This window comes from Nostoc cycadae WK-1, assembly GCF_002897135.1.
Taxonomy (GTDB): Bacteria; Cyanobacteriota; Cyanobacteriia; order Cyanobacteriales; family Nostocaceae; genus Nostoc_B.
Genome location: NZ_DF978446.1, coordinates 1 through 57671 on the forward strand (window position 1 = coordinate 1; position 57671 = coordinate 57671).

Genomic DNA, 57671 nt, shown 5'->3' on the forward strand with positions numbered 1-57671 from the left:
TGAATCAAATTTTTCGTGAATTGGTATTACTCCACAGCAACCAGCAAAAATTAAAACCCTGGCTGAATTAGAACAGGAAATAGCCACACAAGGGCAAGTTCGGAGTAACTCCTCTCAACAAAAACCTGGCAAAGCCAAAAAAGGTATAGGTAAACTGATTTGGATCACAATCCTCCTTGGCGTTCCCGCAGGTATAGTTTGGGTGGCAAATCAGCCTTCACCAATGATTCGCCGGACTGTGGTGCAAAATGCGCCATTGTTGTTGCTCCCCAGTTACATCAGTATAGAACAACATTATCGGCAAGCCTTGGTGTCACTGGAACAAGCTGAATACTTGATTGAAAAACCAACTAGTGCAGCCGATTTAGCGTTGGGTGAAGAACAACTGCAACAGACAAAAATACATCTCAATAATTTGCCAACTGTATTAGCCAACGATTGGCCAGAATATAAATATGGCTGGTATGAATGGCGGTTCAGCGTTTATGGTTTGAATGCGGCGCGTCGTCAAGTAGGACAATTAGAAGCCAAGGCTTTTCAAGAAAAAAATGCTCAAACATTGCTGGTTGATTATAACCAAGCATTCTTAAATGCTAAACAGCAGTATCAACAAGCTACAACTATAACCGATAAAAAGTCAGCGATCGCAGCTTGGCGTTCAGCACTCGATAAATTAGCAGAAATTCCCGGCCAAACCTTAGCTGGACAAACTGCTCAAAATCAACTAGATGGCTACAAGCGAGAATTTCAGGAAGTTGTCGGATTAGCCGCAGGTAATGAACGTGTCAGTACTTTAATTACCGCCGCCCAGCAATTTTCTTGGCAAGCTGCAAAAGCAGGTCAAAATCCACCGCACACCGTTACTGAATGGCAACAAATAGAAAATTTGTGGTCTGAAGCAATTAATCGTTTACAACAGATTTCTTCCTCAGATTTAGTAGGTTATGCCCAAGCACAAAAGTTATTAGCAACTTATGAAACTAATTTGGGTCAGGTGAAAATCAGACGACAAGCTGAGGCTGATGCTGTACAAACTTTAGCTAGAGCGCAACAAGAAATTGAAAACTTAGTAGCTTCTATGCCCAATGACCCCAAAAATTGGGATCGTAATCGGGTAATTAGTCAGTTGCACAGTATTATTAACCAATTAGAAAAGGTAGAAAAAGGTACAACTGTTTATTTAAAAGCTCAAGAGTTGTTGCTATCTGCCAATAATAAATTCAAACAATTCCAGTAAGACTTTTCCATTAATGCTAACTTTTGCACTCTGATTCAAGATTTCAAATCTAGTAATCCTTCTTCTTTTAATTTGGGATTGAAGCGGAGTTGCATTTGCAAACCACGCGATTCTAAAACTTTTAAAATTTCTGCTTCAACTCGCCGTGCTACATTCTTAATAACTTTTATTTGTGCTAACTCATCATTAGCAGGATTTTGATAATTAATCTGTTCTTCTGGTGTCATCAGACTTTTAACGTTGATCGGTTGTGTCCATATTTCTTTATTCTCTCCATTTCCTCTGGGTACAGTTTCATTTTCGGCAATCCAGGCATTTTCAATATTTTCTAAAACTGTACGATTGGGACGTTCAATAGTTTGTCCTTTCACCCAGTAACATTGTTCTGGTTGACGGACTAAATGTTGTTTCAAACTTAAATAAATATCACGAGAATATCCAACAAATTGTAGCGATTTATTTTGGTCAAATATTGCATATACACCTATTTTTCCTTGAAATATGTCAGGTAATTGGCCTGCATCATCAATATAAGGAATATACTCTAGGGTTGTTAAAGATGGAAGATTTGTTTCGTCAGCCATAGCTAAAATTTGATTTGGTGATTCATTAATTGGAAATTCCTATAGTAAATAATTTGAACATAATTTTTACGATATAGTCAAAAGAAAAAGGCAAAAGAAAAGTTTCTTTTGCCTTTTGTGCTAATTATGAACTTTCGATTTACATATCGAAATCATCGTCATCATCGTCAACTTCCTCATATTCATCTTCTTCGTCATCGGATACGAGGTCATGGACTTCATGGACTCCATCAAGAATCAAATCATCTTCATCCAAGATTGAGCCTGTGCGTCGGCTACCATAAGTACCTTCGGTTAGAGAAGGTGTATCTAAATTGTAGGCACGAGCAGTGCGATCGTCTAACACCATATCTAGTGGATCATCTACCTCATCCAGAACGCTGGTGGTGTCCAGAGTTGCGTAATCTTCGAGCGCACCGGGTTCATCATAGGTATTGTATCCAGTACCCGCCGGAATCAAGCGTCCAATAATTACGTTCTCTTTTAGACCCCGCAGCCAGTCAGATTTCCCTTCAATTGCTGCTTCCGTTAAGACCCTGGTGGTTTCTTGGAAAGATGCAGCCGAGATAAAGCTGTCGGTGTTCAAGGATGCTTTGGTGATACCCAACAATACTGGTGTGTATTGCGCTCTCGCACCACCTGTAATCGCCATTGCTTCGTTGACTTGTTCAACTTGGCGCAATTCTACCAACTCGCCAGGCAGCATGGTGGTATCTCCACCATCATCAATCCGCACTTTGTTGGTCATTTGGCGGACAATCACTTCGATGTGTTTGTCGGCAATATCAATCCCTTGGGATTGATACACCAATTGCACTTCGTTCACCAAGAATGTTTGCACCTTCTGCAAAGCATGGCTGGCGCAAGCGTAGACTCCATCTTCAGAACCCAAGCTAAAGAAGATTTCCAGGATTTCGTGGGGGTTAGATGGGCCGTCAGTGATTGGTTGTCCAGCGGCGACGTGATAACCATCAGGTACTATCAAGTTTTGTCCAGGGCCAAGGGGATAGTCGGTGACTACACCATTGGATTCGACAATTTTCACTGCGATCGCTTCATCGCCATCACCATAAACAACCTTGACTTCCCCAGCGCGGCGGACTAAGACGCACGCTTCTTTTGGTTTACGAGCTTCCAGCAGTTCTTCAATCCGCGGCAAACCTTGAATGATGTCTCCGGTTTTAGCTCGTTCAAATACCAACAGCACTAAGTTATCACCGCGCTGTACTAAATCGCCGTCTTCTATCTGCAAAACTGCACCAGGACTGACTCGATAGGGACGACCAGCACGAATAGTTACAGTATAATTCTGCGTACTGAGGGCTGATTCGTCACCAGCTGATGCTGGAGCCGCAGCTTTAATATCTACAATTTCCCCAGATTCTTCTGCAAATACTCCCGGAGTAATTTCGGCACCTTCTACCATCAAATCCCCAACTTTGACCTTGGGTTTAGAGGCAGTTGTCATCGAAATCATGTCGCTGTGACGCAATACTAAGCAACGGCGTACAGTTTCTGTACCTTTTTGTACACCCCGAACAATACCCCCTTCTTTACACAAGATTTGGGTACTGGCGACTACAGCACCAGGAGCAATGGTTTGGCCATCTTGTACTTGCAGTGCTGTCTGAGTACTACCTTGAGTAGCATCAGCAACAATATCCCGCCGAATAACCAACGATTCCAAAATTACTAGCTGCAAGCGCTGTATATCTGGATCTTGCAGATCAGGAACCAATTCAATATCTGCTGCTAAAGGAGAAGCATTATGGTCTTGTTCACCTTCTTGCTCAATTTCCAATACTAGTTGAGTGCGTAACAGTTCCACGCCTTCTACAGATTTGACGCGTTCCGCATCTTTGTAAGGTAGACGCTGTACTGCTCGCAGTTGAATTGAACGTCCGGTTTGCTGACTCACAGATGTGGTGGAAGGTACATCTGGGGTGTTGGGTACGGCAAATTCCACTACAGGCCGACTTAACAAGGCTGGGCCTTCTGGAGATTCTACATACTGGATGTAGCGCAATTCCGTAAAGGTTTGTCCCAACAATTCTTCACCAGGCTGAATAAAGGTGTTATCTCGCCCAATGACCGCTTCTGGATCATCAACCATTAGCAGTTCGCCGGGTTTAACTACCACTTCCCGCAGAATGTCGTTTTTCTGGGTAACTTCTACTACACCGCTGTTTTGGCAGAAGATATCTTTCACGACTTCCGAGCCAGCTTCGACAAACTGACCATCTTCCACTAACAGCAAGGAGATATCTTTATTCACCTCGTGGGTTTCTTCGGGAATCCACAACATTGTGCCTCCCTGTACCACTTCATAACCTTGTTTGGCTTTGCCTTTCTTCTGGACTTCTAGTCCGGCGAATTTCAAAAAGCCACCAGTGGTAGTGCGATAGCGGTCATCAATTAATTCGGCTACTACTTGACCATTCTGCACTTTTGTGCCTGGTGTGGCTCGGAGGTTGAATTCCTGATTATTGCCAGTGGAGATTAGGTAGTTGTTTCGCCCTTGAGAACTGTTAACGGTAACAGCTGCTTGGTCTAATACTACTGAAGCCGTGATGATTTCAATTTCTCTGGTACTCTTACCAGGAGTCGCTTCTGGTAAACGCACCACACCACCATGCTGACTGGTGAGCCTGGTTTCGGCTAAAACGCCGTTCGTGGCGATGCGATCGCCATTATTCACGACCAGTTCTGCACCAGGGGGCAAGTTATAAACTTCCCCAGACAAAATCCAAATCAAACCACCTCGTGATGCGGTGGTTGTGGTGTTACCTTGACGGTCTGTTTTTTGTTCAGCAACGACATCGGCAAATTTGACCTCTCCGGCTAAGTCAGTGGCCACATCTTTGACCGCTTTTTCGGTGTTGGTACGAGTTGTCCGACCACCAATTGCGACTTCTGCCAGTAATTGTCCTAGTTTTACCTGTTGACCATCAACTATATATAGTGTGGAACCTTGGGTAACTTGAATTTCTTGGGCAACTGGAGTTTCTGAACCTTCTTTCTTGGGTTCTAACATCAAGATGCCGTTAGCTTCCACATACAAAGCATCTTCCCCGTGGCGGGTACGGTAGGGTCTTGTCCGCAATTTGCGCGGAATCTTGACTGTCCCAGCCATTTTTGAGCGCACTTGCTGGGCTACTTCTCCAGTGAATACACCCCCGGTGTGGAATGTCCGCATGGTTAGCTGAGTACCGGGTTCTCCGATACTTTGGGCAGCGATGATCCCCACAGCTTCGCCCAAGTCTACCATTTTGGCGTGAGCCAAGCTCCAGCCGTAGCAGTGTTGACAAACAGAACGTGCAGCTTCACAGGTGAGGGGCGATCGCACAACCACTTGTGTTACCCCAGCTTTTTGAATTATTTTTGCTAAGTCATCAGAAATGGGGGTGTTGCGTGGTGCTATTACTTCTTTGGTTGTAGGATGTACTATATCCTCTCCCACTACCCGTCCCATCAAGCGTGTTGCCAGAGGAATCAAGGTTTTGCTACCTTCTGTCATCGACTGTAGAGCTAGACCTCTGCTAGTACCGCAATCAAATTCTCGAACAATCACATCCTGAGATACGTCAACCAGACGGCGCGTCAGATAACCAGAGTCAGCCGTCCGTAACGCTGTATCTACCAATCCTTTACGCGCACCGTAAGAGGAAATAATATATTCTGTGACAGTCAAACCTTCTCGGAAGTTGGTTTTAATCGGTAAGTCAATAATTTCCCCTTGGGGATCTGCCATCAGTCCCCGCATCCCCACTAACTGACGGACTTGGGAAATATTACCCCGCGCCCCAGAAAACGCCATCATGTACACGGAGTTGAGGGGATTAGTTTTCTTGAAATGGACAACTACCTCGTCTTTGAGAGCTTCACTAGTACCATTCCAAGTATCAATTACTTTTTGGAAGCGTTCAACTTCAGTGATTTCTCCCCTCTGGTAACGCGCTTCTGTCGCCCGAATCTCTTCTTCTGCGGCTTCTAGAAGACTGCGCTTACTCGGTGGCACCATCAAATCATCCACACTGATTGATACCCCGGCTCTAGTAGCGTAACGGAAACCTAAATCTTTCAGTTTATCCGCCATCACTGCTGTTCGCGCCGTCCCGTAGTGCGTAAACGCCCAAGAGATAAGATTTCTCAGTTGACCTTTATCAACTACGCGATTGCGAAAAACTTTTTTTTCGTTAGTCATTAGTCATTAGTCCTTAGTCAATAGTCATTGGTCAAGAGTCAACAGTCATCAGTCAAATACTTTTGACTGATGACTTTTGACTTTTGACTTTTTTAACTTGCTAGTGCTTCCTGAATGGCATTGTTGTAAATGACACGTCCAGGTGTTGTGCGTATATACTGAGAAATCAAATTTCCTTGGGAGTCTTCTCGAACTCGGCGGAACTTATACATTAATGTTCGAGTACCGTCATCGTTATTAGTTACTTCCAACGGTTCTGTATCGGGTTGATCTGACTCCAGTTCACCATCAAACCGCACGTAGATGTAGGCATGTAAATCTATTTCCCCTTGCTCAAACGCCATAATTACATCCTCTAGGGACGCAAAGTACTTACCAGCACCTTTCGTAGCGTGAGGATTTTCTGCGGTTAAATAGTATGCCCCCAATACCATATCTTGGCTGGGTGTAATTATTGGTTTACCTGTAGCAGGCGACAAAATATTATTAGAAGCCAACATCAATAACCGTGCTTCTGCCTGACTTTCTAAAGATAGTGGTACGTGTACCGCCATTTGGTCTCCATCAAAGTCAGCATTAAAGGCTGGACACACCAATGGATGCAGTTGAATTGCTCTTCCTTCCACCAAAATTGGTTCAAAGGCTTGAATCCCCAAACGGTGCAATGTCGGTGCGCGGTTGAGCATCACTGGGTGTCCTTCGATCACCTCTTCCAGTACATCCCAAACACTGGGATCATTCCGGGATATCAGCTTCTTGGCAGCCTTAATGTTATTCACCATTCCGCTGCGAATCAAGCGGTTGATCACAAATGGTTGAAATAGCTCAATTGCCATTTCTCTAGGTAAGCCGCACTGGTGAATATTCAGTTTCGGCCCCACCACAATTACCGAACGTCCAGAGTAGTCAACCCGTTTACCTAACAAGTTTTGCCGGAAGCGTCCTTGCTTACCCTCAATAATGTCAGATAAAGATTTTAGCGGTCGGTTATTAGCACCAACTACTGTGCGACCCCGACGACCGTTGTCAATCAAAGCATCTACTGCTTCTTGCAGCATCCGCTTTTCGTTCCGCACAATAATTTCTGGGGCTAAAATTTCTTGTAGGCGCGCTAGACGGTTGTTGCGGTTAATCACCCGTCTGTATAAATCATTCAAGTCACTGGTGGCAAACCGTCCACCATCTAATTGCACCATTGGGCGCAAATCAGGCGGAATCACGGGGATAACTGTCATTACCATCCACTCTGGTTTAGAACCAGTCGCAATGAAGTTATCAATTACCCGCAGGCGCTTAATCAGTTTTGCTCGTTTTTGTCCTTTAGCTGTACTAATTTCTTCGCGTAGACTTTCTGCTTCTTGCTCTAAATTAATATCGGCTAACAAGCGCAGCAGTGCTTCCGCACCAATACCTACCTCTACTCCTTGTAAGGTAGAGTCTTCGCTATAAATTTGGTCTTCAATTTCCAACCACTGGTCTTCACTCAGTAGTTGCTTATAAGTTAAAGTTTCGGCATTACCAGGGCTGAGAACAACATACGAGTTGAAATACACTATTTGTTCTACATCCCTCAAAGGCATATCCAACAGGATGGCAATATAACTGGGAATACCTTTGAGATACCAGACATGGGCTACAGGTGCTGCGAGTTTGATATACCCCATACGATGGCGGCGCACCCTAGATTCTGTGACTTCTACACCACAGCGTTCGCAAACAATACCTCTGTGGCGGACTCTCTTATATTTACCACAGTGACATTCCCAATCTTTTGCAGGGCCAAAGATGCGCTCGCAAAATAAGCCATCCATTTCTGGCTTCAAAGTCCGGTAGTTAATCGTTTCTGGTTTGGTGACTTCACCTACTAATTGACCATTGGGTAGGGTGCGTTCGCCCCATTGCCGAATGCGTTCTGGTGATGCCAAGCCGATTTTTACGTAGTCAAACTGATTAGTTTGGGCTGATCTCATTTCTTTATTACTAAGTTCAAAGTTATGAGTTATGTAAATACACGAGGTTATAAACCCGTGTTAGGAAAGATATTTAGTTTTAGAAGGGAGCGGGGAGAAGAAAAATCCAAAATTTTCTCCTCTCCATTCCCTTTTTACTCGTCGTCTTCCAATGATTCACGGGAAAGAGATTCGTAAGTAGGTCGTGGTGGTGTGCGTCTGGCGGCTTGGTCTGCCATTAAATCGACTTCTACGTCTAAAGAACTCCCATCTGCTTGGGTTTCTACTTTATGAACAGCAATATCTAATCCCAAAGATTGCAGTTCTCGCATCAACACCTTAAAGGATTCAGGTGTTCCTGGTCGAGGAATCGCCTTACCTTTAACGATCGCATTTAGCGCTTCATTTCGTCCCTGCATATCGTCGGATTTGACTGTCAGCAATTCCTGCAAGGTGTAGGCTGCACCAAAGGCTTCCAATGCCCACACTTCCATTTCTCCAAATCGCTGACCACCTTGTTGCGCTTTACCACCCAAGGGTTGCTGAGTAACCAAGGAGTAAGGGCCTGTAGACCGAGCGTGGATTTTATCATCCACTAAATGCACCAGTTTCAGCATGTAAGCCACGCCTACTGTGACTGGTCGGTCAAAGGGTTCACCTGTACGACCGTCAAACACCATGATTTTACCGGGATCATCTGGGTTATATACCCAGTCTCTACCTGTTTCGTCCCGCGCTTCTTGCAATTTGCCATGCACAATTCTGCGGGATGACTCTTCGCCGTACATTTCATCGAAGGGAACTATCTTAAACCGCACTCCCAAGGTATGACCAGCCCAACCCAACAGACATTCAAATACTTGTCCCACGTTCATCCGGCTAGGTACGCCCAAGGGGTTAAGGACAATGTCTACGGGTGAACCATCGGGTAAGTAAGGCATATCTTCCAGGGGCAATATCCGGGAAATAATTCCTTTATTGCCGTGGCGACCCGCCATTTTGTCTCCGACTTGAATTTTTCGCTTTTGCGCGACATACACCCGCACTACCATATTGGCTCCAGGTGGTAGTTCATCGCCTTGTTCACGAGTGAACAAGCGCACATCAACTACGCGACCTTTTTCACCGTTAGGTACACGCAAAGAGTTATCGCGTACATCCCGCGCTTTTTCACCAAAGATGGCTCGCAAGAGTTTTTCTTCTGGTGGTTGGTCAGATTCACCCTTAGGTGTAACTTTACCGACTAAGATGTCTCCTGATTCTACCCATGCCCCAATCCGGATAATGCCTTGTTCGTCTAACTGGCGCAAAGCATCTTCCCCGACGTTGGGAATTTCTCTGGTAATTTCTTCTGGGCCTAATTTTGTTTGTCGAGCCTCAATTTCATATTTTTCAATGTGAATTGAGGTGTAAACGTCATCCTGTACCAGTCGTTCAGAAATCAAAATTGCGTCTTCATAGTTGTAGCCTTCCCAAGGCATATAAGCGACGACAATATTTTGTCCTAGTGCTAGTTCACCACCTTCTGTGGAGGAACCATCTGCTAGGACTTGTCCAGCCACAACTCGTTCACCCATTCTGACCAAGGGTTTTTGGTTTAAACAGGTATCTTGGTTAGAACGTTGGTATTTAGAAACGGTGTATCTAATTTCTGGTGCATTTGGTTTGGGACGGACGCGAATTTCTGTCGCGTCTACATAGGTAACATCCCCATCAGTTCGGGAGACAATTACCATCCCAGAGTCTCTCGCGCCTTGAGCTTCCAAACCAGTTCCGACTAAGGGACGCTCTGGTTTGAGCAAGGGTACTGCTTGGCGTTGCATGTTAGAACCCATCAGCGCTCGGTTAGCATCGTCATGTTCCAAGAAAGGAATCATACTGGTTGCTACCGATACAATCTGCACTGGGGAAACGGCTACGTAGTCTACCTGTTCTGGTGTCGTGGTGGAGAATTCTTGGCGGTAGCGGACTGGTACTTGTGGCCCAATAATGTAGCCATTTTCATCAACTGGAATATCTCCTGGTGCTACCCGCAGATCATCTTCTTCATCGGCGGTCATGTACACGGGTGCTAGGTCAAATCTGACCCGTGCGTTTTCTACTGGTCGGAATGGTGTTTCTAAAAATCCGTACTGGTTAACGCGTGCATGGGTCGCCAAGGAACCAATCAAACCAGCGTTGGGGCCTTCTGGAGTTTCGATGGGACAAATCCGTCCGTAGTGGGAGGGGTGAATATCCCGTACCGCAAACCCTGCCCGTTCTCTGGTCAAACCACCAGGGCCTAAAGCGGAAAGTCGGCGTTTGTGGGTCAGTTCTGCCAGGGGATTGGTTTGATCCATGAACTGACTTAATTGGCTGGAACCAAAGAATTCTTTGATAGCTGCGACTAATGGTTTGGGGTTAACCAAAGATGCTGGTGTCAAAACTTCGGCATCAGATACAGTCATCCGTTCGCGGATAATCCGTTCTAAGCGGTTTAAGCCAACTCTTACTTGGTTTTGCAGTAATTCGCCCACACTTCTGACACGGCGATTACCCAAGTGGTCGATGTCATCTATGCTACCGATGTCATATTCTAGGTTGATCAGGTAATCGACTGCTGACAAAATATCGCCAGGAGTCAGGACACGCATGGTGTCAGGAACTGACAGCCGCAATTTCTTGTTGAGTTTATAGCGACCAACTCGACCCAAGTCATAGCGTTTGGGATCGAAAAAGCGAGAATCTAATAGTTGTTGTCCACCTAATACGGTTGGTGGTTCACCGGGACGAAGTTTACGATACAACTCCATCAGGGCTTCTTCTTCTGAGAATTGCCCTTCTTTTTCGATGGTTTTTTGGAAATATTCTGGGTGGCGGAGGGCATCAAAAATTTCGTTATCCGATAAACCCAATGCTTTCAGCAGTACCTGCGCTGAAAGTTTCCGGGTTTTGTCGATGCGTACCCAAACTAAATCATTTCGGTCTGTTTCAAATTTTAGCCATGCTCCTCGGTTAGGAATGAGGCTGGCTGAATAAGTCCGTCGCCCGTTTTTATCGATTTCTGATTTGTAGTAAACTCCAGGCGATCGCACAATTTGGTTGACAATTACCCGCTCGGCTCCGTTAATAATGAACGTGCCGCGATCGGTCATTAACGGCAAATCACCAATAAATACTTCTTGTTCTTTAATGTCCCCTGTTTCTTTGTTCAACAGGCGTGTAGGGACATACATCTGCACTGCATAAGTACTATCTCGCCGTTTTGCTTCCTCAACGCTGTATTTTGGCTCCTTCAGTTTATAGTTATGTCCTAAAAAATGCAGTTCGAGTTTACCTGTATAGTCTGTAATAGGACTAAAGGAGTTCAGTTCTTCTATCAACCCTTCTTCTAAAAACCAGCGAAAGCTTGATCGCTGAATTTCAATCAAGTCGGGCAACAAAAAGGCGGGTTCCAGATATTTGTCGTTATTCATGCCTCTACCTTTGTCAACCTGGTTAAACTTTTAGAGGACACTGCTGTGGGACGGTTCCTGCTACTAGCCAGTGTCCGTATTTGTTGGGGAACTTCTCCTTGTGCCACCTGTTATGGATTTATGCAGCTAACCGCAGCATTTTTTTAATCTGGACAGGGTGATTTTGACAAGGGGGGTAAACGCCCTTGCAAGCCATCAATAGCTGTTAAAACCCAGCTATTAACTTGTTTTCTCAACGAAAAGTTGAGATATTTCTGCATTTGCTTTACTTTCCTCACTTCCCCTCTCAAAAGCGCGTAGATTAGCTTACGCTTCTCAAAATTGTTGCACCTTTAAATACACCGTTTATCTTGACGGCAAATCAAAAGATAATCAGCCGGATGATATAGGCGTTGAATCAAAATGGCTATATTTTGGTGGGTTTTACTCACAAGATACTTACTTTTAACAATTTTCTATAGTTTTAGATACAAAGCAGGGTATATTTTGCCAAATTTTAGCTCAATGTTGGTTGTCACGGTTATTCTTTTATGCCGAGCATCCGTATGTGGAGAGTGGAGGATGGTCAAGTTGATAACAATAAATAAGCTTAAAAGTTTTTTGTTTCTTCCTTTATCATTATGACGCAAGCAAAATGTTTTGGAGGGATTAATATTAACATATTTTTATCCTCCTGAGCTTTTAATTATTTTTACCACACCCTGTAATCACCATATTTGACTTTTATAAAGCCAAACCAAATAATTTACAGGCATTTTGCGTGGTTTGGTGGGCGATCGCTTCTACAGTCTCTCCCCGCAATTCGGCTAATTTTTCCGCTACATAGCGCACATAAGCCGGTTCATTGCGTTTCTCACCCCGTTTGGGAACAGGAGCCAAAAAAGGACAGTCTGTTTCGATTAGTAAGCGATCGCTACTGACCATAGCGGCTGAGGCGTGAATCTCTTTAGCGTTTTTGAATGTGACAGTCCCGCTAAAGCTAATGTAAAAACCCAGGTCAAGGAACCATTGGGTTTCTTCTGGTGTTCCACCCCAGCAGTGCATTACACCCCGAATTCCTCCTTGGATTTCCTGCCATTTTTGCAAAATTTCCCTGACATCACTGGCCGCATCACGACAGTGAATAATTACAGGGAGGTTGAGTTCAGAGGCGATCGCTAATTGCGATTCAAAAACTAGGCGCTGTTGCTCATAGTTTTCAGCTTTGTAGTAATCCAGCCCCATTTCTCCAATCGCCACTACTTTTGGTTCGGAACTTGCCAAGGATTTAATTGTCTCGGCTGTATAACTTTGCCATTTTTCGGCATCCAAGGGATGCAGGCCAACGGCAAAACTCAGTTCGGGAAATTGGTGAGCAATAGTTTGAATGCTAGAAAACTCTGATGGTTCAACACAGGAGTGTACTAATCGCACTACCCCCGCTTCTTGCCATCGCGATCGCACTGCGGCTAAATCTGGCTGGAAGTTATCAAAGTTAAGATGAACGTGGGTGTCAATTAGTTGCATTTTAGTCAAATGTCAATGGTCAATAGTCCAGAGTTAATAACTAAGACTTTGGACTATTGACTTTGGACTAATTACTGTGGTGTTTAGGTGACTGGCTTGAGTTTATGAGCCAATCTCGATTTTTTCCTAGCCCCATTGTTAGGGTGCAGAATGCCTCGCTTGACAGCTTTATCGATTTTGCTGTAAGCCTCAGCCAGACGCTCATCTACTTGTTGTTTGAGTTCGGGCGTAGGATTAGCCGCGTAGGTTGCTACCACAGTCAAGTATTTTTTCATCAGCGTCTTAACAGCTGATTTGTAAGTTTTATTCCGCAGCCGATTGCGTTCGGCGATATTGGCGCGTTTAAGAGCAGACTTTGTATTCGCCACAGTCGATTCCAAAAAGACTATTGATATGTACACACACTACTAGATTTACTAATATAGCATTCATCTTGCCAATGTCAGAATTTCTCAAAAAAATATTGAGACTGAGTTCAAGACTCAAAGGTATTGGGAAATGAGCCATTCTCTGGCAATTTTTTCAGTAGATTTAATTTGTATGCCAAACCAAGTAAATAAGCTAAAATAAAGTACTTCAATAAATTATCTACCTAACTAACTACCACCTGAACCAGCGGTGTGACTGTCAATGTTACTTCCGAATCAGGCTGTATTGTCAGTAGACAGAAACTATAAATATAAATTTCAGGTGTTTACGTGTACACAAATCATACATTGTTTTTGTAAGCATGTTAAAACCTGAGAAACTTCCTCATCTAAATTAAGTAACCCATGTGCTGGCAGCCTTGGGAGTATCAAAAAAATCCAGGTTAAGCTAGAGATGAGAATCAAAGTAAAGCTTGCTCCTTTTGGGGGTCAAGCGCAAGGCTAATTCTCAAGCGGGAATAATCTAAAATTTTGGCATTTTCCTTACTCCATGCTGCGAATCATTACTCAGCAGGCAGACGTTAAAGCAGAACTACAACGTATCTGCGATCGCACCCATGACGAACAGGTGGTTCACAAAGAAGCAACGGTGCGGGAAGTGTTGCAAGCTGTGAAGCGCCAAGGCGACAAAGCTGTGTTACATTACACTGCTGAATTTGACAACCAAACCTTGAAGCTGGAAGAACTGCGCGTCACGGGTTCCGAACTAGATACAGCGTACCAACAAGTATCTCAAGAATTGCTCCAAGCAATTCAGTTAGCTGCTCGTCAAATTGAAGCATTTCACCGTCAGCGAGTCCCCAAAAGCTGGGTAAACTTCGGAGAAGATGATGTGGTGTTGGGTAAACGCTACACCCCTGTAGATCGAGCCGGGATATATGTACCTGGTGGTCGTGCAGCTTATCCGAGTACGGTGTTGATGAACGCCATTCCAGCAAAAGTGGCTGGTGTCCCACGAGTTGTCATGGTAACACCACCAGGGGCGGGAAAAGTCATTAGCCCCGCTGTACTAGTGGCAGCCCAAGAAACAGGAGTGCAAGAAATTTATCGCGTTGGGGGAGCGCAGGCGATCGCAGCTTTAGCTTATGGGACAGAAACAATTCCGAAAGTCAATATAATTACTGGCCCAGGCAATATTTACGTCACCTTAGCCAAAAAACTTGTCTATGGCACTGTGGGCATTGATATGCTGGCGGGGCCAAGCGAAGTGCTAATTATTGCCGATGAATTTGCCAATCCGGTGCATGTGGCTGCTGATATGTTAGCCCAAGCCGAACATGATCCAATGGCAGCAGCGATTTTGCTGACCACTGATCCGGCTTTGGCAAAAAATGTCCAAGTCGCCGTTGAAAGACAATTAGTTGATCATCCCAGACGGATAGATACCGAAAAAGCGATCGCTCACTACGGCTTAATTGTGTTGGTAGAATCTCTCGAAGCAGCCGCAGAACTCTCCAATGAATTTGCTCCAGAACACTTAGAGTTAGAGGTTAAAGACCCTTGGGCAATTCTGCCCCAAATCCGCCACGCTGGGGCGATATTTTTAGGTTACTCTACACCAGAAGCTGTCGGTGATTATTTAGCAGGGCCAAACCATACATTGCCCACTTCTGGCGCGGCTCGTTATACTTCGGCGTTAAGTGTGGAAACCTTCCTCAAACATTCTAGTATTATTCAGTACTCACCAACTGCCTTGCAAAAAGTCGCAGGTGCAATTGATGCCCTCGCCACAGCGGAAGGCTTACCATCCCATGCTGATTCAGTCCGGCGGCGGATTCAACAAGATGAGTGAGGGGGAATGCTTAATTTTTTCCGATACTTTTAGCAAATAGTATTCTTGGGCTGCACACTTAAAGATTAAACTGTATTGCTGAAAAGCAATGGGCGATCGCCCAATATACATAACACAAGATAAACTTCAGTTTCCATCAATAAGATTATTGGTGTAAGTACTAGAGTTTCAGGGGTCTACTTTTGAGGAGACAAGGGCAGTGCTAAACAATATTTTGATAGCTCTGGATGGTTCGGATATTGCAGAACGCGTAATTCAGGTTTTGGATAATTTGGTATTATCACCCGAAACCAAAGTCGTTCTTTGTCATGTGTTTCCCACTCCAGATTCAGATATGGAACTACCCGCAGATCGTCCTCATCCTGAATCTCCCACTTTGTCTTATTTCCAAATTGAAAAACAGCTGCAATCTTATCAAGAAAAATTATCTATTCAAAGCGCAGTAGAATTAGTCACTGGCGAAGCTGCGGATGAAATTATTCGCCTAGCTAATATTTACAAAGCTGATTTGATTATTATTGGTAGTCGCGGATTAACTGGAATGAAGCGAATTGTCCAGGGTTCTGTGAGTAGTCAAGTGGTGGAAGAAGCTAATTGTTCTGTATTAGTGGTAAAACCAAATAAAAATTAATAATGGTCGTAAAAGTAGTATGACTACTATCACTCCAAAACTCACTTTTGCCGAATATTTAAAATACAATGATGGCACTGATACTCGTTACGAACTAGTCAATGGAAAATTAATTCCCATGAGTTTGGGAAGTGGGCAACATGGGGCAGTAATCGGATTTATCACTCAATTTTTTCAGAATGAAATTATTAGACTAAATTTGAATTGGACTGCCAAAGCAATGGTAATTGGTGTGTGTTCTCCCCGTGCTGGTAAATGGGAAACATCCAGAATTCCTGATGTCGTGATTATTCCCTTACCTCAATGGCGAGAATTAAGAAATCGGGAAGCAGTGATTGAAATTAATGAACCACCTCCATTGTTAGTAGTAGAAGTTGTCAGTGAATCAACCAAAACTGTAGATTATCGAGCCAAACGAGTTGAGTATAATGCTCTAAATATTCCAGAGTATTGGATTGTTGATCCGTTAATCAATAAAGTGACTGTTTTCACATTGATTGATGAATTATACGAACCCGCAGAATTTTTTGGAGCAGAAAGAATTTTATCGGCAACCTTGCCCGAATTAAAATTAACAGTTGAGCAAGTGTTATCTGCTGAAGAGTAAATAGCTCATCACTGTCAACTACGAAGGTATTATGTATAACTATGATCCTTTAGAATGTTTACCTTCATCGGCAGAATTGCCAGATTCTGATGATACCCCTGTGGATAACGAACTGCAAATATTAATTCCCAATTTACTATTAGCCATCTTAGCGGCAATTTGGCAAACTCGTGATGACTGGTTTTTCGGAATTAATATGGCAATTTATCATACACCTGGTAAACCAGCCATAGTTCCTGATGGATTTTTGAGTTTGGGTGTAGAACGTTTTGTTGGGGAAAATGGACGTTCTAGCTATGTTTTTTGGGAGGAAGAAGGAATTCCACCAATTTTAGCGTTAGAAGTAGTTTCTCAAACTTACAACGGCGAATATGAACATAAAAAAATTGATTATGCCGAATTAGGCATTTTGTATTATGTGATTTACGCACCAACGCGGCTACGTCGTAAACGTCAACGTTTAGAAGTTTATCGGTTAGTTGAAGGTAAATACATTTTACAAACAGGGGATAAAGTTTGGTTGCCCGAAATTGGTTTAGGTATTGGCAGGGAACAGGGTATTTATCAAGGAAGAACACGAGAATGGCTATTTTGGTACGACGAAAATGGCAACAGATACCAAACCGCAGAAGAACAATTGCAAAATTTATTAACTAAATTACAACAGCAAGGAATTGACCCAAATAAACTTTAATTCGTATTTTGTCACTCTAAGAAAATAAATAATGTTTTTTGAATTACGCGACAAAAAATTAGCAGAATATACAAAATTACAAAAACATCCGTGAGATGAAGCAGAAAGCCGTCGTCAAGCGATATTGGAAGTTTTTAGTAATTTAATAGAAACTGATTTTTTTGATGTGTATGAAACAGATGAAGAGGCAGATACTATATTGATGGATATAGTCTGGGCGAGAAACCTAGACTATGTAAAGTTCCTTGTTAAATCTGGACTAGATATTAATACAATAGATAGTGGTTACGATTTTGCTCTGTGGCTTGCTGCTCGTCAAGGCTGGACAGAAATATTTGATTATTTATCACCCTTAACTCTTCCTGAATTGAGAGAAATAGCAGAAAAAGCATTACCTCAAGGTATTATTTATCGTCAAAGAAAAAATAATCATGCTGTAGAATTATTTGTAGACGATGCTTTTGATGGAAATATTGCTGCTCTTAATCATGTACTTTCTCAAGGTATAGAAATAGATGCCATTAGTTCTAATGGCGAAGCAGCTTTACATAAAGCTATCAGAAATAATCAATTATCAGCCGTCAAGCTTTTAATAAAAGCTGGGGCAAATCCAAATTTAAAAGTAGAAGAAGGCTGGGAATATACACCCTTAATGGTTGCCATAAATTCAGCCAGTATTGATTATGCTATTTTTCAAGTATTAATTGAAGTTGGAGCTAATTTAAATAGTAGTTCTAGTAGAGGCGAAACCGTTTTAATGCTGGCAGTTTTAACCTTAAATATAGATGCTGTTCGCCGATTGCTTGAACTAGGTGTTGATGTTAATGCCAAAGATATATATGGACATACAGCACTTTACTATGCGATTGCTTGTAGGCACAGAGATGAGATAGTAGTTGAAGAAATAATCAGCCTTCTAAAAGCAGCCGGAGCTAAAGAAGCTTGAGGAGTAAGCCTAATTTATTTTGGGTTCCTTAGCTGCGTATTTTTTATATGTTACCTTCCTGAGCTAAAAACTGCCGTAAACTCAATAAACTCAAGGTTTGACCTAAATTTATGGGTAACATCGAAATGCCTTCTAAGCGGGACTGTACCCAACCTTCGCCCCAGTACCATTCGTGAAAGCCGTCAATACCGCCACTGAGTAGGAAGCGTAGACAATTAGATTGAGCTACATCTACTTGATGGTGAATAGAAACAGGGCCAGTCCAGCTTGTGAACTGGAATCCAGGATAAATTTCTTCAGGCATTCCTGAGTTAAAACGTTGTCCTAAGAGCCATTTTTCTAATTGTGCAGGACGTAGCAAGCTATCACCAATGGCTCTGGCTGATGCTTCGATTTCTATCCGCAGTTGACTTTGTTGAAAATTACCTAGCATTTTTTATGTGATTTTTTAATGAATCGTATTTCTAGTATTGCAAATGCGATCGCTACTTATCATCAACTCACCTGGATGGTTACTGAGAACTTAGAATAGAAAAAGTGAAGTTGTTAAGAAATGTAAGGTTTTTTCATGGCGGATCAGTTAATTCGCGCAACAGCAGCTGAAGGTGGGATTCGTGCGGTGGGTGTCATCACTACACGCTTGACAGAAGAGGCTCGGCAGCGTCACAAACTTTCTTATGTGGCAACAGCGGCAATGGGAAGGACTATGGCAGCAGGCTTATTGATGGCTTCTAGTATGAAGCGTACAGGATCGAGAATTAATATTCGAGTCAAAGGCGATGGCCCATTGGGTGGTATATTGGTAGATGCAGGTTTGGATGGAACAGTCCGGGGCTATGTCAGCAACCCTTCTGTAGAACTACCGCCCAATGCTAAAGGTAAACTTGATGTGGGCGGTGCAGTAGGTAGTGGCTACCTCTACGTTGTTCGGGATATTGGTTATGGTTATCCCTACTCTAGTACAGTAGAACTTGTTTCTGGAGAAATTGGTGATGATGTGGCGCATTACCTAGTAAATTCTGAACAAACACCTTCAGCTTTAGTCTTAGGGGTATTCGTGGGTGCAGATGGCGTAACGGCTGCTGGAGGGTTGCTAGTGCAAGTTTTACCTAAAGTAGCTAGAGATGAAGCCTTAGTTACAACCTTAGAATCACGGGTGGCTGCCTTATCAGGATTTACCCCATTGTTGCAAGCTGGTAAGACACTACCAGAAATTTTTGGTGATCTTTTGGGCGATATGGGTTTGTCGATATTTCCTGAAACCCAGATGTTGCGCTTTAATTGCGGTTGCTCTTTTGATCGGGTGTTAGGCGCACTTAAGATGTTAGGTGAAGCTGAATTACAAGACATGATTGTCAAAGACGATGGCGCTGAAGCTACTTGTGATTTTTGTGGCAGAGTATATCAGGCAAGTATTGACCACTTAGCTCAGTTGATTGTTGATTTACAGGCAGAATCTTCTGTTGGAAAATAAAGTATAAAATAACACTGAATTTTTCAAAGGTTAAAGGTATACCAGGAGAAAGTTCTGATAAACAGTAGCTTTTTAACAATGAGAAAGTTACTATGGCAACAACTGAATTATTGACCTAGAGTTTCTTAATGGTACAAACAGCCCCCAGATTTATCTGTGGGGTCAATCTAAAATCCAAAATCCAAAATTGTTTGGCCTAGAGCCAATCGCTATTTAATAAATTTTTGGTGTGAGAGATGACAGAGCGGGATATTCCAGAAGGTTGGTCTCCAGCCAGAGCCAGAGAGCCAGATCACACAAACCGAACACCAAACATCGGTGAAACGCAAGCATTTGGCATCCCAGCTACTGGTTCTACCTCTAAGTCAGTGAAACAACAAACAGAAAATAATCCAGAAGGATTACCCATAATAGATCATCATTCCGCCCAAACTATTCCCCCCAGCAAACGTTCTCGACCATTGCGGCGCTGGATGAAAAGTTGGGTGTTATGGTCAATATTGTTAGCGTTAATTCCCGGCAGTATAGGGTTTATCGCAATGGCAATGCTGTTAAAGTTGCCTGCTGCCCCAAACTGCCCGTCTATTTTTTGGCCTTTGGCCAGTGCTTCGGTGCGGTTACACTGCGCTCAGTTGGCGGCTTCTAAGCAGACGGTAGATGATTTATTACAAGCGATCGCCTTAGTTAAACAGTTACCACAAAATCATCCTCTGCGCGGAGAAATTGATCGGTTTGTTGAGGAGTGGTCACGAGATATTTTACAGTTAGCTGATCAAAGTTTTCAAGCGGGAGATTTAGAACAAGCGATCGCCACAGCCCAAAAAATCCCCCAAGACTTACCTGCATATAAGTTAGTTGACGAAAAAATTGCCAAGTGGGAATCTATCTGGTCTAAAGCAGACGGAATTTATCAAGCAGTACAAGAAGAATTGCAGCAAAGACGCTGGCAATCAGCATCACTGCTGGCAGCGAAATTACTGCGTATAGATAATAAATACTGGTCAAGTACTAAGTATGATCAAGTCAACCGATTGATTGTATCGGTGCGGGAAGATGGAGATAAGTTAGATAAAGCTGATAGTTTAGCAAAAACCAAAGTCGTAGATAACTTATTAGAAGCAATTAAAATTGCGGAAGCGATTGGCAAAGATAGCTATTTCTATCAAAAAGCGCAGGAGTTGATTCCTTTATTTGGGCGCAAAATGTTGGAATTAGCGCAAGCTAAGATGGATGCACGGGATGCAGATGCAGCCTTAGATATTGCCAGACAAATTCCTGATAGTACCAAGTTACAAGCAGATGTCGAAGACTTTATTTCTTTAGCAGATGCACAAAGAAGTGCTTGGATAGGTACAGTTTCTAGTTTAGAAACTGCGATCGCTCAAGCGCAAGAAATTGACCCGTCCCGACCAAAATATAACAAAGCACAAGACTTAATTACTCGTTGGCAACTAGAAATTGAAGACGTTGCTCGCCTCGAAAAAGCACGGACACTGGCAAGCCAAGGTACAATTAACGATTTAGCAGCAGCAATTATTGAAGCACAGCAGATTCCCTCTAACAATCCCCGTGGTTCAGAAGCTAGGCAAGAAGTAGGCCGTTGGCAAGCTCAAGTGGAGACAATTGAAGACCGTCCTTACTTAGAACGTGCGGAACAATTAGCATTACTAGAAGACATCAACTCCTTGCAGGCTGCAATCTCCGAAGCCAGTCAAATTCGTCGGGGTCGAGCATTATATCCCGAAGCACGCAAAAGAATTAACAGTTGGACAGCTAAAGTACAACGCATTCAAGATCAGCCATACTTAGATCAGGCGCGAGATTTAGCCCAAACCGGAGATTTAAATGCGGCTATTAATGCAGCACAAACTATTGCATCTTCTGGAAGAGCGCTTTCTGGTGAAGCTCAAGCAGCTATCGATGATTGGCGAGGGCAAATTCGCGCTAAAGATAACTGGAAGAGAGCTAGAGAAGTTGCAGTAGTTGGTACACCAGATGCGTTGCTGGAAGCGATTCGTTTAGCGGATAAAATACCAAGTAGTAATATCCTTCGTTTAGATGCGAATGTAGCTATTGACCAATGGAGTCAACAGTTGCTAGACATCGCTCGCTCTCAGAGTAGTTCCAATCTCAGCAAAGCGATTGAAACTGCTCAGTTGATTCCTAAAGGTACAACTGCTTACAACACAGCACAAGAACAAATCAGAAATTGGCAGCAATTATTAAATCCGCAACCCGTTCCTCAACCTGAGCCTTTGTTACCTCAGTCATCAACTCCAGAGGGTACTAATTTGTAAAACTAGGGAGTGGGGAGTAGGAAAATACTCAATATGCGAGTTTCTATATCCTGAAGATTTTTTCCCTACTCCCGATGAAAACTAATTCAAGAATACTGAACCGTTTTGTTGAATTCGCATAGCCTTAGTATCTTGAGCTAAGTCAGTAGCTTCATTCAAAGTTACTTCTAACATTCCTGGTTGTTCAGCAGACGCTTGGGGTGTGACTAACAATAGTCCGCCATCTTCTCTTTGGAATGTAACGGTAACTGGGGCGCTGATACCTTGTAACATAACATTTGACTTACCTTCTAGCGATCGCGCTTCTGTATCGCCAATCACTTGGTAAGTTACTTTAGCTCCAGTATCATTAATCAATTTCACATTAACTTTACCATTGGCAAGAGCGATCGTTGTACTAGGTGTTTGTTGTTGAGATACTGAAGGGGTTTGATTTGTAATGGTTCCACTTGTAGAACTTTGCGGAGTTACAGGTACACCTTGACTAGATGTTTCCCCTTGAGATGGCACCGTTGTTTGAGGTGTAATAGTTCCACTTGTAGAACTTTGCGGAGTTACAGGTACACCTTGACTAGAAATGTTTCCTTGCGGTTGCTGTCCTTGGGAGAAAGCGTTAGGCGGACATCCTTGAGGTACAACATTTCTACTATTGAAAGGTTCTTCATAGAAAATTCGGGGGCAAGGATTAATTGCACTTGCACCAGCCTGTGGTGTTTCACCACCTACACCTGCTTGGTATGGACTGGATGTAGTTGTGGTACGAGCCGTAGGTAGAAGGCCTTGATTAGCTAGTCTTTGAGTGAGTGCATTAGGCGGACATCCTTGCGGTACTATAACCCGACTGTTGTGGGGTTCTTCATAAAAAATACTAGGGCAAGGGTTAATTTTAGCAGTAGACTGTTGCGGTGTTACAGAAGTTGGTTGTTGTGCTACTGCTGTATGAGAAATCGCAGGCACACTAATCAATAAACCTCCGCAAACAGCGCCGAATATCTCAGTAAACTTGCGTAATTTTTGATAAGTCATATTCATTCTTAACTCCTGAGCAAATTGAGTAGTAAGCGTCTGTCTGGAAACTTGAGAAAGTAGTGAATTCAATTAAAATGAATTCAGCAGTTATAGTATTAGTTTGTGACTGGAAACTTTATTTTGATTAGATAGAGTAATCAATCCCAAACTTTATTTTTATACTTGCCTATTTTTGGAGAAATGCAATAAAGATGAGGCTAATTAATAAGTCTTAATTCAAGGGTATTTTTTTTGACTTACAATCATTAAATTTAATTGTTAACTTGTATTTTTGTATCTAGCTAGAGTGTTGAAATATCAAGAATGAAATTACTTCTGGAGTGGGATATTAGCAATTGCACTAAAACTTTGATAAATGATATTTGAGTTATAAATTGCAAGTAAATTACAATTCATAACCCAAAAATTTTAGCCAGCTATGTTGAAGAATCTAAGCTTCTTCCCAAAAACCCAAAAATTTTAGCCAGCTATGTTGAAGAATCTAAGCTTCTTCCCAAAGTTGACGAACTCTATCTGGTAACCAACTAGCAATTTCTTCAATTCTCTCTGGCGATAATTCATCTTTAGTTGCAGAGAAAACTGCTTTAACCACCTGTTCACGGTCTACATTTGGTGGCATAGTGCCTTCATTCGCTACTCGGAATAAAAAGCGATCGCTATCAATCTTAAAAATACCAGGGCCTTGCCAAGGTGGACGTACGCGACTCAAAAAGCTCACAATCGGATTTGTATCATGCCACAGTTCGGCAATTTCCATTTGCAGAGATTTATCTTCAGTTTCTTCGACTGGTTTGTGTAGTTCTCCTTCAACTCGATCAGCCGCTTCTGTAGTCATTAGGTCACGCATAACTCGAAATACTACTTCTGTAATATCTCTAGCATCATAAAGGTCAGCTAAACCACTGTTTTGTTTTACTTTTTCTAAAAAAGGTAAATTTTTTTCTGCAATAGGAGTTTGCATCTAATCTCCTCCAGTAACTTTATTTATTAGCTGCATTTAAGCAAGATAAATCATCAGTTTATCGGAATACTCAAAAGAGTAGACGGTAAACTGTGGTAGCCCAAATTTATGATTTGAAAATGCCAGCTTTGCTATATAAGTTAGTAAGTAATGTTAGATAGATTCATCTGTCACGGGAAACAAAAAAATAAAATAAAATTTAAGACTCTAGAGTTATGGGTAGAGTGACAATAAAAGTTGTACCTTTACCGATGGTACTTTCTACTTGAATTTGACCTTGGTGATGTTCAACAATAGCTTGCGCGATCGCTAATCCCAATCCTGAACCTGTAGCACTGTCTGTAGCTTTACTGCCACTTTTTTTATGCGTACGTGCAGGATCTACGCGATAAAAGCGGTCAAACAAACGTGGTAATGCTTCTGTAGGAATACCAACACCATTATCACTCACTTTAATTTGTAACTGAGCAGTAGTGACGCGCATTCTGGAAACGCGGCTGATTCCTTCTTGGCGTGCTAATTCTACATTGACCTTGCCATCAGGCGGAGTATACTGTAAAGCATTACTAATTAAGTTTGTCAATAGTCTGATCAGCTGATCCCAATTACCTGCTAGAGTGAACCAATTCTCTAGTAATTCAGGACTGGTTTCAGCAACAGGAGGATCAACTAAATTTAAATTTAAAGCAATGCCTTTTTCACCAGCTAGAAGTTGCTGTTCTTCAATAACTTCCATAAGTAAGGCATCTAAAGGACAAGGTGAGAATGTATCTTTACTGATACCGCTATCTTGTCGTGCTAAAAACAGTAAATCATTAACCAACTTACCTAAGCGTTGTGTCAGCCGCTCCACTACTTTTAACTGCTGACGATAGTTAGTAGAATTACTCACTTCTGTTTCTACTAACTCCAATTCACTCAAGGCGACTTGCACATTAGTTTGAATTAAAGTAATGGGACTTCTCAGTTCATGGGAAGCATCAGCCGTGAATTGCTTGAGTCTTTGATAAGAATCACCTACTGGTTCCATTGCTTTCCCAGAAAGAAACCAGCCACTTGCAGCTACAGATACTAACATTAACCAAATTCCCAGTGCTAAATCCAAAATTAGCTGGCGGCTGGGTTTGGTAACTTCAAACCAAGGATGACTTACACGCAGATATCCTAAGACTTGGCGGCCAGATTCCACGCGCTGGGTTACTTGACGCAACGATAGTTCTGAGTCTCCCCACTGGTCTTGTTTGGGTACACGGACTGTTTCACCAGTATGATTACCGTGAATAGGGATATTGAGAGGTTCTGAGAAAGTCGACCAAAGTAATTTTCCTGTAGGACTAAACCATTCCAAATCAATGTGGTCATCATCTACATTATTGGCATTGTTGCGAAAACTGGCTTCTACATTGATGCGGAGTTTATTAATTTCATTATTTACTGGCTCAATCACAAGCGATCGCTCTACAATTTCCACCACATGATTTAAAGTATCGTCAATTCGCTCCACCAACGTACTACGGACATATAAATAAACACCACTGGCAAACAGTAATAACAACACCGCTGTTACGGTAGTATACCAAATAGCCAATCGACGGCGAGTAGCTTGAAACATACTTACAACCAAAATCTACTTAAGTAGATTTATTGAGAACATTAACTAATAGCTAAAAATATAATAGATTACAAGACTTTATGGCTAAAAAGTTCCATAAGAGCCAAGTAAATTGAGTCTACATTATCAATTTAGAAGTTGATTTAATAAAAACTTTACATCTTTCTCCTAATTTTAACTCATAAACTGCTTGTTCTAAGCCTAGATAACCCGACTTAATAATAGTAATTTCACCGTGGACAAAGATATATTAATTAAGTTTATATCAATATACTTAGGAATAAATTAGCATAAATAATTCCTGTTTTTACAGGAGCTTTATAGAGTAGCTTTACCAAAGCAAATATATGTAAAATGCGTAGACTTTGGTAAATTCTCTGAGGTGCTATTTTTGCTACAACGGCTACATTGATTTTGTCATCTTTTTCTAAAGAGTAATTATTTAGCCCCCATGAAAAAGAAATTCTTTTTAGCAGCATTTACTCTAGGCGCAGTTTCTCTGGCGAATACTTTATTATCTGCGCCTGCTAGAGCCGTTTCTGTTGATGTCCCACTCCAAGTCGAAGTTCCAGAAGTTATTTACATCCAAACTTACAAAAGCCTGACTTTTCAGCCTACTAGCGCAGAGTTTTTAGGATCTGCCGCACCCGTAAACGATACTCCTGGATTCTTTTCTTCTGACGGTACTATTACTACACTTCCTGCTCCTAACGGTACTTTAACTCCCACTACAGGAGATATCACAACAGGAGATATTTTAATTTATAGAATTTGGGGTACTAGTACTGGTGCTACCGGTCAGATTCAGCACTCTGTTGAATTTAACGGTGGCACCACTGGAACGCTTTATCTTGGTGGTGATACGGCCTCTAGCTCTAATGTAGGTGTGACAATCAGCGCACTTGGTGGAACTGCGACAGCACCAGGGCTTGATGTAACGAACGCAACTCCTATTGAAGGATCTGTAGCATTTACATTTAACTTCGCAAACGCCTCATCAGCTGGTACGTACTCTAATCCTAACGAATATTTGACCATCACAGCTACGGGTATTTAGACATCATATATTTTGACCTTGAGTTGTTTCTCAACAAAAGCCAAAAATCAACAGTTCTGGCTGAGAGCAAAATTACCATATTAATTTAATTGCTCTTCCCGAAACTTATTATCTCAAGGTCATTTTCTGAATTAGTTTGGGTAAGCATCTGATGAACCGACTATTATTTCTCAGTACATTTTTGTCTGTATTTCTGTTGGCTCACCCCAAAACTTTTGGGCAATTAGGTTTACCTGGTAATACCCTAACTCTAGACAAAATTGAAGTCACTGATATTTTTTCGGCAGGTTCTAATCAAGTCAACGATGGCATAATTAACAAATCATCAATTAGTCCATCATTAACCGCACCTTCATTGACTACAACAGTGAATCGTACAGTCTCAAACATTTGGAGACTAGAACTTGATGCGAATCAAGATGAAAATCAAATATCTGTTAGTTATGGTTTGAATTCAGATCAGGGAACTACTAATAGTCTGAGTAAAGGAGGTATTAGTGAACAAATTAAAGTTTCTATTACTCCTATTAACCCAACTATAGATCCCAATTCTGCCAAGAGAATTCTACAGGGAGGAGCTATCTTTAACTTAGACTTTTCAGATATCAAAATTCCCGGTGTTTATTCAGGCACATTAACTATAACTTTTACCGGGATTTAAATCTTCACTCAATCAACCAATGAATCAGCAGCAAAAATTAGTTAACAGCATTTATAAAATTGGAGCTACTGCGCTATTAACACTAAGCACATTAGCATTAAATTGTCCCCATACTTCTGCAATCTCAATAGGGGTTAGCCCACCGAGATTTGAATTAAAACTTGATGATAAAAAACCCAAAACTCAGGTTTTTCGTGTCGTTAATGTTGATAATCAACCCGCAACATTTAGGGTTTATATCCAAGGTTGGACAATTGACGAAAAAAATGAAATTCAACCTGTAAAATCAAGCGAGCAATCTCTAGATAACTGGATTACCGTCAACCCTGTAACCTTTACTCTTCCTCCTGGCAAAACCCAAACCGTGCGTTTTTCAGTTCGTCCTCGTGTCAAACCTCCAGCTGGAGAACACCGCGCTTTAATTTTTGTTGAAGAAGTCAATTCTGACCAAGACAAAAAACCCAGGTCTGGAGTTAGAGTTTTGGGACGTTTTGGTGTTGCTGTCTATGCTTATGTTGGCAGTATCAAAAAACTAGGTGTTCTCAATTCAATTTCGGTTGATAGTAAAGCCAATAACCTCAAAGCTGCATTTGACATTTCTAGCCAAGGTAATGCTTATGTGCGAATGAATGGTCAATATGCAATCTGGGCTGCTAACAAATATCCGGGTGCGAGTGCTACTAAGCAAATAGCTAACTTGCAATCACAAAAAAATAAGAAACCAGATGGTGTGTTAGATGCTGGAATGTTACCTTCAACGCCTGTGTTACCTGGTACTCGTCGTCAATTAATCCTTAATATCAGTAAAAAACTGCCTCCTGGTCAATATATTTTAGATGTTAATGGTGATTTGAATGGCGGTGCAATTGATAAAGGCATTGCTTTTACAGTTACATCCAGAAGTAAATAAAACAGCTTTTAAATATCAGTTTTCTCACTTCTGGTAATCTTCTAATATCTCCTCACATCATATAGATTTTGCCAGTTCTCAACCGAAATTCTCTAATTTTTTAAGTTATTTACTTTGTCTGTCTCTGCAATTAATTTCCAGCCTAGAACTTTTTTAGGCTGTCATACCAGCATTTGTATACAAGTATGATCTACCAAGCTTCACCGCCTTTACCACCAGCAGAAGTTACTACTCTACCCGCGCAAGATACTCCTATTACAGCGCCGGATAAAAATAGTGCTAACCCAGCCTACAAAACTGCACGGCATACAGTAGCGACCCCCATTCCGCCAGAAACCACACCAGAAGCGGAGTTTTCCACAAATGGCTTAGAAGAATGGGAATCCTCTGCTGAAAGTAATTCTGATGAAGCGCCAGTATTACAGAAGAAGTCAGATACAATACTCGCTGATGTTTCCTTTACAACTGGGATTCCCGACATATCAGACAAGTCAGATGAGGACAATTCTGATAAAGCATCAGTTCCACAGAAGAAGTCAGGTACAGTACTCTCTGATATTTCCTTTACTAGTGGAATTCCCGAAATATCAGACAAGTCAACGAAAGAACTAGATCAATGCAAAACAGCTACAATATCTGCACAAGTAGCTTTAACTAGTGCAAGTTCGGGACAATCAGAAGAGTCTCCTGATTTATTGACTAAGCAACTGGTGAAATGTGAACCAGTCAAAGCACCTGCTCAAGTTGCTATAACAACACCAGATAACTCAGCAGCGTTATTAACAAAACAACCGTCACAACCTCCAGTTCAACAGAAAGTCAAAGCACCTGCTCAAGTTGCTATAACAACACCAGATAACTCAGCAGCATTATTAACAAAACAACCGTCACAACCTCCAGTTCAACAGAAAGTCAAAGCACCTACTGAAATTGCTGCTGTAACTACCAATAATTCAGCATCCACAACAAAAAAACCACTACAACCTTCTGCTCAACGCAAAGTTCAAGCATCTACTCAAGTTGCTGCTACAACTCCCAACAAAAAGACCAAACCAAAAGCATCAGTTCAGCGTACAAGAACCACAGCACCTGCTAAAGTCGCTACTAGTGAGACTGACTCAACAACATTAAAACAATCACCTCAACCACAGGCATTAAATACTAAAGTTGAAGTTGCCAGCACTGCTGATGCTGCCAAAAAATCGGAAGAATTAACTAGTTCTTTGACCAAAAAACCACAACAAGGTCAAACTACAACAGCCTCTGCGTCAACTACAATTGCGGCTAAAGCACCAGAAGATTTAGCAACTTTTGTCACTAAACAAAGGTCACAAACAGTTACAGCACTCTCAGAAGTAACTACCAAAGATACTTCTGAGAGTGCTGATGATTTTGGCACTTTTTTAGGTAAACAAACATCTCAGTCACAGTTTCCTGATGTTAGTACAACGGAATCTACTGAAGCAATTACTGAAACTTCGATAAATTCTCATGATTTAGCTGGTTTCTTAACCAAACAACCCCCTCATTCATCAGTTCAATATAAAGTTGCCAATGTACCTGCGGAAGTTCCAACTACCACCCAGACATCAAAAAAATCAGAAGATTTATCAGCGTTTTTAACAAAACAACCATCTCATCCACAGGTTCCACAAAAAACTGCAACTAACCCCACTCCCGCGCCAAATTCATCAGCAGAATCAATTCAAAAACCTCTCAATACTAGACCGGCTGAAGTACAGCCGAAGAAACAAGGGGTAGATGTCAGCACGAATATATTAAATGTAGATGATAACTCACGCATAACTTTTACTCAAACAGCAAGCTCAAATTTAGAAAATTTATTGCTTGGGGTAATCATTAACAGGAGAGAAGTAGGTAACTTAGATGTTATTCGTCAAGGAAATACTTTACTGTTGCCTTTGGATGATTTTGCTAAACTTGCTGGTATTACAGTTGAAACAAAAGATAATAATACATATTTAAACACGCCTTTAGGCACAATTAATCTGGCTGAAGATGATATTCAAAATTTCAAAGGTGTTAACTATATTAGTGATGCCTTTATTAGAGATAAACTGTCTTCAAATATTGAATTTAACTCTTTGGATCTAGCTTTAATTATTGATTTACCTTGGCGTGGTGATGGTACAGCATATACAAGTGAAGCAGTCAACTTACAACCAGATGTATTTGCCCCACTCAACGGATTTTCTAATTTAAGGCAAGAGTTAAATATTGTTAGTAATGCTGGGGATGTAAACTTACGCAGTACTACACTACTGGGTGGCAGATTAGCAGGTGGTTTATGGCGGGTACGTGTCAATAATAATTTTGAAAACTCTCCTGATTTATCTGAATATTTTTACTATAAACGCAATGGTGGATTTCTTTATCAAGTCGGTCGGCAACAAATTGGTATTAACCCATTAGTCAATAGTCTGAATTTGACAGGAGCGCAATTTGGTTATACCAATATACCAACTAATCGCTTTAATCAAACTAACAGTGCCAATGAGTTATTACCTAGACGTTCTAGACCTTTACAAACTTTCCAAGGTGTAGTTCCAGCCGCTAGTTTTGTGCAACTTAGAGTTTCTGGAGTTGTTGTAGCACAGCAGCAGGTCGGATTTGATGGTAGATACGAATTTGTTGATGTTAATTTACCTGTTGGGCAAAATAATCAAATTGAAATTTTAGTTTTTGACCGAAATAATCTGAATGTTCCTAGTGAAATTCGTTCTGTAAGAATTAATTCTTCTGATTTATTACTGCCAGCAGGTGGAAATGTTCAATTAGCTGGTGTAGGTTTAACTGGAAATTTAGTACAGAATTCTTTGTTTGATAATAATAATGGTACTGATGCTGGTCAATTTGCAGGTTTTTATCAAGTTCGTCAAGGTCTTTCTAACAATTTAACTTTTGAAGGTTCTTTACAAGCTATTCCTAACACATTACAAAGCCAAGCTGGATTAATTTGGAGGGTAGCTAATCCTGTTGTTTTATCTGCTAGTGTAGGTAATTCGTTTGGTAAGTTAGCTTACAATACAGATTTAGATATTCAATTAGGAAAATTAGATATTACAGCTAATTCTCAATCTTATCCTAATGGATATCGGAATGGGAAAAACTCTGGTGATTTCTTTAACCATAGTGCCGAAGTAAGTTATCGATTTAATAATAATTTTCAGTTAGGGTTTCTAGCACGTAGTCGTAAAAGCGGTAGTGATACAAATGAATATATATCGCCTACTTTCTCTTTAAGACCTTTTGGTCGTTTATCTTTAAACGGTAGGCCTGATATTAATGGGCAGTATTTATTCAATGCTTATTATCAAGTAAATCGTGCGGCACGACTATCTTTTAATACGTTTGGTGATAGATATACTACTGGTCTAAGTTATGACTTTAATCGCAACTATCAAGTTTCTTTAGGTACTGATTTTGGTGGTAGTTATGCCACTCGCTATACAGCAGCATTAAACTATAATCCTCCAAATATTAGACAACTGAGTTGGCGAATGGGGCTGGCTTACCGTGAGGGGAATTTTGGCCCGATTGTTGGTGCTAGTATGCAAGTACTGCCAGGATTATTTGCCAGAGTTGAATATCAAGGTATTCCCTTTGCTGGGAGAAGAAATGCTTTTGGCGGATTTAATGACGATCGCCTGACAGTATCATTAGTATCAGACTTATCCTTTGCTGGTGGTAGGGCTATTCCAAGTAGCTTTAACTCTCTGAGTAAGGAACGGGGTGCGATCGCTGGACGCATTGCTGTCTCAGGAGAAAATCGAGGTTATGATTTACAAGGCGCTAGTGTAAGAGTAATAAACAACCACAACAAGCCTGTTGGTGGTGCAACAACAGACTCTAGCGGGAACTTCTTTGTTGGTGGTTTACCAGAAGGTGTTTATCGAGTAGAAGTTGACCCAGATAAATTACCTGTAGAACTTACCTTACCAAAAACAGGTAGGGTAGCTGAGGTGGGAATAGCAGGTGTTACCAATGTAGATTTTGCCGCCAGATTGGAATACGGTTTAGCTGGTCGAATTACTGATGTTGCAGGCCAGCCAATGTCTGATGTGCGGGTAGAACTAGTAAATATTGCTGGTACAGAAGTGTTATCAGCGATGACTGACGAATTTGGTCTATATCGTGTAGATGGTGTTCCTGTTGGCAAGTATACATTACGGGTTCCGCCTCAAGATGCGATCGCGAATAGTGAGGCTCTCCCCAAACGCGAGGTAGATATTCACAACGAATTCGTCTACGACCAAAATCTACAATTACCAATTTCGACAGCAGCCAAAGAAATTAAAGAAAAATAATCCAAAATCTCAAATTTAAAATCTCAAATTGTCTGGCTTTTGTAAAAAACCAACTTCTCGTCCATCACAGATTTCCACTACTATGATTATTGTTCTCCAGTCGTGTGGGCTACTTCTGGCTACCCGCAGATCGTCATGCCGAAATCTAAAAAGAGCGCCAATCCCATCAATCTCAACGATCCACAATATTATCTCAACCGAGAGTTAAGCTGGCTGGAATTTAATCATCGAGTACTGCACGAAGCCTGCGATTCACGCACACCACTTTTAGAAAGACTGAAGTTCTTAGCCATCTTCAGTTCTAATTTAGATGAATTCTTCATGGTGCGGATTGCTGCTTTAAAGCAACAGGTGGAGGCGAAAGTGACTCAGTTAACGCCTGATGGACGCACCCCGCAACAACAACTGGATGATATTCGCTTAAATCTTAGTCCGCAAGTAGTCAAACAGCATCAACATTTTGAACAAGTCCTGCGTCCATTATTGGCCCAGCAACGTATTCATATCCTCGACTACATTAATTTAAACCAGAAACAACGGACTTATTTAGATAATTATTTTGAAGAACAAATCTTTCCAGTTTTGACTCCTTTGGCTGTTGATCCTAGCCATCCTTTCCCCTATATTTCCAATCTCAGTTTAAATTTGGCAGTTGTTGTCAAAAACCCAGATACAGAAGAAGAATTTTTTGCCAGAGTCAAAGTTCCTAGCGTTTTACCGCGATTTTTGCCTTTACCACCAGAGTTAGGCATTCAAGAAAATGGACAACCCGCCAATTGGACAGGTGTACCTTTAGAACAGGCGATCGCCCATAATTTAAATGCTTTATTTCCAGGGATGAATATTCAGGAATATCACCCCTTCCGCATTACTCGTGATGCTGATTTAGCCCTGGAAGAAGATGAAGCAGATGACTTGTTATTAGCCATTGAACAGGAACTACGCAAACGCCGCATCGGTGGTAGTCCTGTCAGAATAGAAATTCAATCCCAGACTCCAGAACCAATTCGTACACGGTTGTTACAAGATTTAGATTTAACCGACAGCGATGTTTATCAAGTAGATGGTTTATTAGGTCTGCGAGACTTAATGTATTTTATGGCTTTACCTTTGCCAGAACTGAAAGATCCTCCCCGTCAGTCTGTCGTTCCTCCCCGTCTGCAACGGTTACGCGAACCGCATATAGACGAAGATGTTGTGGAAATGGAAGAAGGCAAAGATTTTTTTGCTGTGATTAGAGAAAAGGATTTGTTTGTCCACCATCCCTATCAATCTTTTTCGGCAACAGTTGTACGTTTTATTACCCATGCAGCCCATGATCCAAATGTTTTAGCTATCAAGATGACACTTTACCGAACTTCCGGTGATTCGCCGATAGTTAACGCCTTAATTGCAGCGGCTGAAAATGGTAAGCAAGTATCAGTATTAGTAGAATTAAAAGCCCGCTTTGATGAAGAAAATAATATTTATTGGGCAAGGCGTTTAGAAAGAGTGGGCGTTCACGTTGTCTATGGGTTAGTTGGCTTAAAAACCCATTGCAAAACTGTTATGGTAGTGCGACGAGAAAAAGATAGAATGCGTCGCTATGTGCATATTGGCACGGGAAATTACAACCCAAAAACTGCACGACTATATACCGATTTAGGATTATTTAGTTGTCGTGAAGAATTAGGTGCTGATATTACAGATTTGTTTAATTTTTTGACTGGTTATTCACGACAAAAATCTTATCGAGAATTATTGGTTGCACCAGTAAATATGCGTGATCGCTTTTTGTCTTTAATTCAGCGCGAAATTACAAATGTTCAGAAAGGGTTTACTGGACGGATTGTTGCCAAAATGAATTCTCTTGTTGACCCACAAATCATCGCTACTTTGTACGAAGCTTCTCGTGCTGGTGTGCAAATTGACCTCATTATTAGAGGGATTTGCTGTTTACGTCCAGGACTCAAAGACATTAGTGAAAATATTCGCATAATCAGCATTGTCGGTCGCTTTTTAGAACACTCCCGCATTTATTATTTCTACAATAATAGCCAAGAAGAAATCTATATTGGCAGCGCTGACTGGATGCGCCGCAACCTAGATCGGAGAGTAGAAGTAATTACGCCAATTAAAGATCAAGATATTGCTAAAGATTTGCAAGAAATCTTGGGAATTATGTTGGCAGATAACCGCCAAGCTTGGGAATTACAAGCTGATGGTAGTTACATACAACGCCGTCCTGGGGATGATTGTCCAGAAGCTAATTCACAAATCAGTTTTATGAATATGGCACTGCGTTCCACAGGGGGAACTCCAAACTTACTGGATTCACAGAAAGGTCTTTCTTATACTGATAACTAGGAAAAATTTTATTTTTTTAGCAAACTTTAATTTTTCCGCATTTTATCTAAATGAATTAGTTGAGAAAAAAGTAGTGATTCAACCATAAGATAGAGTAATTGTCTGGACTTACTCTCATACACTATAAGCATTGTTGTGACTACTTTTTTCTTTCCTTAAATGTTAATGCTCTCCTGTGAGTCTTCTGCTTTACGCGTTCTTGTAGTTGATGACCACGAACTGACTCGTTTAACCCTACAATTAGCTTTTTCTTGTCAAGAGAATATTCAAGTTGTTGGGTTAGCTAGTAACGGTCAAGAAGCTATAGAAATGGTTAAACGCTACCAGCCTGATGTGATTGTTTTAGATTTACAGATGCCAATCATGGATGGTTGGAGTGCTTCTAGTCAAATTAAGTCCTTCTCTCCCCATACTCAGATACTTGCTTACTCCTCCGTAGAAGATGCTAATTCACCACGCGCGAGGGGAATGACTAACTTTGATGATTTTTGTAAGAAAGATGTATCAACAACTGAACTAATTGCTTTAGTTAGACAATTAGGCAACCGTAGAGGAGATAGTGAAATTGTCTGATAAATCTTTCGGCAAAATAATGTCACATTGACTTAGGCTTGGCTCAGTTCTGGAGAGTTGGTAATGTTTTATGATTAAGAAGCGTCGGCATAACTCTTACTTATTAGAGGTACCGACGCAATTTTTAGTGGAACTTAATTATTTCCTGTTTCTGGGATAGTACGTTTATATTCATCAATTAAGTCATCTAGTTCTTCTAAAGCCTGATTGACATCGACTCTCAAAGTTCCCAAGTTTGGCTGTTCTAAGAGACTTAAAAGGTAGTCGCGTTTGCTTTTAACTACCGCAATTCGGTCTTTGATAGTTTGTAAATCCATTGTTTGTCTGCCTTTTATTAACTACAGTCCAGTTTAAAGTTAACGCAAAACAGGGCAAAGCTTGCTCAAGCAATTAAAAGTTGTTACCCATGTCACCATCTAAGTTGTTAAGAATCAAGCAACCTAGTTTTTAAGTCGTTGGGCTTCCCTAATTTGTTACACATAGCCGATGATAATAAAACTAACGTGTTAATAAATATTATCTTTGGCTCATGTTACGTAAAATATCTTTGGGAACTCTAGGTTTAACTATTGGTGGCATATTAACTCTTGTTGGCTTTATAGCCTATGCTGCCAACAATGCCACACTTAATCTTGTAGGCTTCTTTTACGGTTTTCCTTTGTTGTTGGGAGGGCTTGCACTCAAAGCCAATGAAATTAACCCGATACCTTTTAGTCAAGCCACAACACCATCAGTATTATCTCTGCGGGAACAGCAAGCAACAGTAACTCAAAATAAAATTCGCAAAGACATCACTCGGTATTGTTACGGTCAAGATGCTCACTTGGATGCAGCACTCTCTTACTTAGGTCTCAGTCCCTCTGATGAAGAAAGACCAATTGTTACAAGTTTACGAGAAGAGGATATTAATGGCGCTTACACGTTAATTTTAGAATTTGATTCTCCTTTCATCCCGATTAATGTTTGGGAAGAAAAACAAGCAAAAATGACCAGCTATTTTGGACCAGGAGTCGAGATAAAAATTACCCAGCCAACCGAAGATAAAATTGAGTTAGCGTTAGTTACTAGTCAATAGCCAATGGTCAATAGTCAATAGCTATAAATATTAATTATTGGCTATTGACTGTGCGATCGCCATAAAGACTGTTTCTCACAATATCGCTGGATGAAAAAACGAGGCAAGCATTTTGCAATATTTTGCATACCATTAGACTAACGACTGTTGATCATTGACTATTGAGCATAAATCATTTTTCTAATCTGACTGCATACCACTGCAAATATTGACCAGTTCCAATATCTAACTCACAACTAGTATCGATGAGATATTGGACTTTAGCTTCCAAAGAATCAATATTTTGTAAATCTGGTGGTAAATCTTGAGTATCAATTGTTTGTAAAACTGTTTTCAGCTTTTCAAATAGTGCTTGTGCTGTCAGAAATTGTTCTGGTTGATTAGTTTCTAACACCACAAAGTTATCTTGTTGATACATTAAAGAGTCTGGCATATCTGTACTTCAGTTAATTTAAATTTGTTTTTATAGAGAACTTTATATTCAATCAGGTTGGTTAAATAATTTTCTCTTGTATTTTGCCTTTATATATTCTAGGCACTAAAGTTAGAATTCCTTGAAAGCTTTATAGATATTTTGCATTACACATGATTTATTGAGATTGAAATCAGGAATTTTACTTAACTCTCAAGTTAATTACTCTCTCAAGAATAAAGTTTATTATACAACTTGATATTAGCCTCATGTAATTTGTGTAATTACCCATCAATTGAAATGGGTAAAATTTAGCCATATATATTAATACAGTCCAGAGATTATGAAGTTGAGGGTCAGCTATTTTCCCGATAATATTTTGTAATTGGTGAAAAACTCATCAGTATGTGTCTAAAGTCACTTTAGAACTTAATTAGTATAGTGTAGATTTAAAGTTTTGCTCAAAATAGTAATTACACTTTATCACTAGGGAAATATAAACGTAAGACTTCCTTGCAAAGCCAGAACTAGCCAACTAAAAATTGCTTTTTCCTTTTCAGTAAATTGTCTATGAAACCCATTTATCTAAACTTTTCTTTGCTGAAGCTGATTAAATATTCTCTTTTCCGAAAAAATCTGATGGTGCAGTTAGACAGCTTGGGGATAAAGTTTCTAGTTTTGATGGAACTTTTATGCGATCGCAGTCCCAGTTGTCAGTCAGATAGATTGTGTCATCAGACATGCTAACTAACACTCTCTTGCCAGAGAAATTTAGACATACTGTACAAAATAGAGCATTGCTATACCGCCAACTTCTACTGCGGTCATAAACTTTCAGCCAGTTGCCTTCCAGTAATATTTACTGTCACAAAATCTTGCTTATTGGCTATTTTTTGTGTTATGCAGGTTTTCTCAAGTTTCCCCCTCGTCGATACTTTCATTTTCTGTGGAACGCAATTCATGTCAGGCTTAAGCCCATTTTCTCTTCCTAAACAACCTCCAGTAATTCTGGTGGCTGATGACGATAAAACCATCCGCCTGCTTTTGCGTGAAGCTATGGAACAAGAAGGCTATCGAGTTGTTGAAGTTGCAGACGGTAAGCAGTGTTTAGATGCTTATGAGACTGTCAAACCAGACATAGTATTGCTAGATGCAATCATGCCTGTAATGGATGGCTTTACTTGTTGTAAGCACTTGCTCCAAATTGCCAGAAATAATCTCATGTCAGCCCTGGCAGATCTTGATACTGACTCTGCTACAGGCAACACTGTTATTTCCAAATTATGGGAACGAACACCAATATTGATGATTACTAGTTTGGATGACGCAGAGTCTGTAGACCGTGCCTTTGAAGCAGGAGCATCTGATTATGTTACCAAGCCAATTCATTGGGCTGTTTTGCGCCAGCGTTTACGTCGTCTACTACAACAAGCGCAAGTATACAAACAGTTAGAAGCAGCAAACCTAGCTTTACAGCAACTCGCTAACGTTGATGGCTTAACAGGTCTTGCTAATCGCCGTCGTTTTGATGAATATTTGAATACGCAGTGGATAAATTTAGCACAGGAGGAATCTCCCCTGTCATTAATTTTATGTGATATCGATTATTTCAAATTTTATAACGATCAATATGGTCATCCAGCTGGAGATGTTTGTTTGCAAAAGGTAGGTACTGTTTTGAGCAAAAATGCACAAAAACATCACGATTTAGTAGCACGTTACGGTGGCGAAGAATTTGCAGTAATTATGCCAAATACTCACGCTTCTGGTGCATTTTATGTAGCTACAACTATGCAAGCTGGTGTCCAAAATTTACAAATTGCTCATGACGCTTCTGCTGTGAATGAATTTGTCACCCTGAGTATAGGGGTCGCTACCCTGGTTCCGACTTGGGAATCCTCTCCTTCAGATTTGATTGTAGCGGCAGATAAAGCGCTTTACACAGCAAAGGCAGAAGGACGTAATCGAATCATTCTCAGATGAAATAGTCAGGAAATCAAACTCATAATCCTGAAATTATTGGTATTAATCTGATTAAAAACGGCTATATAAAATCTGAATCCGATAAAAAAAGAAGCCTAAAATAGGCTTCTTTTTTAAGACTAGTATTGAAACTGGACTATTTCACAGTAACTTTACCACCAGCTTCTTCAATCCGCTTCTTAGCATCTTCAGCTGCATCTTTAGCAATACCTTCTTTAACTGCTTTAGGTGCAGCTTCTACTAAGTCTTTAGCTTCTTTCAGTCCTAGACCAGTCAATTCACGCACAATCTTCAGTACGGCAATCTTCTTGTCAGCAGGAACAGATTCCAGAATTACGTCAAACTCGGTTTTTTCTTCTACTGGTTCAGCAGCAGCACCACCACCAGCAGGAGCAGCAATAGCCACACCAACAGGAGCCGCAGCACTTACGCCAAAAGCTTCTTCAATTTGCTTAACTAATTCAGCAGCTTCTAGCAAGGTTAAGGATTTCAATTGTTCTAAAATATTGTCGGTTGTAGCAGACATTGATGTAACTCCGTAATGTTTGATTAGTTATTAGTAATTTGTCATTCGTCATTTGTCATTAGTTTTTGACCTTTGACTCTTGACTAAAAGAAGGATAAAGAATGAAAAGATTAGTAAATAAACCACTTTTTTATATTTGGCTTATTTCACACTTTCTACTTCATACTTTATTCAGCTGCACTTCCTTGTTCTTGTTCGGCCACAGCTTGCAAAGCACGAGCCAAGCCACCAGGAACTTCGTTGATACCCACAGCAATTTTTGTAGCCAAAGCGTTGATAGCTCCAGCAATTTGACCCATGAGTTGTTCCTTGGATGGCAAGTCACCTAGAGCCTTGACATCTGCTTCTTTCAGCAAGCGACCTTCCATGACACCGCCACGCATTTCTGTTTTTTTGGTGGCTTTTTGGAAGTCTTGGTAAGCCTTAATTGCTGAAGAGAAATCTTCTTTGACTAACAAAAAGGCAGAAGAACCTTTCAGCAACTCGGACATTGGTTGCCATTTTTCGTCCTCTTGAATAGCAATACCCATTAAGGTATTTTTTGTTACCTTACAAGTAGTGCCTGTAGGACGTAGCCGCCGCCTTAAGTCTGTGATTTCAGCAACTGTTAGCCCTTGGTATTCAATTACTAGTGCCAAAGTTGACTCACTCAAAGATTGTTTGAGGTCAGCTACTATTTCTTGTTTGTTTTCTAACGTTCTACCCATATCGTTTCACCTCCAAGGGCAAAATCAGGATTTCCCTGTTTGTGTATTCTAGTTCTGACTTACCCAAAACAATAAACCCCGGCTTTTTAACCGGGGTTTCGCAGCAAAACTCTTGACGCTATAGCATCTACACTTTGTAAGTAATGCTTCAAGCAATGAGAGTTTTTACCTCGGCAGGATATTAAGCTATTTGCACCTGCTGTCTCCGGTTTGAACTATTTAGTTTTGTCATTAGTCACTTGTCCTTTGTCCTTTGTTTTGACAAATGACGATGGACAAATGAAGATTGACTAAAAATTATGCAGCTTCGTTAAGTTTTAAATCCCGTAAAGCGGTGATATCAACTTTAATCGAAGGCCCCATAGTAGCAGATACATAGAAGCTCCGCCAATAACGACCTTTTGCGCCCGAAGGACGGTTACGGTCAATTGTTTCTTGCAACGCCTTCAGGTTTACTAACAAATCTTCTGGCGAGAAACCTGCTTTACCAAACATAACATGGACAATACCAGTACGGTCAGCCCGGAATTCTAATTTACCTGCTTTGAATTCTGCGATCGCACTTGCAATATCAAACGTTACTGTACCACCTTTTGGTGATGGCATCAAACCACGGGGGCCTAGTAATTTACCTAGTTTCGCTACCTGTGGCATAACATCTGGTGTCGCAATTAGTTTGTCGAAGTCCATCATGCCTTTTTGAATTTGGTCAATCAGTTCTTCTGAACCAACTATATCAGCACCAGCGTTGCTTGCTTCTGTGACTTTTTCACCTCTAGCGATAACTGCCACCCGGACAATTTGTCCTGTACCTTTGGGTAGCGCTACCGTTGTCCGTAATTGTTGGTCTGTATATTTGGGGTCAATTCCCAACCGGATATGTGCTTCTGCGGCTTCAGCAAATTTAGCTGTTGCTGTTTCTTTAAGTAGTGTTAAAGCGTCTAGAGGTAAGTATTCTCTATCTTCTATTTTTGCTTGCAGTTCCCGCAAGCGACGCGATACTTTTTTTGTCATTTTTTTCTCCTGGGGTTAGTGGCGAAGCCAAGCTTCTCCCCCGATAAATTTTTTTAGTAGTGAGTGCTGAGTGCTGAGTGCTGAGTGCGAAGTCATAATATTTTTCTTCTGCCTCCTGCCTTCTGCCTCCTGCCTTCTTTTACTATTCAGTGATGGTAACGCCCATATTTCTTGCGGTTCCGGCCACAATGTTCATTGCCGCGTCGATGTCGTTGGCGTTGAGATCGGGTAATTTAGTTTGGGCAATTTCCCGCAATTGTGCTTGAGTAATTGAACCAACTTTCTTTTTGTTGGGTTCGTTAGAACCTCTTTCGATTTTCGCGGCTTTGCGAATTAATACTGATGCTGGTGGGGTTTTGAGTACAAATGTAAAACTCCGGTCTTCATAAACCGAAATTTCTACAGGGATTACCATACCAGCTTGGTCTGCTGTTTTGGCGTTGTACTCTTTGCAGAACATCATGATGTTAACGCCATGTTGACCCAACGCAGGGCCTACTGGCGGTGCTGGGTTGGCTTTTCCAGCGTTCAGGGCCAGTTTAATGACCGCTACTACTTTTTTCGCCATTTGTATTTAGCTCTGTTTCTCTACCTGATTGAATTCCAATTCAACGGGTGTATCTCTGCCAAAAATCGAGAGCAAGGCTTTAAGTTTACTTCGCTCTGGACTGACTTCAATCACCTCGCCTTCAAAGTCCTTAAATGGGCCAGAAAGCACGATTATCTTATCACCTGTTGCCATGTCAATTTTGACAACTGGCTCTTGTTCGGTGGTTTGTTTGAATATGCGCTCTACTTCTGAGTAACTCAGAGGTACTGGTTTAACGTGACCACGACCTTTGGCACTGCCACGTTTTTGTTCTGCTCCCACAAAGTTGATGACATGAGAGGTGTTACGCACTACCTGCCATGTATCGTCATTCAAGACCATCCGTACTAGCACATAACCAGGAAACACTTTTTCTTCTGTGTGCTGGCGACTGCCATCTTTCCGGATTTTTACTGCTGGTGTGTGGGGGATTTCGACTTGAATTATTTTGTCTGCTACGTCAAAGGTTTGGATGCGTTGTTCCAAGTTGGTTTTGACGCGTTTTTCACAGCCGGAGGCTACTTGTACTGCATACCACCGCGCTTCTTTGAGCGCTGCTTCTGCTGTTTCCTCTGACTGCAAATTTGAGTTAAGTGGGTCGTCTGTTGCAAAAGTCATCAGAACACCTGTTTTGCTGCCCAAGCAAACAATCCATCCACCAAATAGATCAAAGATGCGGAGAGTGTAACCATTAACAGCACGGCTGCTGATTCGCTCACTAGCTGTCTGCGACTTGGCCAAACTACTTTTTCAAGTTCTTCTTTCGTCCCTTGAATAAAGTTTTGTACGTTTAGCCCACCAGTGTTTTCAGGCATTTCAGCTTCAGTTTTTTTCGCCACTGTTGTTTATCCCCCCGTTTCTTGTACAGCTGTATGTTGCTAATTTTTATCTTACTTTTACAGCTTTGATTCCATCCTGCTGATTTGCAGCAAAAAATCTCTCAATTATCAAACAATTATACCCGAAATCATCAGCACTAACTACATTGAGTAGAAGTGCTATTGTTTCGGGTTGTATTTTTTGCTTGCGAGCGCGCCCTGGAGGACTTGAACCCCCGACATCAGGTTTTGGAGACCTGCGTTCTACCAACTGAACTAAGAGCGCACAGGTTGGTTTGGATTCGGTGATTGCGTTGAACTTTTATTTAGTTTAACGCAATTTGCGATTCTTATTGTACATGATTTTTGTCGGGGAGACAACTTAGCGGCAAAAGCCGCTTGTTAACTGAGATTTCTCTCATACCCTGAGCAAAAAATTACAAAGGGCGGTCGAAACGCTGTTTGATCCGGGTAGCTTTACCAACGCGATCGCGCAGATAGTAAAGTTTAGCACGACGTACTTTACCACGACGGATGACTTTGATGCTATCGATGCGTGGAGAGTGCAGTAAAAATACACGTTCTACGCCTACCCCTTGAAATACGCGGCGAACGGTAATAGTTTCGTTAATACCGCCGTTGCGTTTAGCAATGACAACGCCTTCGTAGGGTTGCACACGGTATTTCTCGCCTTCTTTGATTTTCACGCCGACTTTGATGGTATCGCCCACATAAATGTTGGGCAAATTAGATTTTAGTTGTTCCGCTTCAATGGAACGGATGATCTCTTGAGCGTTCATAGCCTATCTGGTGAAAAACTCACAATCATCCATAATAAATCGAGAATCTGCTTTCAGTCTAGTGATATGTGAGATTTAAAATTTTTAACCGAGCCGCCATATCTAAAAATGAAAGCTATATTGCATAAAGCTTGCTACAGGTGTGATGTTTATGAAATTTAGCGTTGTGATCACTACCTATAACCGCGTAAGCTTACTACGCCGAGCCGTTGATTCTGCTATCAACCAGACAATTCCTTGTGAGGTGATTGTAGCTGATGATTGTTCCGCTGATGACACGCAAGCCTACGTAGAAAGCTTAGGTAATAGAGTAATTTACCATCGTCATGAGGTCAACAAAGGTCATGCAGCTACGGTAAATGCAGGAGTCAATCAAGCCAGTGGCGACTGGATTAAGTTTTTAGATGATGACGACTATTTGGCAACTAATTGTATCGAAGAGATGGCCAAGGCGATCGCGCTTTGTCCGAGTGCAGTGATTTGCTCTTGTGTTGCGGCTCAGGTTGATGAACATAAAGTAGAATTGAGTCGCACTCCTCAACTTGGCCCTGGTTTAGCTTTTTCCGTTCCCCAAGCGGATATTCACTACGGGATGCTTTTGGAATTATTGCCTTTTGGTACACCTGTACAAGTAGCTTGTAGTCGTGATGCTTTTTGTCAAACAGATGGTTGGGATTCACAACTTGATGCTAACTGTGATGACATAGATTCTTGGCTACGTATTGCTCAATTCGGTGATGCGATTTACTTGAATCAATGTTTAGCTTATCGGACAATTTGGCCGGGTGCTTATAATCATAAATTCTCTGTATCTAAGCGGCTAGATACCAATATTTTGATTAAGGAAAAAATTTATGCTTTAGTTAATGAAAAGCATCGTCAGGATATTCCCAAAATAGAAGATATCAAAAAATATCTCATATTACATTGGGCTTTTGTAGAACTGAAACAGAAAAATGTTCCAGACTTTTTGATGATGTTGAATAAATCTGCATTTTCGACAATGGCATGGAGAACTTTCTTAACTACTGTTTTTTTACGCCGTTTGCACTTTCAAAGTAAACTTATCCGTAAGATTGTCTTGTATTAAATTTATAACCAAAGTCTGTCATGAGGGATTTAAAATCACAGTCCGAATAGAATTCGCAGCATTTTTATGAAGATATAGCCACGATTTCTATTCGCTTAAAATCACCAAAATTATGCTGATTTATTAATCGCTTTTATTTAGTAATACCTGTTCTTCCATTTATCTAATTTGGCTAATGTTTGCTTGAGCCACCCAAAATCTAGGATGTCGTGTAGCAGTGTATAAAAACACGGAATAATAAACAGGGTCAATACAGTTGCTAATGACAAACCAGAAAAAACAACAACACCCAATGGTTGCAGAAACTCTGAGCCTTCACCAATTCCTAATGCTAGAGGGAACATACCTAAAACGGTAGTAATAGTAGTCATAAGTACAGGACGCAACCGTTGTGGCGCAGCTTGTAAAATGGCAGTTTTGCGGTCAATGTTGTCTCGTTCCCGAAGTTGATTGGCTAACTCGACCATAATGATGGCATTGTTCACCACAATACCAACTAATAAAACGGCACCTACTATCACGGTTGCACCAATGGCAGTTTTGGTAATATAAAGCCCGAAAATTCCCCCGGCTAGTGCTAATGGAATGGTAAACATAATTACCAATGGGTCAATGAGGGAATTATATTGCACTGCCATAACTACAAATACAAGGAATGTGGCTAATCCACCTAATAGTTGTAGTGAGCTTTGCAATTGTTGATTTGATTCAGCGGCGGCGCTGGGTAAAACACTCACACCTTCTGGCAATTCGAGGTTATCTATTACTTGTTTGACCTGGGCTATGGCTTGACTTAAACTAGCGCCCTCGTTTAAATTCCCCGCTAGAATGACAACTTGGCGCTGGTTAATTCGCTGAATTTCGCCAGGCGCTTGCCCTTCAACAATTCTCGCAACATCACTCAACCGGACTTGGTGATTATTGTCTACAAATAACGGCAGTCTTTCTAATTGAGATGGTGCTTGGACTGCTGTTTCATTCAACTTTACGCGTACATCTACTAAGCGGTTGCCACGTTGTAACTGTGTGGGAATGCTACCCTCTAGAGCAGTCTGAATGGTATCGCCAATATCTGTAGTAGTTAAGCCTAAAGCTGCAACACGCTCCCAGTCTGGCAAGATTTGAATTTCGGGTTGTCTTTCATCAGCATCAGGGCGGAATCTAGCGAAGGTGGCTTGTTCTTCTAAAGCTGCTAAAACTTGACGACCAGCTTGTTGTAAATTGTCTGGGTCGTTACCTTGCAAAATCACGTCAACATCAGCACCCCGTACAGGAGAGTTATTCAAAATCAAACCCCGCACTTGTCCGGGTGAAAGGCGCAGACGAATTCCGGCTAAGTTTAATTTGTCAAGTTCTTGGGTAACTCGTTCAACATAAGCTTCGACATCAGTACCAGATTTTAAGCTAATGGTGCTGGAACCGCGTAAGGGGTTGGCGTTAGTTGTGTTACCAAATAAGGCTCCACCAGCAGTAGAAAATATATATTCTGTTTCTGGCTGCTGGCGGAGAACCTCATCCACGGCGCTCATGACTTTGAGGTTAGTGTCTAAGGGTGTTCCGGGAGGAAACTGAGCATTTAAGTTAACTTGTCCTGTACTAATTCTAGGGAGAATTTCTTGGGGAATTTGCGGAGCCATCCACAAACTACCGCCACCAAAGAAGAGGAGGGCGATCGCCACTGTAATGAATCGCCAGCGTAATATCATAGTTAAACAGCCGCCATATCCCCTGGTAGCAGCATCAAAGCGGCGATTAAATTCTTGCAATAGCCAAAATTGATTTAAACGGCTAGAAAACTTCCATCCTAATAAGCGAGATGCCATCATGGGGACAACGGTAACGGCAATGACTATCGAAGCTGCTACGGAAAAGCTAATAGTTAAAATTAATTCATTGAATAGCAGGGCGATAAACCCACCAATAAGCAAAAATGGTAATACTGCAACCAAGTTAGTACTAGTAGAAGCGATTAATGCTGATTCGACTTCTCGACTACTTTGTTCTGATTGATTAATTAGTTGCTGTTTACTCAACTTGCTTCTAGCAGTTTTACCGGGGGTCATTCCCGCACCTTCAGCAATGTTCTCCAACATCACGATGGAGTTGTCTACGACAATACCTACACCCAAAGCTAAACCACCCAAACTAAAAACGTTAATAGATAAACCAAATAAACCCATTAAGATAATTGCGGCTAGGGTGGCTAAGGGGATAGCCAGGACAATAATCAAAGTTTGTCTGATGGAACCCAGGAATAGGAGAACTGCGATCGCTGCTAATGCTGTCCCAATTAACCCGGAACTTGTAACATTAGAAATAGAATTACGAATAAACTTTGATTCATCTAAAGTAGCAGTAATTACTGTCCCTTCAGGAATTACACCAGACTGCCGCAGTTCTTCTACACGCTGTTTCACTCCATCAACAACGTTGATAGTATTGGCATCTGGTTGTTTTTGAATACTGACTTTTACCGCTGGTTCACCATTGAGAGAAACGAAAACTCTTTGTTGTTCTGAGCCGTCGATAATTTCGGCAAAGTCTCGCAGATAAACACGACGAGTGGGGACTGAGGCTTGAGTATTATTGCTAGATGAAGATACTTCAAATGATAAATCTCTCAGTTCCTCAGCACTCCGAAAGCGACCCACAGTCCGAGTTAATGGTTCGGAATTCTGCCCTAAAATTCGACCACCGGAAATATCTTGGTTGCGGTCTCTCAATTCATCTAAAACATCCGTTAAACCTACACCCAAAGCTTGCAATCGATTTAAATCAAGATTGACTCTAACTTCTTCTGGCACTCCTCCCGATACGTCTACCCCGGCTACACCAGGGACAACACCTAGTTCACGGGCTAGTTCTTCTTCGGCAAACACCCGTAAATCTACACCTTCTAAGGTCGGTGAAGTTAAAGCTATTTCATAAACAGGTAACTGGGAAGGATCTACTTTAAATATGCGTGGTGCTTCTAGGGTGTCTGGTAAAGTACCTCTGGCTCGGTTAAAGGCCGCAGTAGCATCGTTTAAGGCTTGGTCAATATTGCCCCCTGGTTGAAAGTACAAATCTAAACTGACTTGTCCTTCACGGGTTTGAGAAAAGACTTGTAATACACCTTCGGTAGCGGAAAAGGCTTCTTCTAAAGGCTTTGTGACTTCATCAATTGCTACTTCTGGCGAAATGCCTGGTGCTTGTATTCGCACACCAATCCGAGGATAGGTAATTGATGGTAGTAAATCTACTGGTAATTTGACTATAAAAAATACACCCATCACGATTACTGCTAGGGTAAGCATGAGGGTACCGATATGTTGACGGATAGAGATGGCGCTGATACTAAATCCGCCGCTTTTTTGGACTTGCTGCATAACTATGATTGCACTCCAAATCTAAATTCTTAATTTCTAGTTCTGCGCAGTGTCGAATTTGATTCGCCTGTTTCGGAAAGAATCGAAAGACGTACCGGGTTGCCATCTTTTAATGGTCTACCACTGCGAACTACATAGCGCTCTCCTGGTTGCAAACCAGATAAAATCTCCACTTTGCTATCAGCTTTTTTGCCCAAAGTGACGGTACGTGCTTTTACCGTTGGTTCGCCTTGGTTATCTGTAACTACAAATACAGTGCCATTTATATCATTATTTGCTGTTTCAGACCCAGAAGGTTGTTTGGCTGATTTTTGAATAGCGGTTTGCGCGACTACAACTCGCGGTTGTGTTTGATTTTCAAAATTAACTCTGGCTAATAGTCCGCTACCAATATTGCTGTTACTGTTGGGAACTTCCACTTCTACTGGTATCAGGCGAGCAGTCGCATCGGCGGTGGGAGATATGCGTATAACTCTGCCAGTTAATGCTTTTTGGGGAAAGGCATCTAAGCGTACTTGTACAGATTGTCCAAGTTTAATTTTTGCTAGTTCCAATTCCGAAACTTGCACAACTACTTTGACTCGGCTGAAGTCACCAATTTGTATAACTTCGCCGCCTGCTTGCAAAAGATTACCTGGTTCTGTAACTTTGCTGGTAACGACACCATTGATGGGGGAAATTAATCGGGAGTAGGAACGGCGTTCTTTGGCTTGGGCGACTACTGCTTGTTGCGCTAAAACTCTACCTTGGGTAGCGGCGACGGCTTGTTGTTCTGTGCGGACTTGCTCTGTTGCAGCCCGCAAGGCTTGGGCGGCTGTTTGGGCTTGAGTGCGTGCTTGTTCGGCGGTTTGTTGGGCGATCGCACCTTGTTGGTATAATTGCTGTTGTCTTTGAGAGTCGGCTTGAGCTTGCACCATCTGTAAGCGCAGTCTTTCCACTTCTGCACGCGCATTACTTACCTGGGTTGCGGCTCTGGCTACATCGGATTTTTGGGCTGCGAGTTCGGCTTCGGCTTGTTTTAATTCTGTCATCAGCAAGGTATCATCTAACTGTCCGATGTTTTGCCCTTTTTTGACAATACTACCTACATCTACGTTTAAAGATAATAGTCGCGCTTCTATTTGCGATCGCAGTGATACGGTACGGAAAGGAATTGTTGTACCTGTATACTCTGGCTGTTTTTCGAGTGTATCTGTACGGGCGATCGCTACATCTACAGGTGTTGTACTACCACTTTCTTTACTACCACGTTGCGATTGAGCTTCGGCTGCTTCTTTAGGTAGAGAAGCACAACTAGCAGAAAGTACTCCTGTAGTTAATAAGCAAGCAAATAATGATATGAATTTTCCTGTTTGTCCCTGGGGAAATATCCTTTTGTTTGTTGGTTTCCCTGTGTCAATCTTGGCGATTAAATCTAACTGGCTATTCATCACTGGGATTGGAGGTATGTAGGTTTGCTGTTTCATCGATTTTTGCGGTTGTCCGTTGCAAATCATTTATTCTGCTTATATAAAAATTTTTCCAAAAATAGCAGCCTTTTACACCCAAGCCATTCTGTATATATGTCTCTAGATAGACGCATTGATGATAAATTAATGTTGAGATATATCTTCTTGTGTCAATTTTTACTACCTTTGCTACATGAAAGTTTCAAAAAAATATCCTGTCTGCTAGTGCAGATTTATAACGATTTTATCTACGATAGAATTAAGACTAAGGCATGTTTTACTCATATCTTGACCATAAAGCGTAGACATGAGAATTTTAACAAATCAAATTTGGCGCTAATTTATGCCTGAATTTTGGCATTAGCATTGGTGAAATAACGATATTTAGTTTTACTAAGTATACCTAATATATACTAGCAAAGCTGCTAAAAAAGCAATCGGCAAGTCTGAGTATTTATGAGATATATTAAAAAATCTAAACCGTAATTGTCTTTTGTCACCATGTAGTATATGTACAAACGCTATTTTTAGAATAGGCGAGGACAATAACGCGTGACATCACCGCTAAGACTGACTCAAACCGCTAACGAAGCCGAAATTACAGAATTTTTCCAAAAATCAGCCGGTCAGTGGCGTTCAGAAAGACGCTACTATACTCTGCCAGAGGGCGAAACGAAAGAAATGGTGAGTCTGATCACCATTCGCTTTTTAGAAACAGGATGTGCTGAGTTGCAAAAGTTGGCGCAATTGCACAATTTACCTGAGACGGTTAATTTAATCTGTGGTGCAGAAGTACTGTGGAATAGTACTGATATACTAAAAAATAGACAAGATTCTCAAGGCTCGACATTATTTGGTGCATTAGGAAATATTTTGTACCGCGATCGCGGTTTTGCCACATCCAAACCAATCACCGCCGAGTATCATTTTCCTAACTCAGAAACTTTGTGTTTGCGAACTGAGTACAACGGCTCAGTATTTGAGGAAGAATTAAAGTTAATTGGGAATAAATATCGCACCAGACAAACAATTATCTCTCGCGCTGGTGAACAGTTAATGATTGGTCAATATTTAGAAAAGCGAATTGACTAAACCGTAAGAAATAATAGGGAATAGATATTTATTGTCTGTTCCCTGTCAATATGTTTTGTTTTAAAAACTAGGTGAAAGCGATCGCACTTCCATATTCAACACTTGCTCTTGCAACAGTATGTAAATCTAAGAGCAACGCTCATTTATTAAATAATTTGCACTAATTTTTTAAACAATTATTGATTAGATTAGTAATGTTGGGTTTCCTTGCGTCAACCCAACCTTGTATCTGAACTGTATTAACCTACAATTTGCCACCAACCAAAAGCGGGGCCGATAAAACGAATAGTTACCCAAGCGACAACCATACCGACAATCCCAATCCAGGCTCCGCGAGTAGTCCAAGCCACAAATAATTCAGATTGGCGTTTGGTGATGGGAACCCAAGATAATATGCGCTCATCTTGACCGTATTTTTCTCCCAGAGTTTCTTTGCGACGTTTTGCTTCACCCATAATTAGCAATTCAAAATTCAAATTAGTTTGTGTGTCTGATCCCAGAGATGCGATCGCATCTCTAGTCCAATTGATGAAGTTCCAAATGTAAGCACAAGCTGATAATAGCGTTTGGTCAGATGCGATCGCTATCCGTTGACAAAATGTAAATAGTCAAAAATTGATTAACTATTGACTTTTGACACTGAACTCTTGTTAAGCCGAATCTTCTTCATCGGGGTTGGCGAATAAACTAGGGTCAAGATAGTTAATGCGTGCTAGAGGGCTAAGTGCTGCGAGGATTTGGGAACCATAGCTACGGTTAATAACTCGACTATCGAGCAATGCTACTACACCTTGATTTTCGCGTACAGGGGCGATCGCGCGTTGTAGTTCATTTAAAGCTGCCGGGAGTAAGTATACCCGAAACCAATCTTGATGCGATCGCTTGTAGTGAGCTACCCTTCCAGCCACTAGGGGATTTTCTAAAGACGGTAGAGGTAAAGTCGCAATAATTAATAGATGTGGCGCAGGTAAAACATGTTGATGTTCTCGCCAATATTCCCAACCACTAATTAAAATACCGTTTTCATCTAAACAAGTTTTTTCTACTTGTACCCGTGTACCAAACTCTGAAGCCAAAATTGCACCGACTTGCGCCTTGAGTGGGACATCTCCTACCAAAACAACTGTTAATCCTGGCGCTGTCGCACTTAAACAAAGTAAGGTGCGAACTTTGTGAATAAAGGCTGGTTGAAATTCTGGTGTATTTGGTAAAGGTAACTGATGGGGTACATATAATTGAATCGCTTGAGCTTGACTATCTGAAGAGAACCTCAGACAAGTGACATCATCTAAACCCAAACGCTGACGAAATACAGGCGCTTCCGTTTCTGGTTCTAATGCACTACCAATTAAAACCACTGGCTGTCGTTCCCAAATCGGGGACAGTATTCCAGCTAATTCAATCGGCGCGTAATGCAAAGAAAATAAACCTTGGCGACGCGCAATAGTAGTCCAAAAAAGATGCGGTGGCTGATTTAGAGGAGTATTTTCATGAATGTATTGAAATTGCTGCCAGAAATTTTGCCAAACATGAGGAATAGTCTCTAAGTTTAATTGAGCAAAAAGACCATGAATAATTTCTGCTTCTGGCTGGGAGATGAGATAACACTCATAAGGATTTGCTGGATGCTGGAAGACTTCTTTTGTGAGTTGTGTTCTAGCAGAACGAATTGCTTCAACTTGGTGAGGACAAGCCAGTATAAGTTCTTCCCAGTCTTGAGGTTGCACATCTTGAATTAGTTGATTACGTACCCAATCTTCTAAATCATCTACACCATCAATAATTGTGGGAATACCTGGGCGAAAAGTTTCAGAAGATGTTAACTGTCCTTTTAACCAAGCTTCTGGAGAAGTTAGGAGTAGTCCTTGAAACCCAAAATTAGGCCAAGCGTTACCTGTTCTGATTGGCTTTTGAACTTGTAACCACTGTTGTAAGCGGGGAATTTCTACTTGCAACAGACGTTGTTGCACAGTTTCTGGAGCAACAATAATAACAGGGCCTTGCCACATCAATGCTGATGCGACAAAACTAGTGCGATATCGCCCTTGATAGCCACAAGCCGCCCCAACTTGAATTAAAGCACTACGTCCTAGACGCAAGGCGCGGGCTACCAACCTTGCCATCGTCAAATGATGAGGCCAGGAAGGGAACCCCGCCTGCGATCGCAGGAAGTTATGTAGTGACAAATGAACTTCTGCCTCAATCACACGCTTTTAATCCCATACAAAGTGATTTTTACTTCCATTAGCCCCATTTCTATTATTCAGTTATCAGTCTAATAACTGATAACTGTTCACTGTTCACTGTTCACTGATTAAATTATGCCAACTTACACAGGAATTTCTAGCGATGCGTTCAGGCATCCACTTGACCGCCAAGCTGAACAAGCTTTACGAAATTTACCAGGGTTTGAGTTAATTGCCCGTAAATTCATGGAGTTTGTCTACGAACGCCCGCAGTTAGTCTATCTAATGGGTAACACCATCCAAGTAGGGCCGCGACAATATTCCACTATTTACCAGATATTTCGGGAATGTGTGCGGGATTTGGATGTTTACCCAGAACCTGCACTGTTTGTCTCACAAAATCCCCAAGCAAATAGCTATGCTTTGGGGCAAGAAAATCCTTACATTGTTATCAATACAGGCATACTAGACTTACTGGAGGAAGTCGAAATTAGGGCGGTGTTAGCCCATGAACTGGGACATATTAAATGTGGTCATACTATTTTAATTCAAATGGCGATGTGGGCGATGAGTGCTGCTTCTGCCCTAGGTGAATTGACCTTTGGCATTGGTAATTTCGTTACCCAAGCCTTAATTTATGCCTTTTTTGAATGGCGGCGAAAAGCTGAACTGACAGCAGATCGCGCCGCCTTGTTAGTAATTGATGACATAAATCCTGTGATGTCTTCGATGATGAAGGTATCGGGTGGAAGTAGCAAATATGCCCATGAATGTAGTTTACAAGAATTTATCCACCAATCAGAAAATTATCAAGCACTGAATGAAGATGGACTGAATCAAATATATAAGTTCTTGATCTACAATGGCGCTCAGGGCATGATGTTAAGCCATCCCTTTGCTGTAGAGCGTATACATTATTTAAGGGAGTGGGCAGTATCAGAAGAATATCAGCAAATTCGCCGAGGAAACTATCAGCGATCGCCAGCCGAAGGTGCAGTAAATGTTGCATCAGAAACTTCCGCAAGTGAAGCAGAAAATTTGCGGCGGCAAATTGAAGAATTACAACAAGAAATTAACAGAATGAAAAGGTCTCAGTAGCTTTGAGGATGGGTATGATTATGCCCATCCTCAAATAATTTATTTTTATTTACAATTAATGATATTGTTCGTAACATATATAACATTGTCTTATTAGTTTTTATCCTCAAATGATCATTTTTTCAGTAGAGGCTTTTTACCTGCTGATCTAAATATAAATTTTCTGTAGCGTGATTTATTTTTTAAGATTCCTTTATCTCCGATAATACTTTTTAGGGGTGCTTGTTAGAGATAAATATTCAGCAAAAACTTATCTTCTGCATTCTGCTGTTATGCCTTCTAGACATAGGCTGCAAAATCATCTAAGCTACCATCTGTTTGTGAATGTTCAACATCCAAGATTCAAAGCAAAGTTTTGAATCTTGCTTAACTAAGTCTGAGCATGAAATTTCGTTTAGGCATTTCTCAACATGGTAATTAACTTTCCCAAATGGCTATTTTTGTTAGCTAATATTCTTTTCCTTGTCATATTCATGCCTGGGATTGCTTTAGCTACGCCTCTACAAATTCATGCTAATTCTAGTGTGATTTCTGCCCAACCTTACAAAGCTGCAATCAACTTAGCATATTTGGAAACTGATTTTACTCCCCAAGAACGTCAACAACTCCAAGGTTTACGTCAACGCCGCAACAAAGAAATTAGTACTATCTTAAGTTCATTCCAACGTGAAAAACTGAAAGAACAATTGCAGGCGGGTCATAATATTTATCAAGCCATAGAGGGTTTAGATTTACATCCCGATCAGCAAAGTATGATCAAAGCTGTGATGCAGTTATATCACTTAAAAACGAAGACCATTTTATCTCGGTATTCTCTACAATTAGGACAAGAATAGATGTTGTCTTTGACCACTAATTTGTAGTTTTATAGTTGTGTTAAGATCTGCATCAATAAAAAGCGATCGCTCTCTGGATTGGGCAGGCGATCGCTTTTTATCTTAAAATCTAATACCAATTCACAATGATGCTCGCATACTAACGCAATTAAGAAAATTAGATGCACCAAGACTAATGTGAGAAACAATCTGTTGACTAATTTAGAAGAATTGGTAGAACTCGTATTCTTATTTGTGATGATTGATTCCAATCATTTGTTTGAGTCTAAACCAGCGACCACGTAGTTGCCAAAACTTGCTGGTTTTCATAGCTGCAATCTCTTCTCTAGCATCTTGAAGCTGCTTCTCCAGATAGCTAACTTTTTGCTCAAGTTGTTTTGAGTGGGTAGAGTATTGATTGGTACTGCTTAGAGAAAATTGCTGAATCGGTAAAGGGGCGGTCGCTTCAGTTAAATTACCATCAGTTATGCTTGCTGTATGACTTGCGAGCAACTGACTATATCCTCCCGATTGAATCCAATAGACTTGATCTAAGTCAACTGAAATTATCTTTTGTAACACTGCTTTTAATTCTGAATTAGAAGCTGCAACAAGCTGGATAGGTTTTTGGATGTGATAATTATCAATAGAAGTTGGATCAGAAATAAAATTAGGATAGGTTTCTACAATTTCACATTCAGGAATCCAGGAATAGAAGAAGTCTTGCCAGCTTGGAACAATAAGTTGCAAGTTAAGTTGCCACTTTCTCAACCGATTAATCACATCCATATTGTGTTCAAAATCCGGCGATATGAGAACTGTGACTGAGTGTTTACCTTTGAAATGTGTAAAAATTAGTGTTTCAAGTCCAAAGTGTTCAAGAGCAAATAAATTAGATGGAGAAGCTTCTGGTAAAAACTCTAAATCTCTAATGTAAAATTCCTGGGCTGCTTCTGAGGAATTGTGACTTTGTAGCTGAACCTCAACCAAAAAGTTTTTGTGAGTATGCACTTCAACCAGCATAGGAATATATAGTTCGTGCCATACTCCTCTCACTAATTCTTCTGAAAAAACGTTGATCGAATTTAATTTGATAGTAATTGTCGGGGAGTCGTAATTTGAGACATAAGGAATGAGAAGTGAAAGATGCAAAAAATCCTTCAGTCTATCCAGACTAAAGAACAACCTTGCTCGTTTGTAAACAGTGCGCTTATTTTCTCCAGCCTGCGGAAGTTTCCATCCATTAAGTAATCGAAACTTAGGATAGCTCTGATCTGTGACTGATAAATTAACAAATTGGTCAGCAATAAGGTCAATTAGGCGATGGATTCCTAAATCTGGGTTATATAAATCTTTTGCATATTCAGAAGGACGAATAGCCTCTTGGCTAAGGCTACTTTGAGGAATAGAAATATGTTGCTTTTTCTGAATTAAAAAATTAATACTGCCAGCCAACTGCGGAAATTTTGTAATTGCTTCTTCAAAACTCCATTCGCTATGGTATGGCATTAATCCATAAAGGTTTTGAGTAAAAACTCGAATATCCAGTGCATCTTTGTAATATTTAAAAATTTCAGTAAATAACTGGAATTTGGGGACTTGTTCGTTTATACCTTGTAATACGCTGGTATGGTGATTAAAAATCAGGGCTTCCTCTTCCTCAGTACTGCTATCTGCCATAAAAGAGTCACCCAATGTAATTAAATATCCCCCTGGTTTTAGAACTCTTAAACTTTCCTGTAACGATTTGGGAATGTCTACCAGGTGATGTAGGGCTGCATTGGCAGTAACAATATCAAACTGACAGTCCGCAAAAGGTAAATTATCCGAGGAACCACCAAACCAACGTAGCTGTGGATATTCTGCATTCCCAAATGCACTAAGAGCAGGACTAAACTCTAGACAAGTGACGGTTGCACCTGCACTGTAAAACTTTAGGCTGTCATACCCTGACCCTGCACCAATGTCTAAAACGCACTTATTCCGTAGATCAATAGCTTGAGTCAAAGTTTTGAAGAAAAGATGCTCGTTATATCGGTACTCCAGCCAGTAAGGTATGTTTGTCAGCCCATACTTTGATAGTACTGCTACTTTGTTGCAAGAGTTGGTGTACTCATTCACCATACTGATAACATTCAAATAGTTATGGTCTGCATTCTTTTCCTTTACTTGATACTGGGCGGCATTTGCCGCAATTTCAAAAAGACTAAGTATCTCTTCCTGCTTAAAGATTCCTAAATAAGGAACACCCCAAATTAAGTCATAGTTTTTGCCACAATTGTTGCAGGTAATAGCATCAATATAAATCTGTTTGTTGTCATACTGATCAATCCGCGTGGTTAGTGCGGATTGATTGCAGGATGGACATTGAGTATTATTGAGATCCATAGATGTCGACATACCTTATTGTAGAGTGTCATTGAACCCTGAAAGCTCACCAAATCTTGTTGGCGATCGCACTTTACCCCATAATTTCCTAGCACTCAAGCTCTAACAACAAACCTTCAATCTTCTGAGCGATCGCCTCAGAAAATTATGGCAAGTGCAAAAATCTCTCACTGTCTACTTTTACAGCATCTATAATTAATCTTGCCCTATTAAGTTCGTTACCATGTCGGAAGAAGATATCCGTGCCGCCAGGCTGGAAAAAGTAGACCAGATTAAGCAGTTAGGGGGTAATCCATACTCCTATCGTTGGGAATCTACCCATAGCGCCGCCCAATTGCAAGAAAAATTTGCTGATTTAGCCAGTGGCGAAGAAGTCGATTTAGAAGTTGCGATCGCCGGTCGCATTATGGCGCGGCGTGTTTTTGGTAAGTTGGCATTCTTCACCTTGCAAGACGAAACTGGCAACATACAGCTTTATCTGGAGAAAAATCGCATCCAAGAAAGCATGGCAGAGATTGATGCTGATGCTTTCAACCACCTCAAGCAACTCACAGATGCAGGAGATATTCTAGGCGTTAAAGGCACGATTAAACGGACTGAAAAGGGCGAGTTATCAGTCTACGTCAAACAATACACCATCCTCACAAAATCCCTACTGCCCCTACCCGACAAGTGGCATGGATTAACTGATATTGCTAAACGCTATCGTCAGCGCTACGTTGACTTGATTGTTAACCCCGAAGTCCGGCAAACTTTTCGCCGTCGCGCCCAAATTACCGCAGGTATTCGCCGCTATTTAGAACAGCGAGATTTTCTCGAAATTGAAACGCCAGTTTTGCAAAGTGAAGCTGGGGGTGCAGATGCACGTCCCTTCATTACTTACCACAACACCCTAGAAATGGAATTGTATCTGCGAATTGCCACAGAACTCCATCTCAAGCGGTTGATTGTCGGTGGTTTTGAAAAAGTGTTTGAAATGGG

The 57671-nt window shown here is 41.1% G+C and carries 45 protein-coding genes, 1 tRNA gene and 1 other annotated feature (1 of these 47 running past the window's edge); of the genes, 21 read left to right on the forward strand and 25 right to left on the reverse strand.

The features are described from left to right. The first annotated feature begins 202 nt into the window (after nt 1–202). A complete protein-coding gene (locus NCWK1_RS26360; RefSeq protein WP_245894998.1) occupies nt 203–1237 on the forward strand; it encodes a hypothetical protein in 1035 nt (344 codons plus the stop codon). A 35-nt stretch (nt 1238–1272) separates the two neighbouring features. On the opposite strand, the gene NCWK1_RS26365 is transcribed toward NCWK1_RS26360, so the two are convergent. The 6 genes from NCWK1_RS26365 to rpsT all read right to left on the reverse strand — a co-directional run bounded on the left by NCWK1_RS26365 (nt 1273) and on the right by rpsT (nt 13303). Further along, entirely contained in the window at nt 1273–1821 is a 549-nt protein-coding gene (locus tag NCWK1_RS26365; RefSeq protein WP_103126746.1) for a GIY-YIG nuclease family protein, read from the reverse strand. Between the two features lie 139 nt (nt 1822–1960). Then, on the reverse strand, nt 1961–6025 hold the full coding sequence (locus NCWK1_RS26370; RefSeq protein WP_103126747.1) for a DNA-directed RNA polymerase subunit beta'': 4065 nt from the start codon (nt 6023–6025) through the stop codon (nt 1961–1963). Nucleotides 6026–6117: 92 nt separating this feature from the next. Continuing rightward, complete coding sequence (locus NCWK1_RS30475) at nt 6118–7995, reverse strand: DNA-directed RNA polymerase subunit gamma (RefSeq protein WP_096579138.1); 1878 nt, start codon at nt 7993–7995, stop codon at nt 6118–6120. A gap of 134 nt (nt 7996–8129) precedes the next feature. Next, on the reverse strand, nt 8130–11429 hold the full coding sequence (gene rpoB / locus NCWK1_RS26380; protein WP_103126748.1) for a DNA-directed RNA polymerase subunit beta: 3300 nt from the start codon (nt 11427–11429) through the stop codon (nt 8130–8132). Nucleotides 11430–12152: 723 nt separating this feature from the next. Next, nucleotides 12153–12935 (reverse strand): TatD family hydrolase, encoded by a 783-nt coding sequence (locus NCWK1_RS26385; RefSeq protein ID WP_096579142.1) that lies wholly within the window; start codon nt 12933–12935, stop codon nt 12153–12155. Nucleotides 12936–13018: 83 nt separating this feature from the next. Beyond that, nucleotides 13019–13303 carry a 30S ribosomal protein S20 gene (gene rpsT, locus NCWK1_RS26390; protein ID WP_103126749.1) on the reverse strand — a complete coding sequence of 95 codons (285 nt, stop codon included), beginning with the start codon at nt 13301–13303 and terminating at the stop codon, nt 13019–13021. A gap of 550 nt (nt 13304–13853) precedes the next feature. Between rpsT and hisD the strand changes: the two genes are divergently transcribed. From hisD to NCWK1_RS26415, 5 genes are all read left to right on the forward strand, one after another. Then, nucleotides 13854–15155 carry a histidinol dehydrogenase gene (gene hisD / locus NCWK1_RS26395; RefSeq protein ID WP_103126750.1) on the forward strand — a complete coding sequence of 434 codons (1302 nt, stop codon included), beginning with the start codon at nt 13854–13856 and terminating at the stop codon, nt 15153–15155. 199 nt (nt 15156–15354) lie between these two features. After that, a complete protein-coding gene (locus NCWK1_RS26400) occupies nt 15355–15786 on the forward strand; it encodes a universal stress protein (protein ID WP_096579148.1) in 432 nt (143 codons plus the stop codon). A gap of 19 nt (nt 15787–15805) precedes the next feature. Next, the gene (locus NCWK1_RS26405) at nt 15806–16393 is read left to right on the forward strand and encodes a Uma2 family endonuclease (protein ID WP_103126751.1); all 588 of its coding nucleotides are present in this window, start codon (nt 15806–15808) and stop codon (nt 16391–16393) included. 31 nt (nt 16394–16424) lie between these two features. Then, entirely contained in the window at nt 16425–17087 is a 663-nt protein-coding gene (locus NCWK1_RS26410; protein WP_096579152.1) for a Uma2 family endonuclease, read from the forward strand. A 124-nt stretch (nt 17088–17211) separates the two neighbouring features. Next, the gene (locus NCWK1_RS26415) at nt 17212–18033 is read left to right on the forward strand and encodes an ankyrin repeat domain-containing protein (RefSeq protein ID WP_103126752.1); all 822 of its coding nucleotides are present in this window, start codon (nt 17212–17214) and stop codon (nt 18031–18033) included. A 43-nt stretch (nt 18034–18076) separates the two neighbouring features. On the opposite strand, the gene NCWK1_RS26420 is transcribed toward NCWK1_RS26415, so the two are convergent. Then, nucleotides 18077–18466 (reverse strand): hypothetical protein, encoded by a 390-nt coding sequence (locus NCWK1_RS26420; RefSeq protein WP_103126753.1) that lies wholly within the window; start codon nt 18464–18466, stop codon nt 18077–18079. Nucleotides 18467–18601: 135 nt separating this feature from the next. On the opposite strand from NCWK1_RS26420, the gene hslO reads away from it, so the two are divergent. Together hslO and NCWK1_RS26430 are read left to right on the forward strand one after the other, a co-directional pair. Continuing rightward, a complete protein-coding gene (gene hslO / locus NCWK1_RS26425; RefSeq protein WP_103126754.1) occupies nt 18602–19507 on the forward strand; it encodes an Hsp33 family molecular chaperone HslO in 906 nt (301 codons plus the stop codon). Between the two features lie 236 nt (nt 19508–19743). After that, entirely contained in the window at nt 19744–21804 is a 2061-nt protein-coding gene (locus NCWK1_RS26430) for a chromosome segregation ATPase (protein WP_103126755.1), read from the forward strand. An 81-nt stretch (nt 21805–21885) separates the two neighbouring features. On the opposite strand, the gene NCWK1_RS26435 is transcribed toward NCWK1_RS26430, so the two are convergent. The 3 genes from NCWK1_RS26435 to NCWK1_RS26445 form a co-directional block, all read right to left on the reverse strand. Beyond that, entirely contained in the window at nt 21886–22836 is a 951-nt protein-coding gene (locus NCWK1_RS26435; RefSeq protein WP_103126756.1) for a hypothetical protein, read from the reverse strand. A 478-nt stretch (nt 22837–23314) separates the two neighbouring features. Further along, nucleotides 23315–23794, reverse strand: coding sequence for a DUF2267 domain-containing protein (locus NCWK1_RS26440; RefSeq protein WP_103126757.1), 480 nt, complete (start codon nt 23792–23794; stop codon nt 23315–23317). A 199-nt stretch (nt 23795–23993) separates the two neighbouring features. Continuing rightward, the gene (locus NCWK1_RS26445) at nt 23994–25406 is read right to left on the reverse strand and encodes a sensor histidine kinase (RefSeq protein ID WP_103126758.1); all 1413 of its coding nucleotides are present in this window, start codon (nt 25404–25406) and stop codon (nt 23994–23996) included. Between the two features lie 451 nt (nt 25407–25857). On the opposite strand from NCWK1_RS26445, the gene NCWK1_RS26455 reads away from it, so the two are divergent. The 6 genes from NCWK1_RS26455 (at nt 25858) to NCWK1_RS26480 (ending at nt 35281) form a co-directional block, all read left to right on the forward strand. Beyond that, nucleotides 25858–26463: a hypothetical protein gene (locus NCWK1_RS26455; protein ID WP_103126760.1), complete on the forward strand. Its 606-nt coding sequence runs from the start codon at nt 25858–25860 to the stop codon at nt 26461–26463. A gap of 151 nt (nt 26464–26614) precedes the next feature. Then, nucleotides 26615–27124: a hypothetical protein gene (locus NCWK1_RS26460; protein WP_103126761.1), complete on the forward strand. Its 510-nt coding sequence runs from the start codon at nt 26615–26617 to the stop codon at nt 27122–27124. 19 nt (nt 27125–27143) lie between these two features. After that, nucleotides 27144–28034, forward strand: a complete 891-nt coding sequence (locus NCWK1_RS26465; protein ID WP_103126762.1) for a fimbrial biogenesis chaperone — start codon at nt 27144–27146, stop codon at nt 28032–28034. Between the two features lie 185 nt (nt 28035–28219). Then, nucleotides 28220–32362, forward strand: coding sequence for a carboxypeptidase regulatory-like domain-containing protein (locus NCWK1_RS26470; protein ID WP_103126763.1), 4143 nt, complete (start codon nt 28220–28222; stop codon nt 32360–32362). 135 nt (nt 32363–32497) lie between these two features. After that, entirely contained in the window at nt 32498–34708 is a 2211-nt protein-coding gene (gene ppk1, locus NCWK1_RS26475) for a polyphosphate kinase 1 (RefSeq protein ID WP_096579178.1), read from the forward strand. 159 nt (nt 34709–34867) lie between these two features. After that, on the forward strand, nt 34868–35281 hold the full coding sequence (locus NCWK1_RS26480) for a response regulator (protein WP_096579179.1): 414 nt from the start codon (nt 34868–34870) through the stop codon (nt 35279–35281). A 134-nt stretch (nt 35282–35415) separates the two neighbouring features. Here the strand turns inward: NCWK1_RS26480 and NCWK1_RS26485 are convergent, their stop codons facing one another. Beyond that, complete coding sequence (locus NCWK1_RS26485; protein ID WP_096579181.1) at nt 35416–35598, reverse strand: hypothetical protein; 183 nt, start codon at nt 35596–35598, stop codon at nt 35416–35418. 212 nt (nt 35599–35810) lie between these two features. Between NCWK1_RS26485 and NCWK1_RS26490 the strand changes: the two genes are divergently transcribed. After that, nucleotides 35811–36356 (forward strand): DUF2854 domain-containing protein, encoded by a 546-nt coding sequence (locus NCWK1_RS26490; RefSeq protein ID WP_096579183.1) that lies wholly within the window; start codon nt 35811–35813, stop codon nt 36354–36356. 172 nt (nt 36357–36528) lie between these two features. Here the strand turns inward: NCWK1_RS26490 and NCWK1_RS26495 are convergent, their stop codons facing one another. Then, nucleotides 36529–36789, reverse strand: a complete 261-nt coding sequence (locus NCWK1_RS26495) for a CRR7 family NDH-1 assembly protein (RefSeq protein ID WP_103126764.1) — start codon at nt 36787–36789, stop codon at nt 36529–36531. A 939-nt stretch (nt 36790–37728) separates the two neighbouring features. Between NCWK1_RS26495 and NCWK1_RS26500 the strand changes: the two genes are divergently transcribed. Continuing rightward, the gene (locus NCWK1_RS26500) at nt 37729–38751 is read left to right on the forward strand and encodes a GGDEF domain-containing response regulator (RefSeq protein WP_096579187.1); all 1023 of its coding nucleotides are present in this window, start codon (nt 37729–37731) and stop codon (nt 38749–38751) included. Between the two features lie 136 nt (nt 38752–38887). Here the strand turns inward: NCWK1_RS26500 and rplL are convergent, their stop codons facing one another. The 8 genes from rplL to rplS all read right to left on the reverse strand — a co-directional run bounded on the left by rplL (nt 38888) and on the right by rplS (nt 43205). After that, nucleotides 38888–39277, reverse strand: a complete 390-nt coding sequence (gene rplL / locus NCWK1_RS26505) for a 50S ribosomal protein L7/L12 (protein WP_096579189.1) — start codon at nt 39275–39277, stop codon at nt 38888–38890. A 167-nt stretch (nt 39278–39444) separates the two neighbouring features. Continuing rightward, nucleotides 39445–39984, reverse strand: a complete 540-nt coding sequence (gene rplJ, locus NCWK1_RS26510) for a 50S ribosomal protein L10 (protein ID WP_096579191.1) — start codon at nt 39982–39984, stop codon at nt 39445–39447. Between the two features lie 61 nt (nt 39985–40045). Continuing rightward, nucleotides 40046–40211, reverse strand: a sequence feature (ribosomal protein L10 leader region). 70 nt (nt 40212–40281) lie between these two features. Then, nucleotides 40282–40998, reverse strand: coding sequence for a 50S ribosomal protein L1 (rplA, locus tag NCWK1_RS26515; protein WP_096579193.1), 717 nt, complete (start codon nt 40996–40998; stop codon nt 40282–40284). A gap of 142 nt (nt 40999–41140) precedes the next feature. After that, a complete protein-coding gene (gene rplK / locus NCWK1_RS26520) occupies nt 41141–41566 on the reverse strand; it encodes a 50S ribosomal protein L11 (RefSeq protein WP_015114848.1) in 426 nt (141 codons plus the stop codon). Between the two features lie 6 nt (nt 41567–41572). After that, nucleotides 41573–42205, reverse strand: a complete 633-nt coding sequence (gene nusG / locus NCWK1_RS26525) for a transcription termination/antitermination protein NusG (protein ID WP_096579195.1) — start codon at nt 42203–42205, stop codon at nt 41573–41575. After that, nucleotides 42205–42426, reverse strand: coding sequence for a preprotein translocase subunit SecE (gene secE / locus NCWK1_RS26530; protein ID WP_103126765.1), 222 nt, complete (start codon nt 42424–42426; stop codon nt 42205–42207). Before secE ends, nusG begins: the two co-directional genes overlap by 1 nt. A gap of 192 nt (nt 42427–42618) precedes the next feature. After that, nucleotides 42619–42691 (reverse strand) — tRNA-Trp (locus NCWK1_RS26535). Between the two features lie 151 nt (nt 42692–42842). Next, a complete protein-coding gene (gene rplS / locus NCWK1_RS26540) occupies nt 42843–43205 on the reverse strand; it encodes a 50S ribosomal protein L19 (protein ID WP_015114851.1) in 363 nt (120 codons plus the stop codon). Nucleotides 43206–43356: 151 nt separating this feature from the next. Between rplS and NCWK1_RS26545 the strand changes: the two genes are divergently transcribed. After that, nucleotides 43357–44295, forward strand: coding sequence for a glycosyltransferase family 2 protein (locus tag NCWK1_RS26545; protein ID WP_103126766.1), 939 nt, complete (start codon nt 43357–43359; stop codon nt 44293–44295). Between the two features lie 137 nt (nt 44296–44432). On the opposite strand, the gene NCWK1_RS26550 is transcribed toward NCWK1_RS26545, so the two are convergent. Together NCWK1_RS26550 and NCWK1_RS26555 are read right to left on the reverse strand one after the other, a co-directional pair. Continuing rightward, on the reverse strand, nt 44433–47663 hold the full coding sequence (locus NCWK1_RS26550) for an efflux RND transporter permease subunit (protein ID WP_103126767.1): 3231 nt from the start codon (nt 47661–47663) through the stop codon (nt 44433–44435). A 29-nt stretch (nt 47664–47692) separates the two neighbouring features. Beyond that, nucleotides 47693–49159 (reverse strand): efflux RND transporter periplasmic adaptor subunit, encoded by a 1467-nt coding sequence (locus NCWK1_RS26555; protein ID WP_422730893.1) that lies wholly within the window; start codon nt 49157–49159, stop codon nt 47693–47695. Nucleotides 49160–49663: 504 nt separating this feature from the next. On the opposite strand from NCWK1_RS26555, the gene NCWK1_RS26560 reads away from it, so the two are divergent. Next, entirely contained in the window at nt 49664–50203 is a 540-nt protein-coding gene (locus NCWK1_RS26560; RefSeq protein ID WP_096579203.1) for a phycobiliprotein lyase, read from the forward strand. 239 nt (nt 50204–50442) lie between these two features. Here the strand turns inward: NCWK1_RS26560 and NCWK1_RS26565 are convergent, their stop codons facing one another. Together NCWK1_RS26565 and NCWK1_RS26570 are read right to left on the reverse strand one after the other, a co-directional pair. Continuing rightward, nucleotides 50443–50658: a DUF2839 domain-containing protein gene (locus NCWK1_RS26565; RefSeq protein WP_096579206.1), complete on the reverse strand. Its 216-nt coding sequence runs from the start codon at nt 50656–50658 to the stop codon at nt 50443–50445. Nucleotides 50659–50853: 195 nt separating this feature from the next. Next, nucleotides 50854–52410 (reverse strand): helicase C-terminal domain-containing protein, encoded by a 1557-nt coding sequence (locus NCWK1_RS26570; RefSeq protein WP_103126768.1) that lies wholly within the window; start codon nt 52408–52410, stop codon nt 50854–50856. 114 nt (nt 52411–52524) lie between these two features. On the opposite strand from NCWK1_RS26570, the gene NCWK1_RS26575 reads away from it, so the two are divergent. After that, nucleotides 52525–53487 (forward strand): M48 family metallopeptidase, encoded by a 963-nt coding sequence (locus NCWK1_RS26575; RefSeq protein WP_103126769.1) that lies wholly within the window; start codon nt 52525–52527, stop codon nt 53485–53487. Nucleotides 53488–53897: 410 nt separating this feature from the next. After that, entirely contained in the window at nt 53898–54323 is a 426-nt protein-coding gene (locus NCWK1_RS26580; protein ID WP_103126770.1) for a hypothetical protein, read from the forward strand. 228 nt (nt 54324–54551) lie between these two features. Here the strand turns inward: NCWK1_RS26580 and NCWK1_RS26585 are convergent, their stop codons facing one another. After that, a complete protein-coding gene (locus NCWK1_RS26585) occupies nt 54552–56690 on the reverse strand; it encodes a class I SAM-dependent methyltransferase (RefSeq protein WP_187308255.1) in 2139 nt (712 codons plus the stop codon). 223 nt (nt 56691–56913) lie between these two features. Between NCWK1_RS26585 and lysS the strand changes: the two genes are divergently transcribed. Beyond that, nucleotides 56914–57671, forward strand: the 5' end (the start) of a protein-coding gene (lysS, locus tag NCWK1_RS26590; protein WP_103126772.1) for a lysine--tRNA ligase. Its footprint extends 928 nt past the window's final position; 758 of the gene's 1686 nt are visible here — the first part of the coding sequence; its start codon is at nt 56914–56916; the stop codon falls past the right edge of the window.

Excerpts from the sequence above, each read along its gene's own strand:
- NCWK1_RS26435 (WP_103126756.1), bottom strand. The coding sequence starts at position 22,836 with ATGAATATGACTTATCAAAAATTACGCAAGTTTACTGAGATATTCGGC.
- NCWK1_RS26580 (WP_103126770.1), top strand. The coding sequence starts at position 53,898 with ATGGTAATTAACTTTCCCAAATGGCTATTTTTGTTAGCTAATATTCTT.
- NCWK1_RS26555 (WP_422730893.1), bottom strand. The coding sequence starts at position 49,159 with ATGATTTGCAACGGACAACCGCAAAAATCGATGAAACAGCAAACCTAC.
- NCWK1_RS26545 (WP_103126766.1), top strand. The coding sequence starts at position 43,357 with ATGAAATTTAGCGTTGTGATCACTACCTATAACCGCGTAAGCTTACTA.
- NCWK1_RS26420 (WP_103126753.1), bottom strand. The coding sequence starts at position 18,466 with ATGCTAGGTAATTTTCAACAAAGTCAACTGCGGATAGAAATCGAAGCA.
- NCWK1_RS26405 (WP_103126751.1), top strand. The coding sequence starts at position 15,806 with ATGACTACTATCACTCCAAAACTCACTTTTGCCGAATATTTAAAATAC.
- NCWK1_RS26465 (WP_103126762.1), top strand. The coding sequence starts at position 27,144 with ATGAATCAGCAGCAAAAATTAGTTAACAGCATTTATAAAATTGGAGCT.
- NCWK1_RS26480 (WP_096579179.1), top strand. The coding sequence starts at position 34,868 with ATGTTAATGCTCTCCTGTGAGTCTTCTGCTTTACGCGTTCTTGTAGTT.
- NCWK1_RS26470 (WP_103126763.1), top strand. The coding sequence starts at position 28,220 with ATGATCTACCAAGCTTCACCGCCTTTACCACCAGCAGAAGTTACTACT.
- NCWK1_RS26500 (WP_096579187.1), top strand. The coding sequence starts at position 37,729 with ATGTCAGGCTTAAGCCCATTTTCTCTTCCTAAACAACCTCCAGTAATT.
- NCWK1_RS26495 (WP_103126764.1), bottom strand. The coding sequence starts at position 36,789 with ATGCCAGACTCTTTAATGTATCAACAAGATAACTTTGTGGTGTTAGAA.
- NCWK1_RS26430 (WP_103126755.1), top strand. The coding sequence starts at position 19,744 with ATGACAGAGCGGGATATTCCAGAAGGTTGGTCTCCAGCCAGAGCCAGA.
- ppk1 (WP_096579178.1), top strand. The coding sequence starts at position 32,498 with ATGCCGAAATCTAAAAAGAGCGCCAATCCCATCAATCTCAACGATCCA.
- nusG (WP_096579195.1), bottom strand. The coding sequence starts at position 42,205 with ATGACTTTTGCAACAGACGACCCACTTAACTCAAATTTGCAGTCAGAG.
- hslO (WP_103126754.1), top strand. The coding sequence starts at position 18,602 with ATGGCGGATCAGTTAATTCGCGCAACAGCAGCTGAAGGTGGGATTCGT.
- NCWK1_RS26485 (WP_096579181.1), bottom strand. The coding sequence starts at position 35,598 with ATGGATTTACAAACTATCAAAGACCGAATTGCGGTAGTTAAAAGCAAA.
- NCWK1_RS30475 (WP_096579138.1), bottom strand. The coding sequence starts at position 7,995 with ATGAGATCAGCCCAAACTAATCAGTTTGACTACGTAAAAATCGGCTTG.
- NCWK1_RS26460 (WP_103126761.1), top strand. The coding sequence starts at position 26,615 with ATGAACCGACTATTATTTCTCAGTACATTTTTGTCTGTATTTCTGTTG.
- rplA (WP_096579193.1), bottom strand. The coding sequence starts at position 40,998 with ATGACAAAAAAAGTATCGCGTCGCTTGCGGGAACTGCAAGCAAAAATA.
- NCWK1_RS26490 (WP_096579183.1), top strand. The coding sequence starts at position 35,811 with ATGTTACGTAAAATATCTTTGGGAACTCTAGGTTTAACTATTGGTGGC.
- NCWK1_RS26365 (WP_103126746.1), bottom strand. The coding sequence starts at position 1,821 with ATGGCTGACGAAACAAATCTTCCATCTTTAACAACCCTAGAGTATATT.
- NCWK1_RS26565 (WP_096579206.1), bottom strand. The coding sequence starts at position 50,658 with ATGGGTGAAGCAAAACGTCGCAAAGAAACTCTGGGAGAAAAATACGGT.
- NCWK1_RS26370 (WP_103126747.1), bottom strand. The coding sequence starts at position 6,025 with ATGACTAACGAAAAAAAAGTTTTTCGCAATCGCGTAGTTGATAAAGGT.
- NCWK1_RS26455 (WP_103126760.1), top strand. The coding sequence starts at position 25,858 with ATGAAAAAGAAATTCTTTTTAGCAGCATTTACTCTAGGCGCAGTTTCT.
- rplL (WP_096579189.1), bottom strand. The coding sequence starts at position 39,277 with ATGTCTGCTACAACCGACAATATTTTAGAACAATTGAAATCCTTAACC.
- NCWK1_RS26550 (WP_103126767.1), bottom strand. The coding sequence starts at position 47,663 with ATGCAGCAAGTCCAAAAAAGCGGCGGATTTAGTATCAGCGCCATCTCT.
- NCWK1_RS26585 (WP_187308255.1), bottom strand. The coding sequence starts at position 56,690 with ATGGATCTCAATAATACTCAATGTCCATCCTGCAATCAATCCGCACTA.
- NCWK1_RS26440 (WP_103126757.1), bottom strand. The coding sequence starts at position 23,794 with ATGCAAACTCCTATTGCAGAAAAAAATTTACCTTTTTTAGAAAAAGTA.
- hisD (WP_103126750.1), top strand. The coding sequence starts at position 13,854 with ATGCTGCGAATCATTACTCAGCAGGCAGACGTTAAAGCAGAACTACAA.
- NCWK1_RS26445 (WP_103126758.1), bottom strand. The coding sequence starts at position 25,406 with ATGTTTCAAGCTACTCGCCGTCGATTGGCTATTTGGTATACTACCGTA.
- rplK (WP_015114848.1), bottom strand. The coding sequence starts at position 41,566 with ATGGCGAAAAAAGTAGTAGCGGTCATTAAACTGGCCCTGAACGCTGGA.
- rplS (WP_015114851.1), bottom strand. The coding sequence starts at position 43,205 with ATGAACGCTCAAGAGATCATCCGTTCCATTGAAGCGGAACAACTAAAA.
- rplJ (WP_096579191.1), bottom strand. The coding sequence starts at position 39,984 with ATGGGTAGAACGTTAGAAAACAAACAAGAAATAGTAGCTGACCTCAAA.
- NCWK1_RS26410 (WP_096579152.1), top strand. The coding sequence starts at position 16,425 with ATGTATAACTATGATCCTTTAGAATGTTTACCTTCATCGGCAGAATTG.
- rpoB (WP_103126748.1), bottom strand. The coding sequence starts at position 11,429 with ATGAATAACGACAAATATCTGGAACCCGCCTTTTTGTTGCCCGACTTG.
- NCWK1_RS26385 (WP_096579142.1), bottom strand. The coding sequence starts at position 12,935 with ATGCAACTAATTGACACCCACGTTCATCTTAACTTTGATAACTTCCAG.
- NCWK1_RS26575 (WP_103126769.1), top strand. The coding sequence starts at position 52,525 with ATGCCAACTTACACAGGAATTTCTAGCGATGCGTTCAGGCATCCACTT.